This window comes from Metabacillus litoralis (assembly GCF_020524045.1).
In the GTDB taxonomy this organism is placed as follows: Bacteria; Bacillota; Bacilli; order Bacillales; family Bacillaceae; genus Metabacillus; species Metabacillus litoralis_C.
Genome location: NZ_JAIVKL010000003.1, coordinates 1 through 57671 on the forward strand (window position 1 = coordinate 1; position 57671 = coordinate 57671).

The 57671-nt window shown below is 33.7% G+C and carries 50 protein-coding genes; 40 read left to right on the forward strand and 10 right to left on the reverse strand.

Going from position 1 to position 57671, the window contains the following annotated elements:
- A partial coding sequence (locus tag LC076_RS06255; RefSeq protein WP_226667007.1) for an IS3 family transposase occupies window positions 1-611 on the forward strand: 611 nt, incomplete at its 5' end.
- A gap of 63 nt (window positions 612-674) precedes the next feature.
- On the opposite strand, the gene rpsD is transcribed toward LC076_RS06255, so the two are convergent.
- A complete protein-coding gene (gene rpsD, locus LC076_RS06260; protein ID WP_146949333.1) occupies window positions 675-1277 on the reverse strand; it encodes a 30S ribosomal protein S4 in 603 nt (200 codons plus the stop codon).
- Window positions 1278-1830: 553 nt separating this feature from the next.
- On the opposite strand from rpsD, the gene LC076_RS06265 reads away from it, so the two are divergent.
- Window positions 1831-3633 (forward strand): sensor domain-containing diguanylate cyclase, encoded by a 1803-nt coding sequence (locus tag LC076_RS06265; protein WP_226667008.1) that lies wholly within the window; start codon window positions 1831-1833, stop codon window positions 3631-3633.
- A gap of 37 nt (window positions 3634-3670) precedes the next feature.
- Here the strand turns inward: LC076_RS06265 and LC076_RS06270 are convergent, their stop codons facing one another.
- Window positions 3671-4150 carry a GAF domain-containing protein gene (locus tag LC076_RS06270; protein WP_226667009.1) on the reverse strand — a complete coding sequence of 160 codons (480 nt, stop codon included), beginning with the start codon at window positions 4148-4150 and terminating at the stop codon, window positions 3671-3673.
- Between the two features lie 113 nt (window positions 4151-4263).
- Here LC076_RS06270 and refZ point away from each other — a divergent pair, with 113 nt between their 5' ends.
- On the forward strand, window positions 4264-4914 hold the full coding sequence (refZ, locus tag LC076_RS06275; protein ID WP_226667010.1) for a forespore capture DNA-binding protein RefZ: 651 nt from the start codon (window positions 4264-4266) through the stop codon (window positions 4912-4914).
- A 169-nt stretch (window positions 4915-5083) separates the two neighbouring features.
- On the opposite strand, the gene hisJ is transcribed toward refZ, so the two are convergent.
- A complete protein-coding gene (gene hisJ / locus LC076_RS06280; protein ID WP_226667011.1) occupies window positions 5084-5884 on the reverse strand; it encodes a histidinol-phosphatase HisJ in 801 nt (266 codons plus the stop codon).
- 803 nt (window positions 5885-6687) lie between these two features.
- Between hisJ and ezrA the strand changes: the two genes are divergently transcribed.
- From ezrA to LC076_RS06310, 6 genes are all read left to right on the forward strand, one after another.
- A complete protein-coding gene (gene ezrA / locus LC076_RS06285) occupies window positions 6688-8376 on the forward strand; it encodes a septation ring formation regulator EzrA (protein WP_226667012.1) in 1689 nt (562 codons plus the stop codon).
- A gap of 263 nt (window positions 8377-8639) precedes the next feature.
- Window positions 8640-9782, forward strand: a complete 1143-nt coding sequence (locus tag LC076_RS06290; protein WP_226667013.1) for a cysteine desulfurase family protein — start codon at window positions 8640-8642, stop codon at window positions 9780-9782.
- Window positions 9783-9787: 5 nt separating this feature from the next.
- Window positions 9788-10987 carry a tRNA uracil 4-sulfurtransferase ThiI gene (thiI, locus tag LC076_RS06295; protein WP_226667014.1) on the forward strand — a complete coding sequence of 400 codons (1200 nt, stop codon included), beginning with the start codon at window positions 9788-9790 and terminating at the stop codon, window positions 10985-10987.
- 276 nt (window positions 10988-11263) lie between these two features.
- Window positions 11264-11479 carry an alpha/beta-type small acid-soluble spore protein gene (locus LC076_RS06300; protein ID WP_226667015.1) on the forward strand — a complete coding sequence of 72 codons (216 nt, stop codon included), beginning with the start codon at window positions 11264-11266 and terminating at the stop codon, window positions 11477-11479.
- A gap of 924 nt (window positions 11480-12403) precedes the next feature.
- Window positions 12404-13987, forward strand: coding sequence for an acyl-CoA synthetase MbcS (mbcS, locus tag LC076_RS06305; RefSeq protein WP_226667016.1), 1584 nt, complete (start codon window positions 12404-12406; stop codon window positions 13985-13987).
- A gap of 300 nt (window positions 13988-14287) precedes the next feature.
- Complete coding sequence (locus LC076_RS06310) at window positions 14288-15877, forward strand: amidohydrolase (RefSeq protein ID WP_226667017.1); 1590 nt, start codon at window positions 14288-14290, stop codon at window positions 15875-15877.
- A 106-nt stretch (window positions 15878-15983) separates the two neighbouring features.
- Here the strand turns inward: LC076_RS06310 and LC076_RS06315 are convergent, their stop codons facing one another.
- Window positions 15984-16787, reverse strand: coding sequence for an NAD kinase (locus LC076_RS06315; protein WP_226667416.1), 804 nt, complete (start codon window positions 16785-16787; stop codon window positions 15984-15986).
- Window positions 16788-17253: 466 nt separating this feature from the next.
- On the opposite strand from LC076_RS06315, the gene sppA reads away from it, so the two are divergent.
- The 9 genes from sppA (at window position 17254) to LC076_RS06360 (ending at window position 25704) form a co-directional block, all read left to right on the forward strand.
- Window positions 17254-18261 carry a signal peptide peptidase SppA gene (sppA, locus tag LC076_RS06320; protein WP_226667021.1) on the forward strand — a complete coding sequence of 336 codons (1008 nt, stop codon included), beginning with the start codon at window positions 17254-17256 and terminating at the stop codon, window positions 18259-18261.
- A gap of 12 nt (window positions 18262-18273) precedes the next feature.
- Window positions 18274-18801 carry an RDD family protein gene (locus tag LC076_RS06325; RefSeq protein ID WP_226667022.1) on the forward strand — a complete coding sequence of 176 codons (528 nt, stop codon included), beginning with the start codon at window positions 18274-18276 and terminating at the stop codon, window positions 18799-18801.
- Window positions 18802-19013: 212 nt separating this feature from the next.
- Window positions 19014-19673, forward strand: coding sequence for a DUF2953 domain-containing protein (locus tag LC076_RS06330; RefSeq protein ID WP_226667024.1), 660 nt, complete (start codon window positions 19014-19016; stop codon window positions 19671-19673).
- Window positions 19674-19732: 59 nt separating this feature from the next.
- Window positions 19733-20209, forward strand: coding sequence for a GerW family sporulation protein (ytfJ, locus tag LC076_RS06335; RefSeq protein ID WP_226667026.1), 477 nt, complete (start codon window positions 19733-19735; stop codon window positions 20207-20209).
- A gap of 366 nt (window positions 20210-20575) precedes the next feature.
- On the forward strand, window positions 20576-21076 hold the full coding sequence (gene tpx, locus LC076_RS06340; RefSeq protein WP_226667028.1) for a thiol peroxidase: 501 nt from the start codon (window positions 20576-20578) through the stop codon (window positions 21074-21076).
- 389 nt (window positions 21077-21465) lie between these two features.
- Window positions 21466-22455 carry a class I SAM-dependent methyltransferase gene (locus LC076_RS06345; RefSeq protein WP_226667029.1) on the forward strand — a complete coding sequence of 330 codons (990 nt, stop codon included), beginning with the start codon at window positions 21466-21468 and terminating at the stop codon, window positions 22453-22455.
- Window positions 22456-23036: 581 nt separating this feature from the next.
- On the forward strand, window positions 23037-24224 hold the full coding sequence (locus LC076_RS06350; RefSeq protein ID WP_226667031.1) for an acetate kinase: 1188 nt from the start codon (window positions 23037-23039) through the stop codon (window positions 24222-24224).
- Window positions 24225-24341: 117 nt separating this feature from the next.
- Entirely contained in the window at window positions 24342-25199 is an 858-nt protein-coding gene (locus LC076_RS06355; protein WP_226667032.1) for an EcsC family protein, read from the forward strand.
- Window positions 25192-25704 carry a molybdenum cofactor biosynthesis protein B gene (locus LC076_RS06360; RefSeq protein WP_226667033.1) on the forward strand — a complete coding sequence of 171 codons (513 nt, stop codon included), beginning with the start codon at window positions 25192-25194 and terminating at the stop codon, window positions 25702-25704. The genes LC076_RS06355 and LC076_RS06360 overlap by 8 nt, the downstream gene beginning before the upstream one ends.
- Window positions 25705-26008: 304 nt before the next feature.
- On the opposite strand, the gene LC076_RS06365 is transcribed toward LC076_RS06360, so the two are convergent.
- On the reverse strand, window positions 26009-26326 hold the full coding sequence (locus LC076_RS06365) for a hypothetical protein (protein ID WP_226667035.1): 318 nt from the start codon (window positions 26324-26326) through the stop codon (window positions 26009-26011).
- A gap of 240 nt (window positions 26327-26566) precedes the next feature.
- Here LC076_RS06365 and LC076_RS06370 point away from each other — a divergent pair, with 240 nt between their 5' ends.
- The 8 genes from LC076_RS06370 to LC076_RS06405 all read left to right on the forward strand — a co-directional run bounded on the left by LC076_RS06370 (window position 26567) and on the right by LC076_RS06405 (window position 34777).
- Window positions 26567-27766 (forward strand): argininosuccinate synthase, encoded by a 1200-nt coding sequence (locus LC076_RS06370; protein ID WP_226667036.1) that lies wholly within the window; start codon window positions 26567-26569, stop codon window positions 27764-27766.
- Window positions 27763-29139, forward strand: coding sequence for an argininosuccinate lyase (gene argH, locus LC076_RS06375; protein WP_226667037.1), 1377 nt, complete (start codon window positions 27763-27765; stop codon window positions 29137-29139). The genes LC076_RS06370 and argH overlap by 4 nt, the downstream gene beginning before the upstream one ends.
- Before the next feature lie 79 nt (window positions 29140-29218).
- Complete coding sequence (locus LC076_RS06380) at window positions 29219-29377, forward strand: hypothetical protein (RefSeq protein ID WP_226667039.1); 159 nt, start codon at window positions 29219-29221, stop codon at window positions 29375-29377.
- Window positions 29378-29678: 301 nt separating this feature from the next.
- Complete coding sequence (locus LC076_RS06385; protein ID WP_226667041.1) at window positions 29679-30440, forward strand: SDR family oxidoreductase; 762 nt, start codon at window positions 29679-29681, stop codon at window positions 30438-30440.
- Window positions 30441-30656: 216 nt separating this feature from the next.
- Window positions 30657-31778: an alanine dehydrogenase gene (gene ald, locus LC076_RS06390; RefSeq protein WP_226667042.1), complete on the forward strand. Its 1122-nt coding sequence runs from the start codon at window positions 30657-30659 to the stop codon at window positions 31776-31778.
- 414 nt (window positions 31779-32192) lie between these two features.
- Window positions 32193-32885 carry a metal-dependent hydrolase gene (locus LC076_RS06395; RefSeq protein WP_226667043.1) on the forward strand — a complete coding sequence of 231 codons (693 nt, stop codon included), beginning with the start codon at window positions 32193-32195 and terminating at the stop codon, window positions 32883-32885.
- 127 nt (window positions 32886-33012) lie between these two features.
- Window positions 33013-33252 carry a hypothetical protein gene (locus LC076_RS06400; RefSeq protein ID WP_226667044.1) on the forward strand — a complete coding sequence of 80 codons (240 nt, stop codon included), beginning with the start codon at window positions 33013-33015 and terminating at the stop codon, window positions 33250-33252.
- Between the two features lie 208 nt (window positions 33253-33460).
- On the forward strand, window positions 33461-34777 hold the full coding sequence (locus tag LC076_RS06405) for a CBS domain-containing protein (RefSeq protein ID WP_226667046.1): 1317 nt from the start codon (window positions 33461-33463) through the stop codon (window positions 34775-34777).
- A gap of 166 nt (window positions 34778-34943) precedes the next feature.
- Here the strand turns inward: LC076_RS06405 and LC076_RS06410 are convergent, their stop codons facing one another.
- Window positions 34944-35234 (reverse strand): YtpI family protein, encoded by a 291-nt coding sequence (locus LC076_RS06410; protein ID WP_226667047.1) that lies wholly within the window; start codon window positions 35232-35234, stop codon window positions 34944-34946.
- A 350-nt stretch (window positions 35235-35584) separates the two neighbouring features.
- Between LC076_RS06410 and LC076_RS06415 the strand changes: the two genes are divergently transcribed.
- The gene (locus tag LC076_RS06415) at window positions 35585-36523 is read left to right on the forward strand and encodes a DHH family phosphoesterase (RefSeq protein WP_226667048.1); all 939 of its coding nucleotides are present in this window, start codon (window positions 35585-35587) and stop codon (window positions 36521-36523) included.
- A gap of 104 nt (window positions 36524-36627) precedes the next feature.
- Here LC076_RS06415 and LC076_RS06420 read toward each other — a convergent pair whose 3' ends face one another.
- The 3 genes from LC076_RS06420 to LC076_RS06430 all read right to left on the reverse strand — a co-directional run bounded on the left by LC076_RS06420 (window position 36628) and on the right by LC076_RS06430 (window position 38342).
- Window positions 36628-36816, reverse strand: a complete 189-nt coding sequence (locus tag LC076_RS06420) for a hypothetical protein (protein WP_226667049.1) — start codon at window positions 36814-36816, stop codon at window positions 36628-36630.
- Window positions 36817-37500: 684 nt separating this feature from the next.
- The gene (gene ytrI, locus LC076_RS06425; protein ID WP_226667050.1) at window positions 37501-38010 is read right to left on the reverse strand and encodes a sporulation membrane protein YtrI; all 510 of its coding nucleotides are present in this window, start codon (window positions 38008-38010) and stop codon (window positions 37501-37503) included.
- Window positions 38007-38342 (reverse strand): YtrH family sporulation protein, encoded by a 336-nt coding sequence (locus LC076_RS06430; RefSeq protein ID WP_226667052.1) that lies wholly within the window; start codon window positions 38340-38342, stop codon window positions 38007-38009. Before LC076_RS06430 ends, ytrI begins: the two co-directional genes overlap by 4 nt.
- A gap of 271 nt (window positions 38343-38613) precedes the next feature.
- Here LC076_RS06430 and dnaE point away from each other — a divergent pair, with 271 nt between their 5' ends.
- The 8 genes from dnaE to LC076_RS06470 all read left to right on the forward strand — a co-directional run bounded on the left by dnaE (window position 38614) and on the right by LC076_RS06470 (window position 50043).
- Window positions 38614-41979: a DNA polymerase III subunit alpha gene (dnaE, locus tag LC076_RS06435; protein ID WP_226667053.1), complete on the forward strand. Its 3366-nt coding sequence runs from the start codon at window positions 38614-38616 to the stop codon at window positions 41977-41979.
- A 476-nt stretch (window positions 41980-42455) separates the two neighbouring features.
- Window positions 42456-43685, forward strand: a complete 1230-nt coding sequence (locus tag LC076_RS06440) for an NADP-dependent malic enzyme (protein WP_226667054.1) — start codon at window positions 42456-42458, stop codon at window positions 43683-43685.
- 17 nt (window positions 43686-43702) lie between these two features.
- Window positions 43703-44329 (forward strand): FadR/GntR family transcriptional regulator, encoded by a 627-nt coding sequence (locus LC076_RS06445; protein WP_226667058.1) that lies wholly within the window; start codon window positions 43703-43705, stop codon window positions 44327-44329.
- A 112-nt stretch (window positions 44330-44441) separates the two neighbouring features.
- Window positions 44442-45311: an acetyl-CoA carboxylase, carboxyltransferase subunit beta gene (accD, locus tag LC076_RS06450; RefSeq protein WP_226667059.1), complete on the forward strand. Its 870-nt coding sequence runs from the start codon at window positions 44442-44444 to the stop codon at window positions 45309-45311.
- Window positions 45305-46282 (forward strand): acetyl-CoA carboxylase carboxyl transferase subunit alpha, encoded by a 978-nt coding sequence (gene accA / locus LC076_RS06455; protein ID WP_226667060.1) that lies wholly within the window; start codon window positions 45305-45307, stop codon window positions 46280-46282. Before accD ends, accA begins: the two co-directional genes overlap by 7 nt.
- A 369-nt stretch (window positions 46283-46651) precedes the next feature.
- Entirely contained in the window at window positions 46652-47611 is a 960-nt protein-coding gene (gene pfkA / locus LC076_RS06460; protein ID WP_226667062.1) for a 6-phosphofructokinase, read from the forward strand.
- Window positions 47612-47747: 136 nt separating this feature from the next.
- Entirely contained in the window at window positions 47748-49508 is a 1761-nt protein-coding gene (gene pyk, locus LC076_RS06465; protein ID WP_226667063.1) for a pyruvate kinase, read from the forward strand.
- 148 nt (window positions 49509-49656) lie between these two features.
- Window positions 49657-50043, forward strand: a complete 387-nt coding sequence (locus tag LC076_RS06470) for an FxsA family protein (protein ID WP_226667064.1) — start codon at window positions 49657-49659, stop codon at window positions 50041-50043.
- A gap of 181 nt (window positions 50044-50224) precedes the next feature.
- Here LC076_RS06470 and ytvI read toward each other — a convergent pair whose 3' ends face one another.
- On the reverse strand, window positions 50225-51343 hold the full coding sequence (gene ytvI, locus LC076_RS06475) for a sporulation integral membrane protein YtvI (RefSeq protein WP_226667065.1): 1119 nt from the start codon (window positions 51341-51343) through the stop codon (window positions 50225-50227).
- A gap of 648 nt (window positions 51344-51991) precedes the next feature.
- On the opposite strand from ytvI, the gene LC076_RS06480 reads away from it, so the two are divergent.
- From LC076_RS06480 to LC076_RS06500, 5 genes are all read left to right on the forward strand, one after another.
- Window positions 51992-52456 (forward strand): DUF441 domain-containing protein, encoded by a 465-nt coding sequence (locus LC076_RS06480; RefSeq protein WP_226667067.1) that lies wholly within the window; start codon window positions 51992-51994, stop codon window positions 52454-52456.
- 616 nt (window positions 52457-53072) lie between these two features.
- On the forward strand, window positions 53073-54191 hold the full coding sequence (gene citZ, locus LC076_RS06485) for a citrate synthase (protein WP_226667068.1): 1119 nt from the start codon (window positions 53073-53075) through the stop codon (window positions 54189-54191).
- 284 nt (window positions 54192-54475) lie between these two features.
- The gene (gene icd, locus LC076_RS06490) at window positions 54476-55747 is read left to right on the forward strand and encodes an NADP-dependent isocitrate dehydrogenase (RefSeq protein ID WP_146949291.1); all 1272 of its coding nucleotides are present in this window, start codon (window positions 54476-54478) and stop codon (window positions 55745-55747) included.
- 272 nt (window positions 55748-56019) lie between these two features.
- Window positions 56020-56958, forward strand: coding sequence for a malate dehydrogenase (gene mdh, locus LC076_RS06495; protein ID WP_226667069.1), 939 nt, complete (start codon window positions 56020-56022; stop codon window positions 56956-56958).
- A 223-nt stretch (window positions 56959-57181) separates the two neighbouring features.
- Complete coding sequence (locus LC076_RS06500) at window positions 57182-57658, forward strand: MaoC/PaaZ C-terminal domain-containing protein (RefSeq protein WP_226667070.1); 477 nt, start codon at window positions 57182-57184, stop codon at window positions 57656-57658.
- Window positions 57659-57671 lie beyond the last annotated feature (13 nt).

Sequence of the window (57671 nt, forward strand, 5' to 3'; positions counted from 1 at the left end):
AGTTCAGCATTATTTGCCCTATAAGAAAAGCAAATCCATATAGGCGAATGATGAAAGCTACACAGGAACATCGTGTTGCCCCAAATCTCCTAAATAGACAATTTAAGCAAGGGGTTCCTGGAAAGGTCCTCCTAACAGATATTACGTATCTTCATTTTGGCAAGGGGCTTAGAGCTTACTTATCGGCCATTAAAGACGGATCTACTGGTGAAATCTTAGCCTATCATGTATCAGATCGAATGACCATTGACTTAGCTACAGACACCCTCCAAAAACTAAAGAAAAACAAGAATTTCAAGAAAGCAAAGGACGCTTTAATACACTCAGACCAAGGCGTTCATTACACGCACCCTGACTTTCAAAAGAAGGTAAAAAAATTGGGTTTACGCCAGTCTATGTCACGAAGAGGAAACTGTTGGGATAACGCTCCTCAAGAATCTTTCTTTGGTCATTTTAAAGATGAAGCTTCTATAAAATCATGTACAAATTTAGATGAACTAAGAAAAGAAATTAAGCAATATATGATCTATTACAATCACTATAGATACCAATGGAATTTAAATAAGATGACCCCTGTTCAATACAGAGATCATCTTATCAAGACAGCCTAGACTTTTTTAAAAATGTCCTTTACAAAGGGTACACTTTAAATGGCACAGGTTTTTTTATAACTATTAACGAGAGTAGAACTCAACGATAAGAGCTTCGTTAATTTCAGCAGGTAATTCAGAACGTTCAGGTAAACGAGTGAACGTACCTTCTAATTTATCAGCGTCGAAAGTTAGGTAATCAGGTACGAAGTTGCTTACTTCGATAGCTTCCTTAACAATGTCAAGGTTGCGAGATTTTTCACGTAAAGTGATTGTTTGACCAGGTTTTACTTGGTATGATGGAATATCAACACGTCCACCATCAACAACGATATGACCGTGGTTAACTAATTGACGAGCTTGACGGCGAGTACGTGCTAAACCTAGACGGTATACTACGTTATCAAGACGAGAATCAAGAAGAATCATGAAGTTCTCACCATGTTTACCAACCATTTTACTAGCTTTATCAAATAAGTTACGGAATTGGCGCTCATTTACACCATACATATGACGAAGCTTTTGCTTCTCTTGTAGTTGTAAACCATATTCAGAAATCTTTTTGCGTTGTCCTGGACCATGTTGTCCTGGAGCATATGGACGCTTTTCTAATTCTTTACCTGTACCACTTAATGAAATTCCTAATCGACGAGAGAGTTTCCAGCTTGAGCCTGTATAACGAGCCATGCTAACTCCTCCTTTATGTTTTTATTTTGCATAAAATAAAAACCAGACTGACTATACAATTCTGCACATTTTGTTTTCATGTATCCTCGCTCCAGCAGCATAGAGTTACTCGATACACCTCCTTATTTAACAAGGGGAACAAAATGAAATCACAACTGCTACATCAATAGGCTGCATATTTTATACACAACGAACATTATATGTCTTACTTCACCATAAGTCAAGAATATTTCTAAACTCTCTTTTTTATAGTAAACGGCATGATGCAAGGAAGCAACGAATTTGTAATTACAGATCTAAAATGGATTACTCTTCAAAGAATACCTATACCAAACCAAATAGTTATAAAGAAATAGCTGAATTAATTTTAAAAATTTCAAATGACGATACAAGGAATCCCACTAAGTACAAGCTAAACGATACCTTCGTATGAATAATTAAAGAATAAGGGGGTATACTACATATTCTTTGTACTATTTATGTGTAGATTTTATGTTATAATAATGTGTAAATATTGTATTATTTTGTAACTTAATTAGTGTGGGTGATTTTAATGGAAAGTCGATCAGTTGAACAGACAATAAAATATGCTTTTTTTAATCATTTAAGTGAAGTTGAAAAAAAGTTTTCTCTGTATGAAGTAATAGAAAAGCTAACTAATATTTTAAAAAATGTGCTGTCTATTCATCATGCAGAATACTATCAATACAATGAAAAGTTAAATTACCTTACACCTGTAAACAAGCTAGATCTTCCTTCAAAATCTTTACCACACAGTTTTATTTATGGAGAAGTTTATCAAGCTGAAGGAATATCTCTTATTCCAATTATGCAAAAAGATCGTTTGATTGGAATAGTAGAGCTAACAGATTTAAATGAAAATTTATCATATAAAGAGTTAACTGAAATAGCTAAAGCGTGTTCTACCTTTTATTCTTATTGTATGAATTTAGTCCACGTTACTCAAAATGATCAAAAATATGAAGAATTATATCGTATAACTGAGAAATTCCATTCTTTAATGGATAAAGATGATGTGTTAGTTGAGTTAATTTCAACATTGCAAGCAATGTATACAGAATTTATTTTCTATTTATTTTTATCACATGATAACGAAAACCATCGAGATTTACCGATTAAGGAATTAGGTTTCGATTATCAAGAAGATAATGAATTGGCGATGGAGGCTTACGTCACTGGGAAAGTGAAAACCTTATCTCAAGATAATATAAAACAAACGACGGTTTATTGCCCTTTAAAAGGAAAACAAGGTGTTTATGGCGTTCTACAAGTAGTTGCGAATAATGATATTGAGCTTTCAAAAGAAAATAAAGATTTTATCGTTATGCTTGCAAATACAGCAGGTACAGCTTTAGAAAATGCTCAGCTTTATGACCAGTCAAAACGGTTAATTAAGGATTTACAGCTAATTAACGAAACGTCACATCGATTAAATAAAAGCTTAAGATTAACAGATACAATGACATACATGTCTTCTAGAATAATGGAATCATTTGATGCAGATGAGGTTGGTTTTTTCTATCTAAATCAAGATGGTACCATTCAAATATTCCCTGGAAGTACAGAGTTTTTTGACTCTGAAGATTTACACATGTATTTGGACTATATTAGAGAAAAGCTTGAAAAGGATTTAGAGGGGCTGTTTATAGGTGACATATCAACGATACTAGAAGACGCAAAGTATTTGTCAATAATGGCAGTTCCGATGGTTCAAAGTGATAGTCTTAAGGGCTGTGCATTAGTAATGCATAAAAACCCTTACCATTTTTCCTTTGATATGTTCAAGCTTCTTCAATCGCTAATTCATCATTCTACATTAGCATTAACAAATTCTCTTCTTAGAGAAGAGCTTGAAACTCTAGTGAAAACAGATCATCTAACACAATTGTATTCTCGGAGTTATATGAATAGTTGCATTGAAAAATCAATTAAAATTGATCGTCAAGGTACATTTTTGTTAATTGATATCGATAATTTCAAGAAAGTAAATGATACGTTCGGTCATCAAATTGGTGATGAAATTCTTATTCAGGTGGCAAACATAATTAATAATAATATTCGAGAACATGATATAGGTGCAAGATGGGGTGGAGAGGAACTTGCCGTCTATCTACCACTAGTAGAATTAGAAGCTGGGATAGCTATTGCTGAAAGAATTGTTAGTCGAGTAAGAGAAAATACAAATCCTAGTATAACTGTTTCATGTGGGGTTTCTTATTGGAATGCTGATCATGAATATACTTTTGATCAATTATTTAAGCAAGCAGATAAAGCGTTATATGATGCAAAAAGCAAAGGGAAAAATCAAGTGATTGTTCAGTCAGATATGGAATGAAAAATGGATGACAAATTTGTCATCCATTTTTTGCTGTTTAGATATATTGTATTAAAACATTTGTGAATTCCTCTAAAAATGTTTGATCTTCTTCATCAAATCTATTTTTGATTGGACTGTCAATATCTAACACGCCAATTAACTTTCCTTCTTTTACAAGAGGAACAACAATTTCTGAATTGGAGGCAGCATCACAAGCGATATGCCCTGGAAATTGATGCACATCTGCAACACGTTCTGTTTTTAGATGAGCAGCAGCAGATCCACAAACACCTCTCCCAAGTGGGATACGTACACATGCTGGTAATCCTTGAAAAGGTCCTAGAACTAGCTGGTCTTCCTTCATTAGATAAAAGCCTACCCAATTAATGTTTTCTAGAAATTGATTTAATAAAGCTGAGGCATTTGATAAATTAGCAATGCGGTCATCTTCTCCCTCAAGTAAAGCTTTCAATTGATTGAGTAATAGTCTGTATTTCTCTTCTTTATTACCATTGTATTTTTCGACATGAAACATGATGATTACCTACTTTCGGCTATTTAGTAACAAACACACAACAAACTTTGTCGAGCGAATGATAAAGGAATCTCCCGAACATAATTGAATAATTACATAGGGAGGTGTATAGGATGAGTCAAAAAGTTTTAAATGATACAAGACAAAGAATTCTTAACTCTGCAATCGAATTATTCAATTCGAAGGGATTTACCGGGACATCAGTTAGAGAAATTGCTAGTAAAGCAAATGTAAATGTAGCACATATCTCTTATTATTTTAAAGGTAAGGGTGGGTTGTTAGAATTTCTTGTCTCTTATTACTATGAAGGATATATAAAACTAATCGAAGAGAATTATGCCCATCTCCAATACAGTAGCGTCCACTCTGTTTTAAGTAAGATTATTCTAGATATATTAAATTACCAACATGAAAATCGTCAACTCTCAAGATTGGTTTACCGGGAAGTGACAGTTGATTCGATCTTAATACGCGAAGTAATGACAACTTATTTAACAAAAGAAAAGTATTTCATTAAAGCGTTATTTGAGCAAGGGATTAAGGAAGGCTATTATCGAAAAGCCTTTATCCCTCATTTAATTATTCAACTTAGGAGTCTTTTGCATATGCCGTATTTACAGCCACAATACATGAGCGAAGTCCTTCATATTCAGTCACATGAAACTTATTTTGTGCATCAATATTACAAAGAACTTAAAATTTGGTTGAACTCATTGCTAATAGAAAGCTATTCAAAAGATGAAAAGTTGGTTGTTGTTCGTTAGTTTTATAAAAAAAATCATTTGTTTTTGTATATTTTGAGGCTTTCTGATACTTTAGGTCATGGCAATGTAAATAGTATCATGCTATCTTTTTAAAAAGTACTTTTAATAAGGTAAATAAGTCAATTAGCAACTTACTTTCAGGTAAGAGCTTTCATTAACAAAATAGAGATTATGTTAATGAATCATAATGGAAATAGTTCTTTCCTACATCCCTTGCACTATGGGCATCTGAACCGTATATTAGAGGGATTTTTTGCTTTATTGCTAATTCAACAACAGATGAGCTTGGGTACGTTTCTCCACAGAACTCTTTTCTTAACCCTGCTACATTATAGTCAATCTCCATTCCTTGTTCCTTAATTGCAAATAAAATTTTTGAAATCATCTCTTCAGTAGAAAAAGTAATGTGATAAAGTTTTTGGAATTTATTTACTAATGTTAAATGACCGATTCTTTTTGGTTTGTATTTTCCTAAATCACTTTTAATTGAATGCAAAACTTCATCATAATATAGTTGATGAAGTTTTTGTAAAGATCCAGTCAACTTAACCATTTCCCCGAAAGTGTGTTCATCATAATCTAGACAAAAATAAGAGTTTTTAAGATATAAAAAATGGACAGATAGAATGCTATCATCTAAATATTTTCCATATTCATTTAGAAACTTTTTCGTTTCACCACTATATTCTTTTATATAATCAACCTCTAACCCAAGATTTATTTCAATTTTATTTTTATATTTGTTTTTAAACTTTTGTATTTTTTGGATATAATCCTCTAATTCGCCCATTTTCATCGCACTATCTTGTAAAGGTGTTGGATCCTTAAATCCTAAGGGAAGTGGGGCATGCTCCGTAAAACTCAAGCTTTGAAAGCCTTCTATTATTGCCATTTTAATATAGTCTTCTAATAGATCTGTAGTCCCATGAGGACAATAAGGGGTATGGACATGGCCATCTTTTTTTAGCATATGTTTTCTCCTCCAATCGTTTTATTATAAATATATTTCAAAATTATTTTATATTAAGGCTGTTTTCGCACAAACTTTGTTGCTTTTAAATACCTTAAGCAATTAGCACTGTATTAAGTCTAGTGGCATCTATTCTTCATAAAATAGTACCCTTATAGTAAAAAATCACTGATTTCACTATATATTTTGGTTACATAGCAACAATCGTTCAGAAAAGAGCCTTTATTAAAGTGAATGAAAGGGTTTGAAAATTTCCTTTCTCTGCTAACCTTTTTCAAGTTGGGTTAGGAAACTGATCAAAGTTAAGAAAATAGTAGCTTTTTTACCCTCGAGAAGGAAAATAACCTCATTTTTCTAATGTCATAAGCTTTAATGTATAGAAACTCCTTTTATTTCTATTCACTATTGTTTGTTACCTCTGCTATTCTTGCAAAAATGAGCAATTCTCACTTATAAAATCAGGTTTTCAACATAATAGGACAAATAATGTAAAAAAATAAAAATTTCTGGTCAAAAAATGTCGTTTACATGGTATCATAAAAACATTGAAAAAACATTATAAACTACTGTATAAGAGTATGTTTAGAATTTACATAAACATATTATAAAGTGATATTTAAATATGGGTTGTTTCTTAAAAAACCAAAGTAATAAAAAAGAGCTTGAATAAATTGAAGAAGATTGATAATTAGTAGATAATTTGACATAGACGCTTATCAGCATGATAATGTGAAACCTTTCATCTTTGGGGAGTTTCATCTTCCCTGTCATGAGGATTTTGTGTAACAACGAGGGGGCTCATTATGGAAGTTATAATTGGATTAGTCCTTCTAATATGTATTTTATTTGGTACAGGATATGTATTGAGAAGAAAGATTTATAAAGAAGTTGATCGGTTAGAGGCAAGAAAAATTGAGATTATGAACAGATCTATTATTGATGAATTGTCAAAAGTAAAAGAACTAAAAATGGTAGGACAGGCAGAAATATTGTTTGAACAGTGGAGAAGCGAATGGGATGAGATTATTACTACTCAACTACCAGAAGTAGAAGAGCTGCTTTTCGATGCAGAAGATTATGCTGATAAATATCGTTTTAAAAAATCACGAAATGTTCTAGAACATATTGACGAGGTTTTAAAAACGGTTGACGATAATATTGATAAAATTATTGCTGAAATTAACGAGTTAGTTTCTAGTGAGGAAGAGAACTCAGTTGAGAGTGAAGAAATAAAAGAACAAGCGAAGAAAGTTAAAAAGACTTTGTTGGCACATAGTCATCAATTTGGAAAATCACATAATAAATTAGAAAAAGGCTTAGAACAAATCACCACTGATTTAAAGCAATTTGATATAGAAACGGAACAAGGAAATTATTTAGTAGCAAGAGATATCCTAAAGAAAACGATGGGGAATCTTGATAGCCTTCAAATAAAAATAGATGATATTCCTAAATTATTGACTGAGTGTCATACGACAATACCTAACTTATTAAATGAGTTAGAAGATGGGTATAAAGAAATGGTGGCAACAGGCTATTATTTAGAACATCTCCAAGTTGAAGAAGAGATTAGTAAAATTAGACAAAAGCTATCTTTGTTTAGTAATAAAATTGAAGAAACAGAGACAGACGATATACAAGAAGGTCTTCAATTAATACAGCAATCAATTGACAATTTATATGACCTTTTAGAAAAAGAAGTTGAAGCTAGTCAATTTGTCAATTCATCAAAAAATAAAATTGACCAAAAACTAGAAGAGCTTTCAGCACAGAAAACAGCTACTTTACATGAAACAGATTTAGTTAAACAGAGCTACCAATTATCTGAAACTGAGCTTCAAAAACAAAAAGTTATAGAGAAACAGCTTTCTCAAATAGAAAAAAAGTTTGTCCATATTCAGCAAAATTTACAAAGTGACCATGTTGCACATTCAATTATAAAAGAAGAACTAGAAGAAATTGAAAAGCAAATCGCTCAACTTTATGAAGACCATAATGAATATAGAGAGATGCTCCAAACATTAAGAAAAGATGAGCTTCAGGCTAGAGAAAAGCTTAATGATCTTAAAAGAATGCTATTAGATACAAGTAGGTCTGTTCAACAAAGTAATATACCAGGCCTTCCCATTGAATTTGGTGAATTAATAGATAGAGCTAGAAGAGATGTACAGAAGGTAACGTTAAAACTTGATGAGATTCCTCTAAATATGATAATTGTCATACAATTACTTGATGAAGCAGTGCAATCTGTTACAGCATTAAAGGAATTTGCTGACGAACTAATTGAACAGGTATTACTTATAGAGCAAGTGATCCAATATGGTAATAGATATAGAAGTCGCAACAAGCAACTCGAATTAAAATTCAAAGATGCTGAGAATTTGTTTAGAGAGTATGAGTATAGTAAAGCTTTAGATGAAGCTGTTGCTGCCCTTGAGCAAGTTGAACCTGGTTCCTTAAATAAAATACAGGAACTGCTTAATAATCGATAAAGTAACAAGTGTTTGAAACGATTCAGGGATGACATATAAAATGATGTAATAAATTTTGAACTAGTTTATCTAGTTTAAGATCGAAAAATCATTTTATCTTGTTGTCCTTGTTTTATTTTTTAAACATTTTATTTTGACAGTTATTTTGTAAGTGTGATTTTTATTTCTATCTTTGTTGTGGTATGATTACACCTGAATTTTTCCCTTACTGAGGAAAAGATTTAAGTGTGAAGCTAATAATTTTCTTGTATGGGGGAAGAAAGATGTTGTATTTAGATAACAGTGCAACGACAAAACCTTATAAAGAAGTACTTTCAACTTTTATTAAGGTGACAGAAGAATACTTCGCTAATCCTTCATCAATACATAAATTAGGAAATGAAGCAGAAGTACTACTAAATGAATCAAGAAAACAAGTAGCATCTTTATTAGGTGTTTTACCAAATGAAATTATATTCACCTCTGGAGGAACAGAAGGGAATAATTTAGCTATAAAAGGTGCAGCATTGGCAAATCAACATAAAGGAAAACATCTAATCACTTCAGTTATTGAACATCCATCAGTCTTAGAAGCATTTAAGCAACTAGAAAATGTTCATGGATTTGAAGTGACCTATATGAATGTTGATGAAAATGGAATTGTATCTTGTGATGAACTGAAAGAGAAATTACGAAATGACACAATTCTTGTTTCCATTATGCATGTAAATAATGAGGTGGGATCAATTCAGCCCATTACTGATATTGGTCGGCTACTTAAGAATTACAAAAACATCTTATTTCATGTTGATCATGTCCAAGGTGTTACGAAAGTACCTCTTCATTTTTACGATTCACATATAGATTTAGTTACAATCTCTGGACATAAATTTCATGGATTAAATGGAACAGGAGCGCTATTTGTTAAAAATGGCGTAACACTGCTACCGCTTTTTTCTGGTGGGTCACAGGAGCTAGACATGAGATCTGGAACTGAAAGTTTAGCAGGTAATGTTGCTTTAGCAAAAGCACTTAGGCTCACGATAGAAAAAGCAGAAAAGCAATTGGAGATCGTTAAAGATACACATAAAAAACTAAGAAATGAATTATTAAAAATTGACGGAGTTAATGTTAATACTCCTGATAATGCAGCACCACATATCTTGAATTTTTCGGTTCCAAATCTAAAAGCAGAGGTTTTAATCCATTACTTTGGAGAAAAAGGGATATATTTATCAACGACTTCTGCATGTTCATCAAGAAGAAAAACAATTAGTCATATATTATTAGAAATGAACAAGCGAGAAGAAATAGCAAAAAGTTCTATTAGAGTCAGTTTGTCACTTGATCATAATAATGAAATAATAACACCTTTTATTACGACTCTAAAAAAAGGAATAAACAAATTATCAAAAGTCATGAGGTAGAAAAGATGAAATTTGACCATATATTAATACGTTTCGGAGAAATATCAACAAAAGGTAGAAATCGCAGAAAATTTATCGAGCGATTGAAACGAAATATCCGTGAAGTTTTATCAGATTTTCCAAAATTAAATTATCAAGCAACCAGAGATCGTATTTATATACATCTGAACGATGAAAATCATGAAGGAATTGTTGAAAAATTAAAACTAGTATTTGGGATACAGTCCTTCAGTTTAGCTATTAAGTGTGAAAGTGAAATATCAGTTATAAAAGAAACGGCCTTGAGCGCAATTTTAAATCTTTATAAACACAATGATACATTTAAGGTAACGACTAAACGTGCTGATAAGCAATTTCCTTTTAATACAAATGAGTTAAATTATCAACTTGGTAGTCATATTCTTATTAATACAGATAATTTAAGTGTTGATGTGAAAAATCCCGATATTAATCTCAGAGTTGAAGTGAGAAGTGAAGCAACATATATTACTTGCTTCGATTATCAAGGTGCAGGAGGTCTGCCGGTAGGATCTGGAGGAAAGGCATTACTATTATTATCAGGTGGAATTGATAGTCCTGTAGCTGGTTATCTTACGTTAAAACGGGGTGTCGAACTTGAAGTGATTCATTTCTTTAGCCCACCATATACTAGTGAACGCGCTAAACAAAAGGTAATCGATTTAACATCAGAGTTAACATCCTTTGGGGGGAAAATCAAACTTCATATTGTTCCTTTTACCTCAATACAGGAAAAGATTCAACAGCAAGTTCCAGAGAACTATACAATGACATCTACTCGAAGAATGATGTTAAAAATAGCAGATCAATTAAGAGAAAAACAACAAGGGTTAGCGTTAATAACTGGGGAAAGTCTCGGACAAGTAGCAAGTCAAACATTAGAAAGTATGTTAGCAATTAACGCTGTGACAAATACGCCAATTTTAAGACCACTTATTACATTGGATAAACTAGAAATAATTAAAATTGCTCAGGAAATTAATACTCATGATATTTCGATAAGACCTTATGAAGATTGTTGTACAATTTTTACGCCTGCCAGTCCTAAAACAATGCCAAAATTAGAAAAAGTATCTAGATTTGAAAGCTTTGTGGATTTTGATGAGCTTGTATCAGAAGCTGTGAATAATATCGAAACAATATTGATTACCACTAATCAAAAAGAAGAAATGAATAGTTTATTTTAGAGACTGACTTATTGATATTGGGATTGGCATTTTTATGAGGAAGTATATTCGAAAGAGAATGCCTAGTTTAGAAAGCATTTTTCCTTGGTGAGCCTCTTGATAAAGCTAAAGAATGCAATGCTGATTACTTGTTAAGAGTTTATACAAATGGCATAAATGAAAAGATACCCAGTTGAAAGAACTCAATTAATCCTTATAGAGAAGAAATTACCAAAAAAATTAATGCATGAAGCCATGTGTATTTACACATTCTATACTCACAAGGAGGTGATACACATGGCACAAAACAGCGGATCAAACAGCTCAAACCAACTTGTTGTACCAGGTGCACAACAAGCAATCGATCAAATGAAATATGAAATTGCTTCAGAATTTGGTGTTAACTTAGGACCAGAAACTACTTCACGCGCAAACGGTTCTGTTGGTGGTGAAATCACTAAGCGTCTAGTTTCTTTTGCTCAACAACAAATGAGCGGTTCATACCAACAATAATAATTGAATAGATAATGGCTACTAAGGTAGGAGTTTATCTCCTGCCTTTTCCTTATGCGTTTTTTAAAATTTGCTATCTTTAAGTCTTTCTAAATTTTACTATGTGAATTCATTACATCACTGCTTATTTAGAAACATAAGAGGTTGGGACATAACTTAAGTGATTAACAAAAATTCCGAACAAAGTAATAGCTCTTAGCGGATGAAATATACGTAGACTCCTGCGGGATGAAAAGCAACGGCTAGACCCCACAGTGCGTAGCACGAGGAGGCTTGCCAGCTTCCCGCGGAAAGCGAAGTATATTTCAGGAGCGGCGTAACTACACTTACAACCATTGTTCGGTTTCTATTTTGTTAAAATACTTTTGTCCTAGCCTCAGCTTTTAAATTTAATCTATTTACCAAGTGTATTGGTTGTATTACGCTTTTGGTTGCTTGCTAGTGGACTTTAGCACGTTTTCTAAGTTGAAAAACTTCTTAAGTTAAATATTCATTCGCATCTCAGGGGTACAATGCTTAAATAATGTATTCCCAGCCTTTGAGCCTCATTCTAAAGACGGTGAATTGACTTAATAAAAACTTTAGATAAAAACAAAAGTTCAACATAACCCTTATTTTTTTTAAATAAAGGCTATGTTAAAGCTTAATGTTGATTTTTAGCACTTTGTTGATTGGAGTGAAAGGCATGAGACTCCTGCGGGAGAAGCGTGTCAAAGGGAGACCCCACAGGCGCTTGCGCCGAGGAGGCTTCCGGACCGCCCGCGGAAAGCGAATGCCTGTAACGGAAATCAACAACAAAGTTTAACAGAGCCAAAATAAAATAAACTAATTACAACATTCCTCATTAAAACATAGTAGTAATATTTAAAAGATTGGAATAATTATGTATACTATGAGTGTACAAACATAAAGGAGGGGAAATAAATGGTTAAAGAAGAATTGCTTGCACCATCAAAATATAATCTTGTAGAAGAGATTGAAAAGTATGCAGCAGATCCAACGAAAGTTGCTCTGAGATTTGAAAATGAACAAGGTGACAAAAGTGAAATTACATACCATTCTTTAATTGAAAGAGTAAATAAAATTGGAAACGCTTTAATTAACCAAGGTCTAAATACTGGGGATACAGTACTTGTTGTCATTCCTCGAATGATCGATGCTTATGCAGTATATTTGGCTGCCTTAAAAGCAGGTCTAGTCGTTATCCCTAGCTCTGAAATGTTGAAAACAAAAGACTTACAATACCGAGTAACACATGGTGATGTAAAGGCAGTTATTAGTTATGGACTTTATATAAATGAATTTAAAGATATAAGAGAGTTTAATAGATTGAAAAAATTTGTTATTAATGGCAATGATGCTGAGTGGATGTCACTAGAAAATATGATTGCAAATGAAAGCAGTGAGATGAATACTGCTGAAACATTGGCTAATAGTATGGCTTTTTTATCCTATACTTCTGGTACAACTGGCAATCCTAAAGGTGTCGTTCATACACATGGATGGGCTTATGCTCATTTAAGAACTGCAGCTAAGAATTGGTTAAGTATCAATGAGGAAGATACCGTATGGGCAACTGCAGGTCCAGGTTGGCAGAAATGGATTTGGAGCCCCTTCTTATCTGTTTTAGGATGTGGTGCGACAGGGTTAATTTATCAAGGAAAGTTTGAACCTGATAAATATTTGCAGCTCTTAGATGATTACCAGGTGAATGTTTTATGTTGTACACCTACTGAGTATCGTTTGATGTCAAAGGTTGAGGAGCTTGACAAATATTCTCTCTCTACATTACATAGTGCTGTATCTGCTGGTGAGCCATTGAATCGGGAAGTTATTGATACTTTTCAGAAGCATTTTAATGTGAAAGTACGTGATGGATATGGTCAAACAGAAAATACTTTACTTGTAGGGGTCATGAAGGGCATGTTAATTAAACCTGGATCAATGGGGAAGCCAACACCAGGTAACGACGTGATCATTATTAATGATGACGGCAAACCATGTGAAGTTAATGAAGTAGGTGATATTGCTGTTCATAAAGATACTCCTGCTTTATTTAAAGAATATTATAAAGATACCGAAAGAACATTAATGCAATATAGAGGGGATTACTATATAACCGGTGATCGAGCTAGAATGGATGAAGATGGATATTTTTGGTTTGAAGGTCGAATGGATGATATCATCATTAGCTCTGGTTATACAATTGGACCGTTTGAGGTTGAAGACGCGCTTGTTAAACATCCATTTATTAAAGAATGTGCAGTTGTAGCAAGTCCTGATGAAATTAGAGGAAATATTGTTAAAGCGTATGTTGTTCTAAGAGATCCATCTTTGTTAATAGATGATCAATTAATTGCTACTTTACAAAAGCATGTAAAGGAATTAACAGCTCCATATAAGTATCCTCGAGAAATCGAATTTATTGATGAATTACCGAAAACAACTTCAGGGAAAATTCGTCGTATTGAATTAAGACAACGAGAGCTTCAATTAAAACAAGCTTAAGTAAAGCCAGGATTTTCTTCCTGGTTTTTTATTTTTGACTATGTAAAATCTCATAGTTAATTGGAGTGAAAGGTGTAAAAGTCTTGCAGTATGAATATTGAAGAAGTTCAATGACTTTATAAAATATTTCCAAAATATAAACTTTTCTGGTAGTGTTTCATATAAATTGAGTGTTTTTTCTACATTACAATGTTGGGGAAATTATTAAGATAGTTTCTAACCTATAGTTGAGCATGTTAACTTTTTTGAATAGGTCATGGTATTAATTTATCAATTAGTAGTTATACGGAGGAATAGAGATTGGGAACTTTATGGTATGGAGGAAATATATATACATTAGAATCTGAAGGTTGTAAAGTAGAGGCTGTTTTTTCAAAAGCAGGAGAAATTTATGATACCGGTAAATATAATGAACTACTTGATCGTTATAAAGAAGAAATTACGGAATACATGAATTTAAAGGGAAAAACAATGATACCGGGGTTAGTTGATAGCCATATGCACTTAATTGGTCATGGAGAAAAGCTAGTAAGATTGGATTTTTCTCAAACAACGAATTCAGATGAGATATTACAAACAGTAAAAAATAGAGTTCAGCAACTTAACCCAGGTCAATGGGTGATAGGTGAGGGCTGGAACGAAAATCAATTAGAAGATCAAAAGATTTTACATCGAACTGAATTAGATGATGTAGCTCCAAATCATCCAGTGTTGTTGAAAAGAATATGTAGACATGCAGTTATTGTTAATACAAAAGCACTAGAACTAGCCAACATCACAAATGAAACAATCGATCCATCAGGTGGAGTCATTGTGAGAGACTCTACCAATGAACCAACAGGCTATTTGCTTGATCAAGCTCAGGAGCTAGTTTTTGATGTTGCACCTTCATCTACAAAAGGAGAACTTATTTTAGCACTTGAAACTTCTATAAAAGATTGCTACAAAAAAGGTCTCGTAGGTGCACACACAGAAGATTTATCTTATTATGGTGGATTAGAAAAAACTCTTAGTGCCTTTGATGAAGTGTTATCAAAAGGTTTAAAATTTCGCACGCATTTACTTGTGCATCATCTTATCGTCGATGAATTTCAAAACAAAAAAAGAAGTCTAGGTAAGTATGGAGAATTTGGGGCTATGAAAATTTTTGCTGATGGGGCATTAGGTGGAAGAACAGCTCTTTTAAGTTTTCCTTATGACGATGATCCAACAACAACTGGTGTTGCTATTCACTCAAAAGATGAATTGGCATTATTAGTTCAAAAAGCAAGGAGCTATAAAATGGAGATTGCCGTTCATGTTATTGGAGATTTAGCTTTTGAGTGGACTCTTGACGTGATTGAGGCTAATCCACCTGAACCTGATCAACATGATCGACTAATACATGCTCAAATATTAAGAGAAGATTTAATTGCTAGAGCAAAAAGGTTACCGATTATTCTAGATATACAGCCCCGATTTGTTGCAAGTGATTTTCCATGGGTATTTGATAGAATTGGTCTAAATAATATGAAGTCTTGTTACGCTTGGAAAACATTATTAGAAGAAGGAATTCCATGTGCTGGAGGATCTGATGCTCCTATAGAACCAATAGATCCGTTATTAGGTATCTATGCGGCTATTACAAGAGAAAGTTTATATGATTCTTCAGGGACAAGTTATTTTCCTGAACAAAAGCTATCTATTTATCAGGCGGTAGGTTTGTTTACTAAAGGAAGTGCATATGCCATTCATCATCAACATGATCGAGGAATGATAAAAAAAGGTTTTGTAGCTGATTTTACAGTTTTTGATCTAGATATTTTTAACCAATCAGCAGAACATTTATTGCAAACAAAAGTAATGATGACAGTAGTTGATAATGAAATTATGTATCAACATAATGAGTAAGCAAATAAAACAGGAAGCAAATCTGCTTCCTGTTTTATTTGTGTTGGTTGTTTGCTTCAATGTGAAAAAGTTAAATTATCACGTTTTTATTCAAAGTTACAAAATGTTACAAGAATGATCTTTTCACTTTTTCCCAGAAAGAATTATCTTTCAGCTTAACGGTTTTGATTGCTTGATCACTCAAACTATATTCTAATTTTAAAACATTTCGAACACTTAAAGCTTCATTGTCCATTCCGATAACAGGATAATCATTACCATCTTGTACAATCTTTAACGTAAGTTTTCTTTTATCACTTAAAATAAACGAAGAGCCTAGTGTTCGGTATAAATTATTATTTAAAGAAGCCAATTCACTAACTTGTATGCAAGGAAGCATTGGATCAACAACTGCTCCATTCACTGATTTCGTGTAGCCTGTACTTCCTGTAGGTGTAGCAATTAGCATACCATCTCCTCTAAATGTCTCAAAATGAAGATCATCAATGAAAACATCTATGGCAAAAGTCTTAATAATACTCGATCTGATAGAACATTCGTTTAAGCATTTAAATGTAGCTAAATCGTCAATTTTCACTTCTAAAACAGGATAACGTCTTACTTCAATTTGTGATTCATTCATAGCTTGAATCATTTTTTCTTGTTCATCAATATGAAAATCACAATATAAGCTTAAAGTTTCATCTACTGATACACCTGCATATAAACAATCTGTTCTAAAGTTCGTTTTACGGACAGCCTGTAAAAATGCTCCATCTCCACCAATACTGACAACTATGTTTGCAGTACTCACATCATCGACAATTGTAAATTTATTATCCTTCGCAAATTGAATTAAAGAGTCGATTTTATCGATGAGGTTGTCCTCTTTTTTATAGAAAAAATATATATTCTGTCGATCTGGCATAATGAATCCTCCTTATGATATGTAAAATCTCCACATTTTTCCTTAAAGGTGTTACAATACTTTATGTTGTTTAGTTTACCACTTTTAGATATTTAAATGTTCCAAGAAGCAATAAATTTGAAACTAAAAGATTATTCTCTTTTCTTATCTAGAATTTCATACTTTGTTACATCTTCTTGAGGCTGGACATAACGTAGTAATTAATAAAAATTCTGAACAAATTAATAACATAGCGGAGTATATTTCAGGAGCGTCGTAACTACACCTCCACCATTGTTCGGTTTCTATGTTGTTAAAATACTTTTGTTCCAACCTCATCGTGTAGTTTTTCAGATACTAATTATTTGAACACTATGCAAAAATAATATAAAAGGAATAGTATAGATAGAAAAAGAGTTCAAATGTAGACTAAATATGTGAATTAAATGCAAATAGCTAAGTTTCATGAAGGTAAAGGAGGAAGAAAGAGATGAATGGTAAACGGTGGGGAGCATTAGGGCTCGCGGCAGGATTATTTGTCATTTCAATTATTATCAGCTCATCCATGTTTTTTGTAAAACAAAGTGATATGTTTAGTGAAGCATTTGCTGCTTCTAACAGTGATTTTACTGAGGAGGTTATCGAGGAAGGATCTTCTACTGACAAGATTCTTGTTTTAAATGTAAATGGTGTTATACAGGATACAGGTGAAGATGTAGCTTCTTTATTTAGTACAGTAGGATATCAACATCAAACGTTTTTAGACATGGTTGAGGCAGCTGGAGAGGATCGTCATGTTAAAGGTGTAATAGTACGCGTTAATTCACCTGGTGGTGGTGTTGTTGAAAGTGCAGAAATACATAAAAAACTAACTGAATTAAAAGAAAAAAGTAAAAAACCAGTTTATATCTCAATGGGTACAACTGCAGCTTCAGGTGGGTACTATATTGCTACAGCAGCGGACAAAATCTTTGCAGCTCCAGACACATTAACAGGATCTTTGGGAGTGATTATGCAGTCTGTTAACTATGGAGAATTAGCGGAGAAGTATGGAGTGAAATTTGAGACAATAAAAAGTGGCCCATATAAAGATATTTTCTCTCCAACACGGGATATGACTGAAGAGGAAAGAGAGATACTTCAGACAATGGTTGATAATGCCTACAAAGGATTTGTTGAAGTCATAACAGAAGGTCGTCCATTATCAGAACAAGAGGTAAGAAAAGTAGCGGATGGTCGTATTTATGATGGAAGACAGGCAAAGGAAATAAATCTAATTGATGAATTAGGTTATTTAGATGATACAATTTTGGCAATGAAAAAGGACTTGAAAATTGAAGATGCTCAAGTTGTTGAATATGGAAAAGCGTTAGGTCTTGATCGCTTCATCTCTATGGGTGCTTCGAAAGTGTTCAAGGATGATATTGAGTTATCGAATTTATATCAATTTATCGCTCAACCTAATTCTCCAAGACTTATGTATCTGTATTCTGAATAAGGGGGGACTATGATGGATGCAACGTTTGAAGGTTCAGAAAAGGAACAATCCTATTATGACTCTGAATCTATTGTTAAAACCACTTCGGATTATAGCCAATTACTCGCAGGATTTTGGATACGTTTCTGGGCATATCTTGTTGATCTCATAGTAATTGGAAGCGTCAACCGTATTGTTCTCTATCCAATATTTGAACTGTTAGACTTAAATACTAATAATAAATTTATCTTCTCACCAATATCAATTACAACGGCTATTATCTTTTTTGCCTATTTTGTGTTGATGACAAAAATAACGAATCAAACGTTAGGTAAAATGATTTTCGGATTAAAAGTTGTATCTTTAAAAGAAGAAAAATTAACATGGGGAACAATTATTTTCAGAGAATTGATTGGAAGATATATTTCAAAATTTATTTGGGTCGGCTATATTATTGTTGCTTTCACACCAAAAAAACAAGGTCTACATGATCTATTCGCTGATACTCAAGTCATTCATGAAAGACTTTTTGCGCAAAAATCACATTCAAAAATTGCTTGATAAACTATGTTTTTAGAACCCTGCTAATATAATTAGCAGGGTTTTTGTGTGTGTAAAAAGCAAAGACAGTTGAAAAAACATGAATCCTTAGGTGTGAAATCTTTGTAAATATTCTAAAACGAGCTCTTTATTAAGAGGTTTATTTTATTTAGTAGAAGGTGATAATGAAAAATTGAAAGGGTGTGATCATACTGTTCTGGGTTTATAGTATTTTGTTGCTATTATTTGTTCTATTTCTCATAATCATTTTGACCAAATTAACAATTATCCTTGATGTCATTCATGTTGGTGATAATGATCATATTAAAATTAAAATAAAAGCTTGGTACGGTTTATTAAGATACACGATTAAGATACCTTTCGTGAAAATTGATGATCAAGCCAATATTATTATAAAAGAAGAGCAGAAAATGGGGGATGAATCATCTACTAACGAGGGTTCAAAAAATAAAAAAAAGATAACTCCAGAAGAAGAAGTAAAAGCAATTCATGACATAAAAGAAATTGTACAGCATGTTGTAGGAATACATAAAATAGTGCAACGATTTTTAAGGAAAATAAAAGTGAGGCAATTTATTTGGCATTCTCAAATTGGGATAGGTGATGCGGCACATACTGGACTAATTACAGGTGTTGCTTGGTCAATAAAAGGTGTTGTCATTGGAATTGTGGGAGAATATATGAAACTAAAAACAACACCAATAGTGACGATTACACCCGAATTTAATCTATTATGTTCAAGAACAAAACTTCAATGTATTTTTCAGTTTCGAATCGGGCAAGCTATTTTGGCAGGTATACAGTTCCTCAAATACTGGAAAGGTGGGCGCCCAGATTTAAAAAGTAAGCCTTTTTCCTTTTTTGCTAACTAGTGATTGTAGTATTTGATGGGCAATGACCGGTTTTAAAATTGTTAAAGGAGGCTACATATATGAGTGATCATCCAATTCAAGGCTTAATGAAAACAGCAATGGAGAATTTAAAGCAAATGATTGATGTTAATACAATCGTTGGCGATCCAGTAGAAACACCAGATGGTAGTGTTATATTAACCGTATCAAAGGTAGGATTTGGATTTGCTGCAGGTGGTAGCGAATTCAATTCTACTGGAGCTGAAGAAGGAGATGGAAAGTCTCCTAAGTTACCATTTGGTGGAGGAAGTGGTGGTGGAGTTTCTATCACACCTATCGCATTTCTAATCGTCTCATCAAGTGGCGTTAAGATGCTTCATTTAGACGAAAATACTCATTTATATGAGAAAATACTTGAAGCTGCTCCACAAACAGTTGAGAAAATTCAAAGTCTCTTTAAAAAGAATAAAAGCAACAATAACAATAGCAACGGAAAAGATGACCCAGCAGAAGATGTAGATTTTAAATCAGAACAAAAGAAAGATCTTGATATTTAATTTTCATAAAAAAGGTTCAACGTTCATATATGCGTTGGACCCTTTTATTTCTATGAAATATATATTTGCATAAACTTAGTGGAATGGAGCGGAAGACAATCGACTCCTACGGGAATTGAGGAAAGGCTGAGACCCCGCAGGCATGCCGAGGAGGCTCAGTTTCCTCCCCGTGGAACGCGAGTGTCTGCAGCGCAATGGAACGAACTTTTTTCTTTCAACTTAACTGAATTTAGATTTATTCGTCTTTGTGTATGATTTCTTTAATTATATCCCAGTCTCTTTGCTTGAAACATAATAATTGATAATTCTGATATGCTGGGCTATATTTACACTGTACATATATTTTATTTAAAGGAGGATTTTAGTATGGCATCTATTACATTTAAAAATAATCCTGTTACATTGTTAGGTAATGAAGTGAGTGTTGGTGATCAAGCACCAGATTTTACAGTTTTAGCAAACGATTTATCACCAGTTACATTAGCGGACACAAAGGGTAAAGTACGTATTATCTCTGTTGTTCCGTCGATTGACACAGGAGTATGTGATGCGCAAACTCGTCGTTTTAACGAAGATGCATCAACTATTGACAATGCAGAAGTATTAACCGTAAGCATGGATTTACCTTTTGCACAAAAAAGATGGTGTGCTTCTAATGGGCTTGAAAATGTAAAAACTTTATCTGATCATCGAGATGCTTCATTTGGAGAAGCGTACGGTGTTCTTATCCAAGAGTTACGTTTATTAGCACGTGCTGTGTTCGTTGTTGATGGAAATGATCAAGTAACATATGTTGAATATGTAAGTGAAGCGACTAATCATCCTAATTATGAAGCTGCAATTGAGGCTGCTAAAGCTGCTCAATAATCTTACTATCGTGTTGTTAAAAAGGCACTTTTCTAAAAAAATTGTTGCTAATTGACGTCTTTATCTGTTGAAACTAGTGTACTATTGCTTAAAAGGTACGATCTGTAAAAGAAAAGATAAGCTAGTCTTTATATAGTGTTGTTTCCATCAGGTGTCTAAAAACAACAAAGTTTACGAAAATAGCTTATTAAAAAACTGTCCTGAATTAATTAGGGGCAGTTTTTTTCTTGTTTTTTTAAAAATATTTCTTTCGGTAGGATAGTTATCATTTATTCTACATGAAAAATTTGTCCTTTTATGACCTAATTCCACTAATGTTGTTTTCCTTTGACTATAATAAGAACTATGTCTAGAATTAAAAGAGGTAAACGGCTAGGAGGAGTAAAAGTATGCAAACACTTTCAAAGATAGAGAATTTATTTACAGTAATAAATGAGACTGCTGAATTAATTGCTAATGAAGCTCAAATCACCTATATTGAGGCAGTAGCTGAAACAGGCGAAAATCTTTTTCATAATTCGATTCTTCAAGATAATCTTAGTGAAGTAACAGTAAAAAGCTTGAAGCGAAAATATGAGACGATTCAAGTACATACATATGATAAAGAAGAGTTTCGTAAAGCTTATCAACTTGCCATTCTCAAAGGATTAAAAGAAGGAGCACATCCAAATCATCAAATGACACCTGATACAATAGGATTATTTCTAGGCTATCTCGTGAGTAAGTTTTTGGGAAAGCAGAAGGAAATGACTGTATTAGACCCAGCAGTAGGAACTGGGAATTTATTAACAGCGATATTAAATTATCTTTCGTTTGAGAAGATAGAAAGCTATGGAGTAGATGTTGATGATCTTCTAATAAAGCTTGCGTATATAAATGCTAACCTTCAAGAACATCCGATTAGCTTTTTCAATCAAGATAGCTTAGAACGTTTATTAATTGACCCGGTTGATATGGTTGTTTGCGATCTACCTGTTGGTTATTACCCAAACGATATAGAGGCTGCTAAATATGAACTTAAAGCAGATGAAGGATACTCATATTCACATCATTTATTTATAGAGCAAAGCTTAACACATACGAAAGAAAATGGTTATTTATTTTTTATCGTACCTAACTCTCTTTTTGAAACAAAAGAAGCACCAAAATTAAACAAATATTTAAGGGAAGTTGCTATTATTCAAGGCTTTATTAAACTACCTGTTTCTTTATTCAAAGATGAAAAACATGGTAAAAGTATTCTCATTCTTCAGAAAAAAGGTGAAGATAGTGTTGCTCCAAAGCAGGCATTACTTGCAGAATTGCCAAGGTTTTCTAATAAAGAAGCAATGAACTCTATCATGAAGAAAATGGATGATTGGTTTAAAGAGAATAAATAAGACAGAGAAGAGCCTAAATAAGCTCTTCTTTTTGTGTTGTAAATGTTAAACTTGGTTGTTGTTCCGTAACAAAAATGTTGCTTTTCCGAGTGATAAGTATTTTTTGTTAGGGTAAAGGATAAAGAAAAAGGACAATGACTGACTTAATCCTTAATCATAGAGATTCGGGCCTTTTTTTTCATTTTACATGTTTCTTTTAGATAAAGTCTCATATATTCAGCTCAAATCAACAATTAGCTTCAACATAATCATATTTTAAAAGGAAATGAGAAAAAATAGTGTGTAAACGTAACCATTTAAAGATTATTAACGAAAGAATAGTTTGAATTATAAGAATTTTGACTGTAACCGATTGCAATTTCATCAAGTTCTTGAAATGTCGAAATGTCAGTGTTTAAATGGAAAAGGCAGATAATAATCAGTGGCTTTTTGCAAAGACTAAATGAAGTAGAGAATAACGAAAATGAGCAGATCTATAACACATGATTTTTATCATTCGTTTCATGCTCATGCAATTTGTATTACATATACATTCTAGAATAAGTATTATGGTGATTTGAAATAAAAAGGAGCGATATAAAATGGCAAAAATTATTGCAATTAATGCAGGTAGTTCATCATTAAAATTTCAACTTTTTGATATGCCAAGTGAAAAAGTGTTAACAAAAGGATTAGTAGAAAGAATTGGGATAAATGACTCGGTTTTTAGTATTACAGTAAATGATGAAAAACAGACAGAGGTTTCTGATATTCCAGATCATGCAGTAGCAGTTAAAATTCTTTTATCTAAACTTACTGATTTAGGTATTATAGAGTCATTAGATGAAATCGAAGGAATAGGTCATCGTGTTGTTCATGGTGGAGAGATCTTTAATGATTCAGCAATTATTACTGACGATACATTGAGTAAAATAGAAGAGCTCTCAGATTTAGCACCACTTCATAATCCGGCTAATATTGTTGGAATTAAGGCATTTAAAGAGGTGTTACCTAATGTAGAAGCTGTTGCTGTGTTTGATACGGCGTTTCATCAGACTATGCCTGAACAATCATTCTTATATAGTCTACCTTATGAATATTATGAGGATTATGGCATTCGTAAATACGGTTTCCATGGTACATCACATAAATATGTTTCAGAACGTGCAGCAGAAATTTTAGGAAGACCTGTTGAGCACCTTCGTCTAATATCCTGTCATTTAGGTAATGGGGCAAGTATTGCGGCAATTGAAGGTGGAAAATCGATTGACACATCAATGGGCTTCACACCACTTGCAGGAGTTGCAATGGGAACAAGATCTGGTAATATTGATCCAGCATTATTGCCATTTATCATGGAGAAAACAGGGAAAACAGCTGACGAAGTATTAGATGTGTTGAATAAGAAGAGTGGTATTTTGGGTATTTCTGGTCTTTCTAGTGATCTTCGTGATATCGAAAAGGCAACATCAGAAGGAAACGAACGAGCAAAAACTGCGCTTGAGGTTTTCGCAAGTCGTATTCATAAATATATCGGATCTTATGCTGCAAGAATGTCTGGTGTAGATGCGATTATATTCACAGCTGGTATTGGAGAAAACAGTACTGAAATTCGTGCGCGTGTTTTAAAAGGCTTGGAATTTATGGGGATCTATTGGGATCCAGCTCTTAATAAAGTTCGTGGAGAAGAAGCTTATATCAGCTATCCACATTCACCTGTTAAAGTAATCGTCATTCCTACAAATGAAGAAGTGATGATTGCGAGAGATGTTGTCCGTTTAGCAAAATAAAACGTTAATGAAAAAAGACAGTCGTTCAAACAAAACGACTGTCTTTTTATGTTATGATAAAGAAAACAGGTTCACCATAAAAGACCTACTTATTACGTTAATAAGGAGACATTACGGATGAATGAATCAGTACGTGAGGCAGCAATTTTAGCCGAAATATCTAGTTGGGAACAAGAATTACAAAATGATGTGAGAACAGATTTTCAGCGTACATTTAATCGCTGGGTAGACAGAAATATTGAGGAAATACCGAATCGAACGAAAACAATTATCTATAAAAAAATTGATGCTAGTCTTTTTAATTTGCATTCGTTTATTCAAAATTCCTTTATCCAACAAGATGCGAAGAAACAAATCCTATTATCTGCAAAGGCATTAAATGAGGATATTGTTACAATAAGTGATTTACATAAGCTCTCGATTAATCAACTCCATTATTTAGCTGACCTGCAAACATCCAAGCACAGACTCTATTCTTTCCTTCAAGGTGGTATAACAGGAACAGGCGGGCTACTATTAACAAGTGTTGATTTACCGTTACAGACGATTCTTAATTTACGAGCCATTCAAATGATATCCATGTGTTATGGATATGAAATCAATAATCCTTATGAAATGATGACTTCATTAAAATTATATCATGCCGCATTATTACCAAAGCATTTGCAATATAGCGGGTGGAGTGAGTTAAAAAAAGAAGTCAAGGAAGATCGATTTGCATATTTTTATGAAGGAAATGAAGATTTAGCAGATCCAAACAGTATGGATTATCTTCTGAAGCAGATAGCCAAATTGTCAGTGTTAGCTTTATTTAAACGAAAGTTGATTGCTGGAATACCGTTAGTAAGTATTATGATTGGTGCTGGAATCAATTATCAAAATACACGCCATGTTAGTGAATTTGCAAACAGATATTATCAATATCGATATATATCAGAGAAAAAGATGTACAATGATGGAGGTCAATATGAGTAGTATCGAGCATAAGAAAGAAGCTCCAAAGCATGTTAGGTGTAAAGTGATTACGATAAGTGATACAAGAAATGTAGATACTGATAAAAGTGGTTTGCTTATAAAAAATTACTTGGAACAGCACGGTCACGTAGTGGTTGATTATGAGATTGTTAAGGATGAAAAAACGCTAATTCGAAGTTCGATCTTAAAAGGCTGTGAAAAGAGAGAGATAGATGTTGTTCTAACAAATGGAGGAACAGGAATAGCGAAAAGAGATGTGACGATAGAAGCAGTTGAATCTTTAATTGAAAAAGAAATTCCAGGATTCGGTGAAATTTTTCGTATACTAAGCTATCAGGAAGATATTGGTTCAGCTGCAATACTTAGTAGGGCAGTAGCAGGTGTAGCAATGGATACTGCAATCTTTTCCATGCCAGGCTCTTCTGGTGCCGTGAACCTAGCAATGAAAAAGTTGATTCTACCTGAGTTAGGTCATGTTATACGTGAAGTGAAAAAGGATACATAATATGAGGCAGGGACATAACTTAGTAATTAACAAAAGTTTTGAGCAAAGTAATAGCTTAGCGTTGAGATATGCGTAGACTTCTGCGGGATGCAAAGCATCTGTAGGACCTACAACCATTGTTCAGTTACTATTTTGTTAAAATACTTTTGTCCCACCTCTAATTGAAGACTGTATTCGGTTTGTAGATTATGCATGAGTGTTCTACAGATTGATAGGTCTTTTTTTATTGTTTTTGCTTTAGTCTGTTTTCGAGAGCTCCTTAAGCCTGCCAAATCTTATTCAAGCGCTTAAGCTTGGCTTCTTATTATGTATGAATTCTGGAAGTGGAGATATGTTGTGATGTTCTATACCAAATCCATAAGTCATTTATTATTGAAGCCAAGTCAGAAATTTCCTCAGTTAATTCACAAGAGCGTTTGAAATTTTCTTCATCATTTAATTCCTCTTGTTTAAGGTTAATATTTTCTTCGAGTTCTGCAATTCTGTCAGGTATATGTCCGCGAATTCGTTCCCAGTCTGTTAATATGCGATTTTGAGTATGTAAACTATATGAGTCCCATTCTTGATCTAACTTTGGAAGGGATATTTTTAATCTAGGATTATAGGTGAAAAATTCATTCATTCCCATTCCTCCAAAAATTTTTTCATATTTATTGTACCATTAGTTGAAATATATACACGATTTATAAGTCGTGTTCGTGCAAATAAAGGGTAAATATTTATTTTTATACAAAAAATACGAGAAAATATGCAAAAATTCTATTGACGAAATGGGGAAAGAGTTGGTAAAGTGATACTTACATAGAAAATGTATTTTTATTAGTATATATTAATTTTTATACAGCTAAGGAGGAACAAATAGATGAAAAAAGTAGTTTTAGCATATTCCGGGGGTTTAGATACTTCTGTTGCAATTAAATGGTTACAAGAACAAGGATACTCAGTTGTTGCATGTTGTCTTGATGTTGGCGAAGGAAAAGATACAGCTTTTGTTCAACAAAAGGCATTACAAGTTGGTGCTGTAGAATCATACATGATCGATGCAAAAGAAGAATATGCAAAGGATTTTGCATTGCTTGCACTTCAAGCACATGCTTTATATGAAGGAAAGTATCCTTTAGTTTCAGCTCTATCACGTCCACTCATTGCCAAAAAATTAGTTGAAATTGCAGAAAAAGAAAATGCTGTTGCAATTGCACATGGTTGTACAGGTAAAGGAAATGATCAAGTACGCTTTGAGGTTTCTATTAAAGCATTAAACCCAGACTTAGAAGTTCTTGCTCCAGTTAGAGAATGGGGTTGGTCACGTGAAGAAGAAATTGAATATGCGATTAAACATGATATTCCTATTCCAATAAATTTAGATAGCCCATATTCAATTGACCAAAATCTTTGGGGAAGAAGTAACGAATGTGGAATCCTGGAAGATCCTTGGGCTGCTCCACCAGAAGGTGCTTATGATTTAACCGTGCCATTAGAAAAAACTCCTGATGAAGCGGAAGTTATTGAAATTCATTTTGAACAGGGTGTTCCAGTGAAAATTAATGACAAAGCATATCCTCTTCATGAATTAATTCTTGAATTAAACGAGATTGCTGGTAAACATGGTGTAGGAAGAATTGATCATGTTGAAAATCGTCTTGTAGGAATTAAATCTCGTGAAGTGTATGAGTGTCCCGGTGCAATGACTCTTATTAAAGCACATAAAGAACTTGAAGATTTAACATTAGTAAAAGAAGTAGCACACTTCAAACCAGTGATTGAACAAAAGTTAACAGAGCTTATTTATAATGGACTTTGGTTTTCACCATTAAAAAATGCTTTACACGCTTTCCTAGAAGAAACACAAAAATATGTTACAGGTACAGTACGTGTGAAACTATTTAAAGGTCATGCGATCGTTGAAGGAAGAAAGTCTGAATACTCGTTATATGATGAGAAGTTGGCAACTTACACGAAAGATGATGCGTTCGATCATAATGCTGCAATTGGCTTTATCGAGCTATGGGGACTTCCTACGAAAGTGAATAGCATGGTGAAAAACAAGAAGGTGGAAGTATGAAAAAACTCTGGGGTGGACGCTTCCAAAAAACCCCTGAACAATGGGTGGATGAGTTTGGCGCATCCATCCATTTTGATAAGGAATTAGTTGAGGAAGATATTACAGGTAGTCTTGCGCATGTCGAAATGTTAGGTAAATGCGGAATTATTTCTAAAGATGAAGCTGAAGAAATAACAAAAGGCTTAACAACACTTTTAGAAAAAGCAAAGAAAAATGAACTTACCTTTTCAGTTAACTATGAGGATATTCATCTGAATATTGAAAAGCTTCTAATTGATGAAATTGGTCCTGTTGGAGGAAAGTTACATACGGGTAGAAGTAGAAATGACCAAGTAGCTACTGATATGCACCTATATTTACGTAAACATGTTGAAATGGTTGTTGAACTAATTGAGGGACTTCAATCATCACTTGTGAATAAGGCAGAAGCACACGTAGAGACTATTTTACCTGGTTATACCCACCTGCAACGTGCTCAACCTATTTCATTTGCACATCATCTTATGGCTTACTTTTGGATGTTAGATCGTGACAAACAAAGATTTGAAGAATCCTTAAAACGTATTAATATATCACCGTTGGGATCTGCTGCACTTGCAGGTACTACTTTTCCAATAGATCGTGAGTATACAGCTGAAAAGCTTGGCTTTGAAGGAATATATGAAAATAGCTTAGATGGTGTTAGTGACAGAGATTTTATTATAGAGTTTTTAAGCAATAGTTCACTTATGATGATGCACCTTTCTCGTTTATGTGAAGAAATCATTTTATGGTGTTCACAGGAGTTTCAATTTATTGAACTTGATGATACTTACGCAACAGGTAGCAGCATCATGCCACAAAAGAAAAATCCGGATATGGCTGAGCTTATAAGAGGCAAAACGGGCAGAGTTTATGGAAATCTAATGTCATTATTGACTATTTTAAAGGGACTTCCACTTGCTTATAACAAAGATCTTCAAGAAGATAAAGAAGGTATGTTTGATACAGTTAAAACAATAGAAGGAAGTCTACAAATCTTCATTGGTATGATTGATACATTAAAAGTAAATAAAGAAAAAATGGAAAAAGCGACAAAAGAAGATTTTTCAAATGCAACTGAGCTTGCAGATTACTTATCAACTAAAGGAATGCCTTTTAGAGAGGCACATGAAGTTGTTGGTACATTAGTTTATCAATGTATTCAGTCAGGAATATATTTGAAGGATTTACCTTTTGAAGAATATAAAAAATCTTCTAACCTATTTGAGGAAGATTTATATGAAGTGATCAATCCATTTGAGGCAGTTAGAAAGCGTATGAGTGCAGGCGGAACAGGCTTTGAAATGGTGAACATTGCAATACAAAAGGCAAAAACATCGTTAGAAGGTTAAACAATTAAATTAACAGTATAAGCTTCTTTTTTTCAGAAACACTATATGTGTATAGTTGAAAATAAGGAGCTGAAAACTAGTGCAAGAAAGAAGAGTAACGCGACAAACCTACTACTATGACCATCTTGGTGAACAAGAAACAATGCAACAATTAACAGATTCTTATTCAAGTGGAGTTGTCGAACAGCAATATGATCCCAATTTTCTTCAAGAGCATTTTCAAGTGAGAAGAGACTAGAGGTATTATTTTATAAGCAAAAAACAGCTGATCTTTTATAAAAGATCAGCTGTTTTTTTATGTTTTTATTTAATATAGAATCAGAAAAATTTCCTTATCATCATTACAAAATGTTACAAGTTTCAAAACAAGTTTATTGTAAAATGATCATATTACTAGCACAATAGAATTGGTAACAAACTTATATTCTGTTTATTGTATAAGGAAGAGCGTTTTTTATATTGGCTATGTTCATGCCGAAAGTATTAAGAACAGTGTGAACTAGCTATCAATAAGGACAAGTTAGGGGAGGAAATTTATCGTGCGACATGCCCTTATTACTGCAGGATCTAAAGGGTTAGGAAAAAAAGTAACAGAAGAGTTTTTAAAAAATGGTTTTTCTGTGACGGTAAATTATCATCAAGATATTCAAGCTGTAGAAGAATTGAAACATACATATTCACATATGCTTGATCGGCTGCTTTTTGTTCAAGGAGATGTGACTAAAAAAGAAGATTTAACAAAAATAATACAATTAACGATCGAACGCTTCGGGCGGATTGATTGCTTAATAAATAACGCAGGACCATATATATTTGAAAGGAAAAAGTTAGCTGATTATTCAGATGATGAATGGTATCAAATGATTGAAGGAAATCTTAGCTCTGTTTTTCATTTATTTAAATTGGTCGTCCCGATAATGAGGAAACAACAATATGGGCGAATTATTACATATGGCTTTCAAGGAGCGGAATCATCACCTGGTTGGCTTCATCGATCAGCATTTAGTGCAGCAAAGGTCGGGCTTGTTTCGTTGACTAAATCAATTAGTATTGAAGAGGCAGAGAATGGGATAACAGCAAACATGATTTGTCCTGGTAATATCATTGGAGAAATGAAGGAAGCGACTATTGTTGAATCAAGAAATTTAGCTGATGCAAACACTCCTATTGGAAGATCGGGAACTGGCGAGGACATTGCACGAACATTGGCTTTTATTTGCCATGAAAATTCTGATATGATCACAGGTTCTATCATAGAGGTAACTGGTGGAGCTAATGTTATACATAGGCATCATATTTAATTACTGTTATTTTTTATCACATTGTTGTTAAGGTTTGAATATCTGAAAAGACTTCTTTTAAAAAGCCTAGAAAAGCGAATGGCTGTCTAGGAAATCAACAGCACCGATTAAAAGGTTCAAAAAATAGTAAATCTTCACTTACCTGACTTACTGCGTAATCATATGATAAATTACGGTCATACTGATAAGGACGCAAAAATGAAAGGAAGGATTTATATGAAGATTGGGATTCCTGCAGAAATAAAAAACAATGAAAATCGTGTAGCAATGACGCCTGCGGGTGCTTCTCACCTTGTTAAAACGGGTCATGAAGTTTATATAGAAAAAAATGCTGGATTCGGATCTGGCTTTTCTGACGAACAGTATATTGAAGCAGGAGCTCAAATTGTAAACACTGCACTACAAGCTTGGTCAATGGATATGGTTATGAAGGTAAAAGAGCCATTAAAAGAGGAATTCCAATATTTTAGAGAGGGACTCATTTTATTTACGTATCTACACCTGGCACCAGAGCCAGAATTAACAGTGGCATTAATCAATCATAAAGTAATTTCAATTGCATATGAAACAGTTCAACTACCAAATGGGTCACTACCACTTTTAACTCCTATGAGTGAGGTTGCCGGAAGAATGGCTTCACAGATAGGTGCACAGTTTTTAGAAAAACCTCGCGGAGGAAAAGGAATCTTATTAGCTGGAGTACCTGGAACTCAACGCGGTAAGGTCACCATTATCGGCGGTGGTGTAGCTGGCACAAATGCAGCAAAAATTGCTATAGGTTTAGGTGCAGAAGTCACAATTATTGATGTGAATCCAGAAAGATTAAGACAATTAGATGATATCTTTGGCAAAAATATCTCAACACGTATGTCAAACCCATTATCTATTTCAGAAGCTGTACGTCAATCAGATCTTGTGATTGGAGCTGTTCTTATTCCTGGAGCAAGAGCGCCGAAGCTTGTGACTGAGGATGATGTAAAATCAATGTCACAAGGATCTGTTATCGTTGATATAGCGATAGATCAAGGTGGGATTTTTGCAACAACTAATAAAATAACCACTCACGATAATCCAACATATGAAAAGCATGGAGTTTTGCATTATGCAGTAGCGAATATGCCTGGTGCAGTTCCACGCACATCGACCATTGCATTAACAAATGTAACTGTACCTTACGCAGTTCAAATTGCTACTAAAGGCTATAATAAAGCATGTTTAGAAAATGAAGCTTTGCTAAAAGGGATAAATACCTTAGGTGGTTATGTTGCTTATGAAGCAGTTGCTGAGGCGCATGGTCTGTCTTATACAGATCCACGAGCATTTTTATTAGGTATTTAATTCGTGTGAGCTTTATTATTTTTAAATATTTTATAAAATGTGTAAAAATTTGGATTTAATCTCTGCATCTTACTCCGGTAGCTTGTTTGTTTTTTTGAAGATTAGATCATCTTGAGAGTACAATTCACTGTCTATTAACTAAACGTAAATCAAGCCAATTTAGAACTGAAGGGTAGGGACCCTACAATCTAAATTGGCTTATTTACCTTGATTGTTCGATACGAATTTACATTAGCTTTTCTAGTTTAATATGTAACGGAATATGGGTATTATTTTAAGAGCAGAAAAAAATTTGAGTATTTGGCTATTGTTAAAGTTAATTTTGATTTTTAGTACTTTGATTCTTTTTAACATTTTCTTGCAGCAAACGAATGCCAGCAAAAACTAGCACTTAAGGAAAGTAGGGAAAATGAAATGAAAATATCTTATCATGGTCATTCTGTTGTACAAATTGCCACAATGGATAATAAAAAAATAATTATTGATCCCTTTGTAAAAGGAAATGGCTTAACCGATCTAAAAGTAGAGGAACTGGAAGTAGATGTAATCATATTGACTCACGGTCATAACGATCATGTTGGTGATACCGTAGAAATAGCGAAGAAAAATGATGCACTTGTTATCGCACCATATGAATTAGCGGTTTACATAGGGAAACATGGAATTAACGTTCATCCTATGAATATTGGAGGTGCTTATCAATTTGACTTTGGGACTGTGAAATTAACACAGGCCTTTCATGGTTCAAGCTATGAAGAAAAAGATGGTACTGTCATTTATACTGGTATGCCATCAGGGGTATTATTTACTTCAAATGAAAAAACGATTTATCATGCAGGTGATACTTCACTGTTTTCAGATATGAAAATGATTGGAGAGCATCATTCAATTGACTTAGCTTTTTTACCCATTGGCGATAATTTAACTATGGGTCCAGAAGATGCAAAGTTAGCAGCAGATTGGTTAAAGGCGAAGAAAGTTGTGCCAATCCATTATAATACGTTTGAGTTAATTAAACAGGATCCACAAATTTTTATTAATATGTTACCGGAAAATAAAGGATTGTTATTAGATGTTGGCGAAAAATATGACCTTTCACATACTTAAGAATTGATAGACTCTATTAGTAAGTTCAGTGATCATCTTATTTAGGAAGCGATAGAATCATTCGCTTCTTTTTTTTGTTGTACATGCATAAAGTGAATTATAGAAATGTTTTGAAAGGATGAGTGTTTTGAAAAATTTATTGTATGCTTTAATTGCCTTAATGATGCTTTATTATGGTCTACAACAAATTTCATTATCAGGTAATCAGATGCAAACTGTTTTTGCTATGAGTTGGTTATGTTTAGCTATTTTTGTTATAGGAGGTAACTTTGCCCACTATTTATATCATCCTAAAAAAGCTGTAACTGAGAAAAAATCTTACAAGCAATCACTTCAGAAGAAGAGACAACGACAAATGATGCGTTGATATAAGTTTCTTAGACCCTTATAATAATAGTGGATTCATATGTTATATTCAGTCAAAATACTACAATGTCATGAATTAGCATAATTAATTGAATGAAATATGACTGGTGAAATTGGTTCCTGTTAATCTAGCTGTTAACCATTATCAGCAAAAAGAATTAACTGAGCTAGTTATGATAAGAATTCACTATTATAAAGGGTGATGAAGCTTGGCTACAAAGCATGAGCAAATTTTACAATATATCACTTCACTTTCTGTTGGAGAAAAAATTTCTGTGCGTCAAATTGCAAAGGAAATTAACGTGAGTGAAGGAACAGCTTATAGAGCAATTAAGGAAGCAGAAAACAAAGGATACGTTAGTACAATTGAACGTGTTGGTACAATTCGGATTGAGACGAAGAAAAAAGAAAACTTTGAGAAATTAACTTATGCAGAAGTTGTTAATATTGTTGATGGACAAGTATTAGGTGGAAGAGCTGGTTTACACAAAACCCTAAATAAGTTTGTTATTGGCGCAATGAAGCTAGAGGCAATGATGAGATACACTGGTGCTGGGAATTTATTAATCGTAGGAAACCGGACAAATGCTCACCAATATGCGCTTGAGGCAGGTGCCGCTGTATTAATTACTGGTGGATTTGATACAGATGATCATGTAAAAAAACTAGCAGATGAACTAGAGTTGCCGATTATTTCGACAAGCTATGATACATTTACAGTAGGTACCATGATTAATCGAGCAATATATGATCAACTGATCAAAAAGGAAATTGTTCAAGTTGAGGATATCTTAACTCCTGTTGATAAGACAATTTGTTTATATACTAGTGATAATATTGCAACCTGGTATCAACATAATTATGAAACAGGACATGGTCGATTTCCAGTTATTGATCAAAACATGAAAGTACAAGGTATTGTTACATCAAAGGATGTTATGGGGTATGATCATGCAACAATCATCGAAAAAGTGATGACGAAAAGTCCAATTACGGTAATTGGAAAAACGTCTGTTGCTTCTGCTGCGCAAATGATGGTATGGGAAGGTATCGAAGTTCTACCTGTTGTAGATCAACAAAATCGTTTGCAAGGGATGATTAGTCGTCAAGATGTTTTAAAAGCACTACAAATGATTCAACGTCAGCCACAAATTGGTGAGAAGATTGATGATATTGTGACAAATCAGTTTGTCACAATAGAAGATGATACGAAAAGAAGTAGTATTTTCCGGTGTGAGGTAAGTCCACAAATGACAAATCATCTTGGAACGATTTCATATGGTGTGTTCACAACTCTTGTGACAGAAGCTGTGAACCGTTATCTTCGAGCTCAAAAAAAAGGCGATATTATCGTTGAAAATATAACAATTTATTTTATAAAGCCAGTACAGATGGAAACGATGCTTGAAATTCATCCGAGGATATTAGAGGTCGGTCGTAAATTTGGAAAGATTGACATAGAAGCGTTTAGTGATGGGGCAGTAGTTGGAAAAGCAATGATGATGGTTCAATTAATCGAACGTTAAAAATGGAAGCAATTTATAATGAGAGAAATGATCTTCCTATAAACAACAGACCTCCTAGATAGTCTAGGAGGTCTGTTGTTTATGGCTGAAGAATAAGAAAGCTTAGAAGCTTCTTTTTCTTTTCGATTTATGCTAATTAGAGTCTAAAACAAGGTTGTCTTGTATTTTATTGTGACTTCTTCGTCAATTGTGGTAAGTAGTGCCTATAAGCACGGTAACCAGCCCATGCACTTGCAACACCTATCACAATAAAGATAAGACCAATTACCAAAGCTAAAGTTGAACGAAATAGAAACATTTGATTGGCACCAAAAGAAGCGACAAAGATGCCTAATGCAATACTCGACTTAGATGAAAACCATCGTTTTTCTAATGTATCTTTTGATCTATAAGCTTTCATTTTATAAAACACATAAAAAGCTAATGAAACAACAATAAAGAAGACAAATACTGGCATAGGAAAACCTCCGAATGATAATAAGAAATAGTGAATAGATAAATTCCATATAAAAGTGTCACTCTATTTTAACATTTCTTAAGTGAAAATCTATTATTTAAAAGCTCTTTTCTGAAGGATTGTTGCTAATTAACCTAATTTCCTGCTAGGAACAATGTTTTTATCATATATAAGTACTATTCTAAGAAAAAAAGATGCCACAAGACTTTATACAGAGCTGTTTTCTTCAAATGACTAAAAGCAACAAAGTTTGTAAAAACAGATTTTTTCAAAAAAAGCTCGTGGATCTTTCTTTTACATTGTCTCTATTTATGCTTTAATAATTGATATAGAGAGCAAAGGAGAATAGGATGAAACAACAAATATTAGAAACAATCCGTCAAAATGATACAATTATTATCCACAGACATGTTCGACCTGATCCAGATGCATATGGTTCACAATGTGGATTAGCTGAGATACTAAAAACTTCTTATCCTAATAAAAGTATTTATGTGGTAGGTGAAACAGAGCCTTCATTAGAATTCCTTTATAAAATGGATATTGTTGCTGATGATATATACAATGAGGCATTAGTTATTGTATGTGATACAGCAAATCAGGCTCGTGTTAGTGATCAGCGTTATAAAACTGGAAAGTCAATTATTAAGATTGATCATCATCCTAACGATGATAAATATGGAGATCTTTTATGGGTTGACACTGAGGCAAGTGCAACAAGTGAAATGATTTATGAGTTGTTTTTAGCTGGAAAAGAAGAAGATTTAGTTTTATCTAAAAAAGCTGCAGAACTACTTTATGCTGGTATTGTAGGTGATACAGGTCGTTTCCTTTTTCCAAGTACCACAGAAAAAACCTTTCAGTATGCTAGTGCATTAATTTCAGAAGGAATTCAACCAACATCATTATATGATGAATTATATAAGACAAAGAGAAATGTCGCACAGTTGAGTGGGTATGTGTTACAAAATTTTACGTTAACCTCTTATGGTTCAGCACATATGAACATTACGAAGGAAATGCTACAGCAATATGATGTAACACCATCAGAAGCATCACAGTTAGTGAGTATTTTAGGTAATATTGATGGAGTTAGAGCATGGGCATTCTTTGTTGAAGAATCAAGTCAAATTCGTGTTAGACTTCGTTCAAAGGATATCGTTATTAATCAATTGGCTAAGAAGTATAATGGTGGAGGTCATCCATTAGCATCTGGCGCGTCTGTTTATAGTTGGGAAGAAGTAGAAAATGTGTTAAAGGATTTGGATCTCCTTTGTCAACAAAACTAAAAAATATGTATTGAGGTTCGGAATAAGGCTTTCCGAACCTTTTCCAAGGATTTTTTATTCGATGGAAAAAAGGCTATTTGAGCTTTGGGTCACTTTTGTAACGCTTACTTTTCTCTGTTTGGAATAAACCAAAAACCGAATTCTGTAGCATCTTCATAAACATCAAGTTGAAGAATACCAATCTCCCTTTTTATTAAATCAGCTATTTCGGGTGATTCTTCATATGCAGAGAAACCTTTTTTAATACTTTCTAGTTTTTCTTGGGCCAGTTTTCGATTATTCATGATATTCATTTTTGATCCCTCCTAGTTTTTAAAACACGTTCACTCTAGAAGATAACTATTCCAAAGTGGTTTGATAAAAATCACTTTCCTAAGCTTGAGAATAGCAGTTCTTTTACTACAATCAACTAAAACATAAAGCTTTAATACCCTAGAAAAGAGCTTTGAGAAATGTTTAGCTTATCATTCCTGAATCGAGGTTAAATTGGTGATGAATAAAAAATGTGAATGATGTGACAGAAAGTTTTTAAATAAAAACGTGGTGATAGGGTTTTAACGAAGATGAGGAAAACAAAGTCATGGTTCTTCTTATTTATTTCCTTGTTTTTCCTATTTCTATTTTATCAAAAAAATTGGGAATTGCGATAGAATTCTTAGAAATTACATGAAATTGTTACATTTATCCTATTCATTTTGTGTTCTATAGGTAATATAAAACTTGAATGGCAAAGATGAAACTACAGAAACTTGACTTCAGCTTCGAAGATATCATATCACTCTAATAATTCCACAGGCGTATCGCAGAGGAGGCTCCCGGACCGCCCACGGATGAAAGTGAAAGGTATTTATAAAGGCTTATCGCATAAAAGGTGCGATTTATAGAAGAAAAGATACCTCTAGACTTTTCCATATAGATTTAAAAAAACAACAAAGTTTACGTAAACAGCCTTTATAATAGTAACAATATCAATGAATTTAGTCTAAATATGAAATCTCTATTTCGATTGCAAGTGTTGTATGAAGCATGAATTTCGTCAGTTTCAGTTTGTATTTATTTCCATCTTCAAGCTCTATTCGAAGGTTCTCAATCATTCTTTCAATTAATAAATGGTTTGAATAAATACTCTCAATATCTTTAGCAATCACAATGTCAGCTAATTCACTCTTTACCTTATCTTCAATATTTTTTATTTTAAAATCTTTCAAATGATATTTATCACCATTTGTTAAATCAATCGTTAGCTCTTGTATCGTAAGTTTTTTTTGCGCTTCTTTATTTAATTTAGAATATTCCTGTTGATAAATTTCTCCTTTTTGTATTAATTCGTCGATATCTTTTCTCTGCTTCTCTATTTGAGTGCTTTGTTTTTCTTGTATGACGCCAAAAATAAATAAAAAAACAGCCCAACTAATAATCGCACCTATGGCCACTCCTGCAAAAAAACGTTGCCAAGTTGGTTGTTGATAATGTGGAGGAATTCTCATGTAATATGCTCCTGTGTTAACCAAGCAATCAAATGCCAACCTGTTTGTGCACCGCCCATTGCAGATACAATGAGTAAGACCTGTTTAACGATGTCCCTAGTTTCACCTTGGAAAATACCTCTTTCAAAACTATAAAAAGCATCAAAGGTTCCTCCAATGGCAGCGACAAGAGCCCAAATCTTTAAACTGTTAGCGAACTCAAACATTTTTGTTAATGGTGGTTCACCTGCTAAAAAAGCACCGATCGCACCAATAAGTGTTCCACCTAAAATGACCCCAAGTGCAATAAAGTAGCTATGAATAAATGCCGGTATAAAGGCTTCTTTGTCCATATTTATCAACCTCCTCAATACATATATATGGACGACCTATTTTAAGTATGTTTCGTTTTAGTATGTAACCTCTTATTTGTGCTCATAAAATTCTCCGAATATAATAGAAAGTGGACATATAAACTTATTTGTATTATTTAATTTTTGCTCAACAAGCAAATTAAAATGTGACTTTATCAAAGTGAAGCCTTACTCTTTAAATGGCTATAAAAATGTTTAAGAAATCTGATTAAATAAATGTTAATCATAAAATATGGAAGGGGGGAGACTTTTGCCTTTTATACATCTTCAAGTGAAAAGTGCATATAGTCTTTTAACAAGTTCTGTCAGACTGGACCAACTTGTTAGAAAGGCGAAGGAATTAAATTTTAAGGCTTTGGCGTTAACTGATTTTCAAGTAATGTACGCAACAGTTCCGTTTTATAAACTATGCTTACAACATGGGATAAAGCCTATTATAGGATTAACAATTAAAGTGTTAAATGAGGGTAATGAAGGAAAAGATACGACAACTCTCGTATTATTGGCTGAAAATAATAATGGTTATAAAAACTTACTGAAGATAAGCAGTGCTCTACAAACGAAATCTGTTGAAGGTCTCCCAGAAAGATGGTTGAAAAGCTACAGTGACGGACTTATTGCCATAAGTCCAAGTAATGATGGTCTTATAGAAAAATATCTCAATGAAGAAACCGATGAAAAAGTCACTTCAGTGATAGAAAATTATATGAGGATTTTTGGTGAAAAGTCATTTTATTTAGGATTACAGAAATCCGATAAAAATGATGATGAATTACTTAACCATACTTACGAGTTAAGTAAAAAGATAGGAGTGCCCATCGTTGCAGCAAATGATGTTTCTTATATTGAGAAAGACGAATATATTGCGCAACAATGTTTATTAGCTATTAAAAATAATGAAAAGCTTTCAGAAATAGATGTTGAATCGCAAGCTTCACAAGAAAACAATCTTAAGTCTGCCAAGGAAATGGCTTCAATCTTTGAACAATATCCTGAAGCATTAGAAAATACGATTTCTATAGCAAATCGTTGTGTAGTAAATCTAGAATTAGGTGTTACTCGATTACCAAAGTTCCCCACTGGGAACAAACAAAATGCTGATGAATATTTAATGGAGCTTTGCTTAAAAGGGTTAGCAGAAAAAGTGGGTGAAGCTGATTTAGTTTATAAAAAAAGATTAACTTATGAACTAGATGTGATAAAAAAAATGAAGTTCAGTGATTATTTTTTAATTGTTTGGGATTTTATGAGATATGCTCATGAACAAGGAATACTAACTGGACCAGGGCGCGGATCAGCGGCAGGATCACTTGTGTCATATGTTTTAAATATTACAAATGTTGATCCAATAAAACATAAGTTACTTTTTGAAAGATTTTTAAATCCTGAACGAATCACGATGCCTGATATAGATATTGATTTTCCAGATACACGAAGAGATGAAGTAATCGCCTATGTGGCAAATAAGTACGGCAAAATGCATGTAGCTCAAATTATTACATTTGGTACGTTAGCAGCTAAAGCAGCTATTAGAGATGTTGGCAGGGTAATGGGGGCTTCTCCAAAGGAAACAGATATACTTTCTAAATTAATACCAACTCGACCTGGAATTTCTCTTTCTGATGCATTAAAAGAATCTCAACAACTTCAAAAACTTATTAACGAACATTCGTTATACAAAAAGATTATTGAAACAGCATTGAAAATAGAAGGATTACCAAGACATACTTCTACACATGCAGCAGGAGTAGTGCTTAGTGATCAACCATTAACAAATATTATTCCTATTCAAGAAGGTCAACAAGAAGTTTATTTATCTCAATTTTCAATGGACTACTTAGAAGAACTAGGACTATTAAAAATGGATTTCTTAGGGTTAAGGAATTTATCATTAATTGAGAATATAACAAAACTAATCAAGCGTGGAGAAGGAAAACTCATTAACTTAACGAACATATCTTATGAAGACCATAAAACATTTGAGCTATTATCAAAAGGAGATACGACTGGCATATTTCAGCTTGAATCAGAAGGGATGAGAAGTGTTTTAAAGCGGCTCATTCCTACTAATCTCGAAGATATTGTGGCAGTTAATGCTTTATACAGACCAGGTCCAATGGAAAATATCCCACTATATATTGAACGTAAGCATCAACGAAGTGAAATAAATCTGATTCATCCAGCTCTTGAGCCTATTTTGCGAAATACATATGGTGTTATTGTTTATCAAGAACAAATTATGGAGCTAGCTTCTTCCATTGCGGGTTTCTCTTTAGGAGAAGCTGATTTGTTAAGAAGAGCTGTTGGGAAGAAGAAAAAGGAAGTGCTTGATGAAGAAAGAGCTCATTTTGTTAAAGGCTGTAAAACAAACGGATATAGTGAGCAAGTAGCTCACGCGATTTATGATTTAATTGTTAAATTTGCAAATTATGGATTTAATCGAAGCCATGCAGTTGCATATAGTATGATTTCCTATCAATTGGCTTACTTAAAGGCAAATTATCAAATTTATTTTATGGCCGCTCTGTTAACAAGTGTAAGTGGAAATGAAGATAAAGTTACACAATATGTAAGGGAAGCAAAGCAAAAGGATGTAACTATTCTTCCTCCTTCTGTAAACAATAGTGAATATCGATTTTTAGTTGAAGACAATAGCATCCGTTTTAGCTTATCAGCAATTAAAAATGTTGGAGTTGCGGCAATAAGAGAAATTTTTAATGCAAGAAGACAAAAACGGTTTACAGATTTATTTGATTTTTGCATTAGAGTTTCAATGCAAATAGTCACTAGACGAACAATGGAACAATTGATTTTTGCTGGAGCTATGGATGAATTTGAAGTTGAGCGTTCAACATTATTAGCAAGCTTGGATGTGGCAATAGAACATGCTGAGCTAATGAAGCCGGCAGATGACAATCAATTTGACTTGTTTTTAGAAGATGAATTTATGTTAAAGCCCAAATACATTGAAGTGGATTCATTCAAAATAGAAGAAAAATTGAAGTTTGAAAAAGAAGCTTTAGGCTTTTATTTCTCAAGTCATCCTGTTGAAATGTATCGCCAAAAATTCGATTTATCAGATGCATTAAGTATCTCAGCTTTATCCTCAAAACATAATAGGAAGGTTTCTGTTGGTGCCATGATATTGAGTAGTCGAACGATTAGGACGAAAAAAGGAGATAACATGGCATTTATAATGATCGGGGACGAAACAGGTGAGATAGACGCTGTTTTGTTTCCACAGATTTATTCGAAATATAGTGAAGCATTAAAGCTAAATCAAATTTATCTTTTTGAAGGCAAAGTAGAAGAACGTGATCATAAACTTCAGTTTATCGTTCAGCAAATGATAGCTGCTGAGCAAGTAAAAGCAGTAGATCATCAAGCAAAGCTATTTTTAAAAATAGATAAGCAATCAATGGAACAGCAAAGACTATATGACGTGAAAACTCATCTGAAAAACTACAGCGGATCTACTCCTGTATTTATTTACTATAATACCGAAAAGAAAACCGTTAAGCTTCCAAATGAATTTTCTATTTCTCCATCTGAAGAGTGCTTAAATGGTTTAGTTATTTTACTAGGTAAAGAAAATGTAGTTCTTCAGACTACATAATAAATGAGTCAAAGGTTCTAATTGCAAATGGCATACTTTGTTTTTATAGATCCTAATGTGAACAGCTCTGTATAAAGTCTAGTGGCATCTTTTCTCCTACAGATCCGGTAACGTATTCGATCCAAGTTTTTCAAGATCGAAGAGTAGATGCAGAAGCCTTTTTGATTTCATTTGTAGAGTCTCGTCACTACCTAAAGCTCGCAGTAATCAAGTGTCATATGCTCTATTCCAATTTAAGAAAATAGCTCTATATCTAAATAATACTAATGAAGCCATAGGGACATATTTTGACCAGCGATAGTTATAATCAGATAAGATATTCTTTACAAACGTCTGAATTATGTTATCATTTAATAATGATTCATAGTGGTCAGACCACTATTTGAGATGTTATTGTTTGTATTGAATTCATAATTTTTATTGTTATTTTTAAAATTCACCTATCCAAATGTTACGAAAACAAGGGGAGTGTCGAAATGTCATTGCGTGAAGAGGCTTTACATATCCATCGTATTCATAAAGGTAAACTAGAGACAAAGTCAAAAATACCGGTTATAAATGCACATGATTTAAGTCTTGCATATTCGCCCGGTGTAGCAGAACCTTGTAAAGATATTTATGATGATAAAAATAAAGTTTATGATTATACAATGAAAGGAAATATGGTTGCCGTTGTTTCTGATGGTACAGCTGTTTTAGGCTTAGGAAATATAGGTCCTGAAGCTGCACTACCTGTTATGGAGGGGAAAGCAGTATTATTTAAAAGCTTTGCAGGAGTGGACGCTTTTCCTATTTGTTTAAATACGACAGATGTTGATCAAATCATTAACACAGTGAAGCTTTTAGAGCCAAATTTTGGCGGAGTGAATTTAGAAGATATTGCCGCACCAAATTGCTTTGTTATTGAAGAGCGATTGAAAAAAGAAACGAATATTCCTATTTTTCATGATGATCAACATGGAACAGCTATTGTTACTGTAGCTGGTCTTGTAAATGCTTTAAAAATAGTAGGGAAAAGTATGGGGAACATTCGCGTTGTAGCGAATGGAGCTGGCGCTGCTGGTATTGCTATTATTAAATTACTATATCGATATGGTGTAAGAGACATTATTATGTGTGATTCAAAAGGGGCAATTTATGAAAATCGTCCTTATGGAATGAATGATGTGAAATCAGAAGTTGCTAAATACACGAATCGTGATCAAGTAGAAGGCTCCCTAGAAGAAGTTCTTAGCGGTGCTGATGTGTTTATTGGTGTATCAGTTGAAGGTGCATTAACAAAAGAAATGGTTGAAACGATGAATAGTGGGCCCATTATCTTTGCAATGGCAAATCCGGTACCTGAAATTATGCCTGAAGATGCAAAGTCTGCTGGAGCAATGGTTATTGGTACTGGAAGATCAGATTTCCCTAATCAGGTAAATAATGTTCTAGCATTTCCTGGTATCTTCAGAGGTGCTTTGGATGTTAGAGCGACTCACATAAACGAACAAATGAAGATTGCTGCTGTTGAAGCGATTGCTTCTTTGATTTCAGAACAAGATTTGAGTCCTGAATATGTTATCCCAGCTCCATTTGATCCTAGGGTGGCCCCGGCAGTTGCATCTGCAGTTGCAAAAGCTGCAATGGAAACAGGGGTGGCTAGAATAAAAGTCGATCCTCGGGAAGTGGTGGAAAAAACAAGGAAACTTGCCATAATCGAATAAAAGTGAGTGATTAGTCTTTGACAACTGCACAATCGAAAGTTTATATTGAGATTCTTCGCCATATTAAAGCATATATTGCTGAAAAACAGCTCTCATATGGTGATAAAATTCCTTCTGAAAGAGAGTTTGCAGAAAAGCTTAAAGTAGGTAGGTCATCTGTTAGAGAAGCATTGAGAGCACTAGAATTGTTAGGGATGATTGAGACAAGAAGAGGAGAAGGTACGTTTCTTAAGGATTTTAGAGAACATAACCTTATCGAGCTACTTGGAACATTTATTTTAGAAGAATCAAAGGCAATTAACGACATTATTGAAATGAATACTCTTCTTGAACATAGCGCCATACAGTTGATTTTACAAACAGATCATGAAGAAGAGCTTAAACAGTTAGCGCGTCATTTAAAAGAGAATATACTTACTAGATATGAATTTATGAATAACCTTGTATTAATAGCTAACAATTATTTACTTTCTCGTATCTGGAGAGTTCTTAATGAATATGTAAACTTTGTTTCTACACGTAATAAAGCTGCGACATATCCCAAGGAGTATTTTGAAAATCTAGTAAGTGCCTTATTAGTGAAAGATAATGATAAAACAATGAAAGCTTATAAAATGTTAACTCTTGAAGAAAATGTCGAATAGCTGTTGACAATTTTCTACAACATACAAGCTATTAATTCATTAAAGTAAAGATAACTGATGTTTTACAAATAGTTTGTTTTAATAGAGAGCTTTTAATAAGGGAGGTACCGTTTTGCTCAAAGATTTATTTACAAAACCTAAGAAAAAAAAGTATGCATCAATTCCTTCTGAACAAGCAAAACAAGATGTTCCTGAAGGTATTGTCATGAAATGTTCAAGTTGCAAAAAAATTATTTACTCGAAGGAATTAACTAAAAACCTCAAGGTTTGTATGAATTGTGGTTATCATCACCAAATGAATGCCAAGGAACGAATTAAGAGTTTATTTGATGAAAACACCTTTGTTGAATATGATAAAGAAATGACATCAGAAAACCCATTGGATTTTCCAGGTTATGAAGAAAAGTTAGAAAAAGATCGACAGAAAACAAAGCAGAATGAAGCAGTTGTTACTGGTGAAGGCATGATTAATGGATTTAAAACAACTGTAGCTATCATGGATGCTAGCTTTAGAATGGGTAGCATGGGTTCTGTTGTAGGTGAAAAAATAACAAGAGCGATTGAGAAAGCGAACGATCAAGGTCTGCCGTTTATTATCTTAACAGCCTCAGGTGGTGCACGAATGCAGGAGGGTGTTTTGAGTTTAATGCAAATGGCAAAAACTAGTTCAGCTTTAAAGCTATTTAGCGATAATAGCGGATTAATTATTTCTGTCATGACACATCCAACAACAGGAGGAGTTTCAGCAAGTTTTGCTTCTTTAGGTGATTACAATTTTGCAGAACCGGGTGCACTTATAGGATTTGCAGGAAGAAGAATTATTGAACAAACGATTCGAGAAGATCTTCCAGAAGACTTTCAAACGGCTGAATTTCTACTAAAGCATGGTCAGTTAGATGCTGTTATTCATCGTAAGGATTTAAAAGAAACCCTTGGGAACATCCTTGATATTCATCAACCAGGAGGTGAGTTAACTTGGTAGGGGAATTAGAATTCGAAAAGCCCGTAACAGAGCTTAGAAAAAAAATCACTGAATTAAAAGAGTTTACTAGCCAATCAGATGTAGATCTTTCATCAGAAATTGAGAAATTAGAAGCTAGATTAGAATATCTAGAAGGAGAAGTCTACTCAAATATTAAGCCTTGGGATCGCGTCCAGATTGCTAGGCACCCTAGTAGACCAACAACTCTTGATTATATTGAACATATTTTTACAAACTTTCTTGAATGTCATGGTGACCGCTATTATGGTGATGATGATGCTATTGTAAGTGGAATTGCTAAATTCAAGGGCATGCCTGTTACTGTTATTGGTCATCAACGTGGAAAAGACACAAAAGAAAATATTCGTAGAAATTTTGGCATGCCACATCCTGAAGGATATCGCAAAGCACTTAGATTAATGAAACAAGCAGATAAATTTAATCGTCCGATTATTTGTTTTATTGATACAAAAGGTGCATATCCTGGAAAAGCAGCGGAAGAGCGTGGTCAAAGTGAGGCAATTGCCAAAAATCTATTTGAAATGGCTGGGTTATCTGTACCAGTAATATGTATTGTCATTGGTGAAGGAGGAAGTGGTGGGGCATTAGCTTTAGGTGTAGGAAATTACATCCACATGCTTGAAAATTCTACTTACTCTGTTATTTCACCAGAAGGTGCTGCTGCATTATTATGGAAAGATTCTAGTTTGGCAAAAAAAGCAGCAGAAACGATGAAAATTACAGCTCCCGACTTAAAAGAATTAGGTGTTGTGGACGAAATTATTCCAGAGGTTAAAGGTGGGGCTCATAAAGACCTTTTAGTTCAAGCTAAAAACATTGAGGCTGTGTTAGCAGATTCTCTTAAAGCTCTATTGGTAATGAATGGAGAAGAATTAAAGCAGCACCGATATGAAAAATATAAAAGAATAGGCCAAGTTTCGTTTGCAGATGAGTTACTTGGGGTAAAATAGTTAAAACGTGAGGCCAATAGGTCCACGTTTTCTTTTCGGAGTGTTTTTTCGCTCTTTTTTTCGGTACACTAACCATAGTGCTATAGTGCTTAATAAATACTAAAAAAGTGATCAATATTTACAAATATGAGTGATTTTTCATGGTATACAATTTCTATTGCGTTGGAATTAAGCTACTTCAAACAATAATTTCACAAATTTACATAATTCAATAAACACAGTAGATAATTTATTGTATAATGAAAAAGGTCTATGAAAAGGTTATTCGACAAAAAGTGAGCTCTTTGACTTTTGTTGTGATAACAATGTATTCATGTTATTTTTGTAATAGATAACAATTGCCATTTTATTATAGTGGGGTGAAGTAAGTTGAAGAAAATAGGTGTCCTAACTAGTGGAGGAGATTCCCCTGGTATGAATGCAGCTGTTCGTGCAGTTGTACGTAAAGCAATTTATCATAATGTAGAGATCTATGGTATCTACCATGGGTATTCAGGATTAATTAATGGACAGATTGAGAAATTAGAATTAGGATCTGTCGGAGATATTATTCATCGTGGCGGTACAAAACTGTATACAGCGAGATGTCCTGAATTTAAAACAGTTGAAGGAAGATTAAAAGGTATTGAACAATTAAAAAAACATGGTATTGAAGGGTTAGTTGTTATCGGTGGAGATGGCTCTTATATGGGAGCGAAAAAGCTTACAGAACATGGTTTTCCATGTGTAGGTGTCCCTGGAACAATAGATAACGACATACCAGGAACAGATTTTACAATTGGTTTTGATACAGCTCTTAACACAGTAATCGATGCGATTGATAAAATTCGTGACACAGCAACATCACATGAACGTACATATGTAATTGAAGTTATGGGAAGACATGCTGGTGATATTGCATTATGGTCTGGATTAGCTGGTGGAGCTGAAACAATCTTAATTCCAGAAGCTGATTATGATATGGATAGTGTTCTTACACGTCTAAAACGTGGTCATGAAAGAGGTAAGAAACATAGTATCATTGTTGTTGCTGAAGGTGTTGGTAGTGGAGTTGATATTGCTAAGCAAGTTGAGGAAGCTACATCTTTTGAAACAAGAGTTTCTGTTTTAGGTCATGTCCAGCGTGGTGGTTCACCAACAGCTTTTGACCGTGTTTTAGCAAGTAGACTTGGTGCATTTGCGGTTGAGTTACTTCTAGAAGGAAAAGGTGGACGTTGTGTTGGTATTCAAAAAAATGAACTAGTACACCATGATATTCTAGAAATTTTGGATCAGCCACATACGATTGATAAAAATATGTATCAATTATCAAAAGAGTTATCTATATAATAGCTTGGATGGTATCGTTTTCATAGAGGGAAATAATGTGAAAAGCAAAAGATAACCAATGGAATGATAGAGATGGGCTCTATAATTAAATAGAGCTTGTCTTTCTAATCCACTAGATGGTAGGAGGAAATTGTAAATGCGTAAAACGAAAATAGTATGTACGATTGGTCCAGCAAGTGAAAATATTAATAAATTGTCTGAATTAATGGAAGCTGGGATGAATGTTGCTCGTTTGAACTTTTCTCACGGCGATTTTGAAGAACATGGTGCTAGAATAAAGAATATTAGAGAAGCTTCTTTAAAATTAAATAAAAATGTTGCTATTCTTTTAGATACAAAAGGACCAGAAATTCGTACAAACACAATGGAAAATGGTGCTATTGAACTTGAAGTGGGTAAAGAGATCATCGTGTCAATGGAAGAAGTTGTAGGAACAACAGAGAAATTCTCCGTTACATATGAAGGATTAATTGATGATGTTCATATTGGATCAACTATATTGTTAGACGATGGTTTAATTGAACTTGAAGTGATTGGCTTAGATCAATCAAAAGGTGAAATTAAAACAAAAATTAATAACAGTGGTACTTTAAAGAATAAAAAGGGTGTTAACGTACCAGGTGTAAGCGTAAAACTTCCTGGAATCACTGAGAAAGATGCAAGAGACATTGTGTTCGGTATAGAACAGGATGTTGACTTTATAGCGGCTTCATTTGTTAGACGTGCTTCAGATGTTCTGGAAATTCGTGAGTTACTTGAAGAACATAATGCGGGTCACATTCAAATTATTCCTAAGATTGAGAATCAAGAAGGTGTTGATAATATCGATGAAATTCTTGAAGTGTCTGACGGTTTAATGGTTGCTCGTGGTGATCTAGGCGTTGAGATTCCTGCTGAAGAAGTACCATTAGTACAAAAAGAATTAATCCGTAAATGTAATGCATTAGGAAAACCTGTTATAACAGCAACTCAGATGCTTGATAGTATGCAACGCAATCCAAGGCCAACTCGTGCTGAAGCAAGTGATGTAGCAAATGCTATCTTTGATGGAACAGATGCTATTATGCTTTCTGGAGAAACAGCTGCAGGAACATATCCTGTTGAAGCAGTTAAGACAATGCATAATATCGCTTCAAGAGCTGAGCAAGCATTAGATTACAAACAAATTCTTTCAAAACGTAGTACACAAGTAGGCACTACGATTACTGATGCAATCGGACAATCTACAGCATATACTGCTTTAAATTTAGGTGTTGCAGCAATCGTTACTCCAACTGAGAGTGGACACACTGCAAGAATGATTTCTAAATATCGTCCTAAAGCACCGATTGTTGCAGTTACTGTTTCTGAATCAATTTCACGCAAGCTTGCTTTAGTTTGGGGTGTTTACCCTAGAAGTGGTAATCATTCAACAACTACAGATGAAATGCTTGACAACTCAGTAATTGAAGCAATCAATAGTGGCTTTGTTACTCATGGAGATTTAGTTGTCATTACTGCTGGTGTTCCAGTTGCAGAAGCTGGTACAACAAACTTGATGAAAGTTCATGTTATTGGAGACGTTATTGCCAAAGGACAAGGTATTGGTAGAAAGTCTGCATTTGGTAAAGTAGTTATTGCAAGCACAGCAAAAGAAGCTGAAGAAAAAATGAAACAAGGTGCCATTTTAGTTGCTCAAGGAACTGATCGTGACATGATGAAAGCACTTGAACAAGCTTCTGCATTAATTACTGAAGAAGGTGGATTAACAAGCCATGCTGCTGTTGTTGGTTTAAGCCTTGGCATTCCAGTGATTGTCGGTGTTGAAAATGTCACATCAACATTAAAGGACGGTCAAGATATTACGGTAGATGCAGTTCGTGGAGTTATTTACCAAGGGCATGCAAGCGTCCTTTAATAAGAGATCTTTTTTGAATGATCGTTTTTAGCTGATTTCATTCAGACAATTATTAATACTTTATGTCTTAGAGAAGGAGGATTCCTTCTCTTTTTTGGTATAATCGAATAGAATGGTAGGGAGCTTTTCTATTTTAAGGAGTGATCTCATGAGATTATTAATGTTATTAATCATTGTCATACCAGCTTTAGAAATAGGTATTCTAATATTTTCTGGTAATACAATTGGGGCAATACCTACTATATTGCTTATTATATTAACAGGAGTAATTGGGGCATGGCTTGCTAAGCAACAAGGAATAGAAACATTAAGAAATGCTCAACAACAGATGCAATATGGTCAAGTTCCGGGTTCGGCAATAATTGATGGACTTTGTATTTTAGTTGGAGGTTTATTATTACTTACTCCAGGTTTTATTACAGATACTGTAGGTTTTTTATTACTTTTTCCAATAAGTCGAAATAAAATTAAACCATTATTATTAATAATGATAAAAAAGATGATCGACAGAAATCAAATAACGATCATTCGATAAATTTTGGCTTTTTCTGAAAAGTTTTGTTGATTTTGAAGTAAAACATTTCCTTAAAAGACCGTAAATCGTTCTGTTTTATTACTTATTCGTTTCTTTAATATACAAAAATCTGTTACGTAAGACTCCTTGGATATAAATTCTAGGAGTCTTTACGTATCTGAGATGCAAAATTTTTTTTATATTATTTTTGCTGCCCACCTATAACAAACTTCCAGACATCCTCATATATTCCCGCTCGATGCAAGGTTTTAATGATTACTAATATCACAGGTCCAGCTATCAGCCCTAAGAATCCTAGCAATTTGTATCCAACAAATAGTGAAATAAGTGTAGCAAGTGGATCTAAACCAATTGTTGACGAAAGAATCTTAGGTTCTGTTACCTGTCTTTGGACCATCACAATAATATAAAGTATGCTTAGTCCAATTGCTAAAGGAATACTACCACTAAAAGATAAGTATATGATCCATGGAATAAAGACGAGTCCTGTTCCTAAATAAGGGAGAATATCGACTAAACCAATTAGTAAAGCAATTGTAATTGCATACTCCACTCTTAGTATAAGAAGTCCAATAAGTACAATCGCTGTAGTGATCGAGATGAGAGTTGCTTGAGCACGTATGAAACCAATTAATGCTTTTCGTAACTCCTCAAAAATTGTTTTACCACTTTTTCTAGCTTTTTGTGGTAAAAAAACTGACAGAGTCTTCTTGAATTTATACCAATCTTTACTAATAAAGAAAGTAGCAAGTAGTGAGAAGATAATAACAGTAGCAGCATTCGGTAGAAAACTAATCATAACAGGTATCTTTTCTAAAAAATCTTTTATGAAATTTCCGACACTTGAAGCTACTTGCTCGCCAACACTCTGGATATTTACTATAATCGATTGTTGTTGACTCGACCCAAGGGTATTAAATAACTGTGTTAACTGATTATAGATAGGCATAATTTTCGTTACAAAAAAGGTTTCTATATAAACAGCTAACAAATCTAAATGACCTGGTAATACTTTTGCTAAATATGTTGTCCCGGTTACAATTTCAGCAACTAGTAGTATAAGTGTTCCAGCGATTAAACCTATTAATAAAATGATAGAAATAATGACGGCTATTCCCCTAGGGATTCTAACTTTTCTTTCTAAAAAGTTCACAAATGGATTTATAAGCATAGCAATAAAAATGGCTATAATAAAAGGGTAAATTAAGGTGGAAAGATAATAGCTTATAATCAAACTAAAGCAAACAACCCCTAGGATTAGTAAAAGTCGCAATGAACTATATAGATAATTCAGATTCAAATGATGGCCCCCCATAATAAATATTGATCTAATGTTTAGCTCTATAAGGTTCTTTTCTAAAGGCTGTTTTCATAAACTTTGTTGCTTTAACAACTCCAAGTAAACAGCACTATATAAAGCATAGTGGCATCTTTTCTTCATAAGATAGTACCTATTTTGCTATAACAACAATGTTTCCACTGCATAATTAGGTCAATTAGCAACAATCTTTCAGAAAAGAGCCTTTCTAAAAGTTTGTTATTTTTTACTAGGCTTTGTTCATGCTTGATGTTGATTATTAGTAGTTTTTATTGAAGTAAATATAATATGAATCTTGCTTAGAAATGTGGGCCATACAGAGACCTCACATTCGGTCATCTTATAAACACCTATACCTCTAGCAAAAAGAGTTCTATTCTTATCATGGATGAGCTGAATTTCAACCAACCGATAATAGAAAACAAAGTATGTGTAACAGTCTTTGTAGAAATCACTATTAAGATCTAACAGAACAGTTTGTTTAGATAATCATTATTTAAATTTGCTCTATAAAGCATGTTTATTACAAAAATAGCTTGTTTATACTACTTGAATTGAACTCATTTAAAGAAAGAACATCCATTTCATTGTTCGTTTTAAACGTATGTGTAGGAAAGGAGAATTTACTTTATGTTTAACCAAGCTTTTTTATTTTTGGCCATTTTATTAGGGATAGGATTAATGGCTAAAAACCAAGCATTAATTATTGCATCACTTTTTCTAATGGTTATAAAAGTAATTGGACTAGAATCGAAAATATTACCAACAGTAGGTTCGAAAGGAATTAATTGGGGAGTAACTATTATTACAATAGCTGTGTTAGTGCCTATTGCTACAGGTGATATTGGGTTTAAACAATTAGGAGAAGCACTAAAGTCCGCTTACGCCTGGATTGCATTAGCATCAGGAATAGCAGTCGCAATTATTGCGAAAAATGGGCTAATTCTTTTAGCGGAAGACCCTCATATAACAACAGCACTTGTACTAGGAACAATTTTGGCGGTTTCTTTATTCAACGGTGTTGCGGTAGGGCCATTAATTGGAGCGGGGATAGCTTATCTTGCTATGCAGATTGTGAAGTTGTTTAGTTCTTAATTATTTTAATACATAATCCTCAATTTTTACCTTTATTTGGACTAATAGTTTTTCATTAAATGTACACTACTATAACAATTTTATGTTATGGTTATAGTAGTAGGATTGATTCAGTTGACCCATTTCTTAAAAAAACATTTTTCTAACAAATTTTTTGTTGTTTGAGTTGTTTTCATTCACAAAAGTCTGATAATTGTTTATAATAGGTATAGGTCAAAAAAACAGTGCCTACAAAATACTAATCCCCTTGTTAATTATGAAAAAGTACAAGTAAAAAAGATACATAAAAATCTATTCACTATGAGGATTAGAGTTTGGTTTAAAGGTCACACTGAAAGTAGTTCATTGTGTCTATTTTTTAAATTAAAAATGTAAGCATTTACTTTTTCTTTGCTTGCATGTGAGCAAGCGCTCAATCGTTTTAAAGTTTAAAGAAATGAGCATTTGGGTATTACTATTCATTGAATATTCCATTGCTCAAATAAGATTTAAGTATCTTTTTACATATGAAAACTATGAAAAAAGACATATTCAATATGTTTTCATAGTTGTTTCTGTTATTTCTTTTAAACTTTTGATGAGAAAATGGGGAATAAAAGGTAAAGGAGAGATTTATATGACAGCAACACGCGGTCTTGAAGGAATCGTAGCGACTACTTCATCTGTTAGTTCAATCATTGATGATACATTAACATATGCGGGCTATAACATTGATGATTTAGCTGAAAATGCTAGCTTTGAGGAAGTTGTCTATTTGCTATGGCACAGAAAGCTTCCAAATGTAGATCAACTAAATGAAATAAAGAAACAACTTGCGGAAAATGCAAAAATTCCACAGCAAGTTATCGACCACTTCAGAACATATCCTATCAATAGTGTGCACCCAATGGCAGCTCTTCGAACAGCTGTATCTTTACTTGGCTTATTTGATGAAGAAGCAGATGTGATGGATACAGAAGCTAATTATAGAAAAGCAATCCGTCTACAAGCACAGCTTCCAATTGTTGTAACATCTTTCGCACGTATTCGTAAAGGGTTAGAGCCAATTGAACCAAGAACTGATTTAACAATGGCTGCTAATTTCTTATACACTTTATCTGGTCAAGAGCCTGATGAAGTAGCTGTTGAAGCTTTTAACAAAGCGTTGGTTTTACATGCTGATCATGAATTAAATGCTTCTACATTTACAGCTAGAGTATGTGTGGCTACACTATCAGATGTTTATTCTGGGGTTACTGCTGCTATTGGAGCTTTAAAAGGACCTTTACATGGTGGAGCGAATGAAGCTGTAATGAAAATGCTTGCTGAAATTGGTGAAGTAGAAAACGCTGAAAGCTACATTAATGAAAAATTAGCTAATAAAGAAAAGATTATGGGATTCGGCCACCGCGTATATCGTAAGGGTGATCCTAGAGCTAAGCATTTAAGAGCAATGTCTGAAAAATTAACTAAGTTAACTGGTGAACCAAAATGGTATGAAATGTCAATGAAAGTTGAAGAACTAGTGACCTCACAAAAACCATTACCACCAAATGTTGATTTTTATTCGGCATCTGTTTACCATAGCTTAGGTATTGATCATGATTTATTTACTCCAATCTTTGCTGTTAGCCGTGTATCTGGTTGGTTAGCTCATATTCTTGAGCAGTATGAAAACAATCGTTTAATTCGTCCTCGTGCGGATTATGTTGGTCCAGATAAGCAAGTGTATACTCCGCTTGATCAACGTGGTTAAGTAAAAGATGTTTCTATAGAAAATAGTCCTCCCATTTTTTGTGGAGGATTGCTTTATGGAATCGTTACCTATATTTTATAAATAAACGTTCTGTAAGAATGTCTGTTGATCATTTGTGAAAGTATCATCAATGAAATAAAAAAGAGTGAAAATAAAATTTTTTAGATAGGTTATGTTAAGTCAACAAGTCTATCTGAAAAAAATAAAAATATCTTTACTTAAAATTTCAGAGATCTATTGATACAATAGATAATTGAAAGTACATATTTTGGGAGGTAATTATTTTGACACAAGGTGAAAAAATTTCAGTTACAAACGGAGTACTTAACGTACCAAACAATCCAGTTATCCCATTTATTGAAGGAGACGGAATTGGATCAGATATTTGGGCTGCAGCTTCACGTGTTTTAGAAGCAGCTGTTCAAAAAGCATTTAATGGTGAAAAGGAAATTGTATGGAAAGAAGTACTTGCTGGTGAGAAGGCATTTAACCAAACTGGTGAATGGTTACCTGCTGAAACATTAGATGTTATTCGTGAATACTTAATTGCAATTAAAGGACCTCTTACAACACCAATCGGTGGTGGAATTCGTTCACTGAATGTTGCTCTACGCCAAGAATTAGATTTATTTACTTGTTTACGTCCTGTACGTTATTTCCAAGGTGTACCTTCACCAGTTAAACGTCCAGAAGACACTGATATGGTTATTTTCCGTGAAAATACTGAAGATATCTATGCTGGTATTGAGTACGCAAAAGGTTCTGAAGAAGTAGAAAAATTAATCAACTTCTTGAAAAATGAGTTAGGTGTTAATAAAATCCGTTTCCCTGAAACATCTGGTATTGGTATCAAACCTGTATCTCAAGAAGGAACAAGCCGTCTTGTAAGAGCAGCAATCAACTATGCAATCGAGCATGGAAGAAAATCAGTAACACTTGTTCACAAAGGAAACATCATGAAATTCACTGAAGGTGCTTTCAAAAACTGGGGTTATGAGCTTGCTGAACAAGAATTCGGTGATAAAGTATTCACATGGGCTGAATATGACCGCATTGTTGAAAAAGATGGTAAAGATGCTGCTAACAAAGCTCAATCAGATGCAGAAGCTGCAGGCAAAATTATCATTAAAGATTCAATTGCAGATATCTTCTTACAACAAATCTTAACACGTCCTCGTGAATTTGATGTTGTTGCGACAATGAACTTAAACGGAGATTACATTTCTGATGCACTAGCAGCTCAAGTTGGTGGAATTGGTATCGCTCCTGGAGCAAACATTAACTATGAAACAGGTCATGCGATATTTGAAGCGACACACGGTACTGCTCCAAAATACGCAGGACTTGATAAAGTAAATCCATCTTCAGTACTTCTTTCAGGAGTTCTTATGCTTGAACACCTAGGTTGGACTGAAGCTGCAGATTTAATTACAAAGTCAGTTGAAAAAACAATTGCTTCTAAAGTTGTAACTTATGACTTTGCTCGTCTAATGGATGGAGCTACAGAAGTTAAATGTTCTGAATTCGCTGATGAACTAATTAAAAACATGGGGTAATAGATTGATCTAAAAGAAACACGATTTATTAGTGAATGTTAATAATAGGTTATGTTAAAACTACATGGAGACTCCTGAACGGATCGCCAAAGGAAAAAAGAGTGTTAGTTTTTTCTTTGAATGTGAATACCTGTAACGGATCAACAACACAGTTTAACAGAGCTTAAAATAAAGGGGAGCACTTTTGGTAGCAGATGAAATGTAAATATTCTCTGTAAATCTTAAGTGGCTCCCCTTTATTAGCTCATACATATCTTAAGGGGATGTTATATATGGCTAATAAACGAAAAAAGGTTTCTGTAATAGGTGGTGGCTTCACTGGAGCTACCACAGCATTTTTAATAGGTCAAAAAGAACTAGCAGATGTAGTTTTAGTAGATATTCCACAAATGGAAGATCCAACTAAAGGTAAAGCTCTAGATATGTTAGAAGCGAGTCCTGTGCAAGGATTTGATGCAAACATAACGGGTACATCAAATTATGAGGATACGTCTAATTCTGACATTGTTGTAATTACTGCAGGTATTGCTAGAAAACCTGGTATGAGTCGTGATGACTTAGTCACAACAAACGCTGGAATAATGAAAAGTGTCACAAAGGAAATTGTAAAACATTCTCCTGAATGTACAATTATCGTTTTAACTAACCCTGTTGATGCAATGACATACACTGTTTATAAGAAAGCAGGGTTCCCTAAACACCGTGTAATCGGACAATCAGGAGTGCTTGATTCAGCGCGATTCCGTACCTTTGTGGCACAAGAGCTAAATTTATCTGTAAAAGATATCACAGGATTTGTTTTAGGTGGACATGGCGATGATATGGTTCCATTGGTTCGTTATTCCTATGCTGGGGGAATACCATTAGAAACTCTTATCCCTAAAGATCGTTTAGATGCGATTGTAGAAAGAACACGAAAAGGTGGCGGAGAAATCGTTAATCTATTAGGAAACGGAAGTGCTTATTATGCACCTGCCGCTTCATTAGTAGAAATGGTTGAAGCTATTTTAAAAGATCAACGTCGCGTTCTTCCAACTATTGCCTATTTAGAAGGGGAATATGGCTATAATGGTATATACTTAGGGGTGCCAACAATATTAGGTGGTAACGGTATAGAACAAATTATTGAATTAGATCTTACAGAAGAAGAAAAAGGAGCACTTCAACAATCGGCTGACTCAGTTAAAAATGTAATGAAGGTATTATCATAATAGAGTTTGAATATACTAAGTAAATGAAAAGAAAGTTGGGGTATTGTTTCCTCAATTTTCTTTTTTATACATATTGATTCACTAAATTAAGATGTAATTAATTCTTTGAAATTTTTGCTATAGTTAAGCTTTAAGTTGATTTTAAATGCTGGTGAAATCAACAATTAAGTTAAACAGTACTAAGTGTAAAAAACATTGATCCTGAGAAAAAGGTGGTGTACTAATGCTTCTAGGTAAAAAACGAAAGCTTGGTAGACAAATTGAAGAAATAACAATTGGAGAAAAGTTATCACTAACTGAGAAAATGGAAGATAAAGATTTACTTTTGTATCTTGGTTTAACGAACGATGCCAATCCACTGTATATCCAACATGACTATGCATCACAAACACCATATGAAAAACCACTTGTACCAAGTATTATGCTGACTGGAATTATTACTGCAGCTGTTTCTAAATATCTTCCCGGTCCTGGGAGTCATATCATAAAGCAAGAGCTTGAATTTTTGAAACCAATTTATCATTATAGTGTTATTCAATTTATGTTCGAAGTTACAGAAGTGTTATTTAAGGAAAATAAGATTATTGTGCAAATTATAGCGGTAAATGGGGATGAAGAAAAAGTTTTAGAAGGCAAAATTTCAGTGTGTCCTCCATGTAAAGTTACCCCAATCGAAGGAAAAGCACTAGAAAACTTCTAAATAGTTCAAAAGA

Coding starts and splice junctions, on each gene's coding strand:
- LC076_RS06410 (WP_226667047.1), bottom strand. CDS start 35,234: ATGCCAGTATTTGTCTTCTTTATTGTTGTTTCATTAGCTTTTTATGTG.
- ytfJ (WP_226667026.1), top strand. CDS start 19,733: ATGAGTGATCATCCAATTCAAGGCTTAATGAAAACAGCAATGGAGAAT.
- LC076_RS06345 (WP_226667029.1), top strand. CDS start 21,466: ATGCAAACACTTTCAAAGATAGAGAATTTATTTACAGTAATAAATGAG.
- tpx (WP_226667028.1), top strand. CDS start 20,576: ATGGCATCTATTACATTTAAAAATAATCCTGTTACATTGTTAGGTAAT.
- thiI (WP_226667014.1), top strand. CDS start 9,788: ATGAAATTTGACCATATATTAATACGTTTCGGAGAAATATCAACAAAA.
- LC076_RS06395 (WP_226667043.1), top strand. CDS start 32,193: ATGAAAATATCTTATCATGGTCATTCTGTTGTACAAATTGCCACAATG.
- LC076_RS06290 (WP_226667013.1), top strand. CDS start 8,640: ATGTTGTATTTAGATAACAGTGCAACGACAAAACCTTATAAAGAAGTA.
- citZ (WP_226667068.1), top strand. CDS start 53,073: ATGACAGCAACACGCGGTCTTGAAGGAATCGTAGCGACTACTTCATCT.
- argH (WP_226667037.1), top strand. CDS start 27,763: ATGAAAAAACTCTGGGGTGGACGCTTCCAAAAAACCCCTGAACAATGG.
- LC076_RS06415 (WP_226667048.1), top strand. CDS start 35,585: ATGAAACAACAAATATTAGAAACAATCCGTCAAAATGATACAATTATT.
- ezrA (WP_226667012.1), top strand. CDS start 6,688: ATGGAAGTTATAATTGGATTAGTCCTTCTAATATGTATTTTATTTGGT.
- LC076_RS06440 (WP_226667054.1), top strand. CDS start 42,456: ATGTCATTGCGTGAAGAGGCTTTACATATCCATCGTATTCATAAAGGT.
- LC076_RS06350 (WP_226667031.1), top strand. CDS start 23,037: ATGGCAAAAATTATTGCAATTAATGCAGGTAGTTCATCATTAAAATTT.
- mdh (WP_226667069.1), top strand. CDS start 56,020: ATGGCTAATAAACGAAAAAAGGTTTCTGTAATAGGTGGTGGCTTCACT.
- LC076_RS06370 (WP_226667036.1), top strand. CDS start 26,567: ATGAAAAAAGTAGTTTTAGCATATTCCGGGGGTTTAGATACTTCTGTT.
- LC076_RS06365 (WP_226667035.1), bottom strand. CDS start 26,326: ATGAATGAATTTTTCACCTATAATCCTAGATTAAAAATATCCCTTCCA.
- refZ (WP_226667010.1), top strand. CDS start 4,264: ATGAGTCAAAAAGTTTTAAATGATACAAGACAAAGAATTCTTAACTCT.
- LC076_RS06270 (WP_226667009.1), bottom strand. CDS start 4,150: ATGTTTCATGTCGAAAAATACAATGGTAATAAAGAAGAGAAATACAGA.
- sppA (WP_226667021.1), top strand. CDS start 17,254: ATGAATGGTAAACGGTGGGGAGCATTAGGGCTCGCGGCAGGATTATTT.
- LC076_RS06300 (WP_226667015.1), top strand. CDS start 11,264: ATGGCACAAAACAGCGGATCAAACAGCTCAAACCAACTTGTTGTACCA.
- LC076_RS06480 (WP_226667067.1), top strand. CDS start 51,992: ATGTTTAACCAAGCTTTTTTATTTTTGGCCATTTTATTAGGGATAGGA.
- rpsD (WP_146949333.1), bottom strand. CDS start 1,277: ATGGCTCGTTATACAGGCTCAAGCTGGAAACTCTCTCGTCGATTAGGA.
- LC076_RS06470 (WP_226667064.1), top strand. CDS start 49,657: ATGAGATTATTAATGTTATTAATCATTGTCATACCAGCTTTAGAAATA.
- LC076_RS06360 (WP_226667033.1), top strand. CDS start 25,192: ATGAGTAGTATCGAGCATAAGAAAGAAGCTCCAAAGCATGTTAGGTGT.
- LC076_RS06325 (WP_226667022.1), top strand. CDS start 18,274: ATGGATGCAACGTTTGAAGGTTCAGAAAAGGAACAATCCTATTATGAC.
- hisJ (WP_226667011.1), bottom strand. CDS start 5,884: ATGCTAAAAAAAGATGGCCATGTCCATACCCCTTATTGTCCTCATGGG.
- mbcS (WP_226667016.1), top strand. CDS start 12,404: ATGGTTAAAGAAGAATTGCTTGCACCATCAAAATATAATCTTGTAGAA.
- ytrI (WP_226667050.1), bottom strand. CDS start 38,010: ATGAGAATTCCTCCACATTATCAACAACCAACTTGGCAACGTTTTTTT.
- LC076_RS06500 (WP_226667070.1), top strand. CDS start 57,182: ATGCTTCTAGGTAAAAAACGAAAGCTTGGTAGACAAATTGAAGAAATA.
- pyk (WP_226667063.1), top strand. CDS start 47,748: ATGCGTAAAACGAAAATAGTATGTACGATTGGTCCAGCAAGTGAAAAT.
- LC076_RS06355 (WP_226667032.1), top strand. CDS start 24,342: ATGAATGAATCAGTACGTGAGGCAGCAATTTTAGCCGAAATATCTAGT.
- LC076_RS06265 (WP_226667008.1), top strand. CDS start 1,831: ATGGAAAGTCGATCAGTTGAACAGACAATAAAATATGCTTTTTTTAAT.
- ald (WP_226667042.1), top strand. CDS start 30,657: ATGAAGATTGGGATTCCTGCAGAAATAAAAAACAATGAAAATCGTGTA.
- LC076_RS06420 (WP_226667049.1), bottom strand. CDS start 36,816: ATGAATATCATGAATAATCGAAAACTGGCCCAAGAAAAACTAGAAAGT.
- LC076_RS06430 (WP_226667052.1), bottom strand. CDS start 38,342: ATGGACAAAGAAGCCTTTATACCGGCATTTATTCATAGCTACTTTATT.